Below are 56369 nucleotides of genomic sequence, written 5' to 3'. Positions count from 1 at the left end.
TCAGCTTGACCTCCACAACCTGGGGGTCCTCGCTGGCCAGCTTCACCTCCGTGGCGTAGTCCGGGTTGACCTCCCAGCCGCCGTCCACTGTGGTGCGGACCGGGCCGCCAAGGGTGGGGTCCATGATCTCGCCGCCGGACTTGACGTTGCCGTCCACCTGGAGAGTGTTCCAGTTGTCCGGCATCTGGTCCACTGCAAGGGTCAGGGTGCCGCCGTCCTTGACGGAGGCGTAGTCGGCTTTCTCCCAGGCCGTGGTGGGCAGCTTTCCGGTGTCCGCAGCGCCCTTGCTGCTGTCAACGGAGGGCTTGTTGTCCCCGCCGCCGCCACCGGCGCTGCAGCCTGTCACGGCCAGGGTGAGCGCCAATACTCCGGCGCCCACTTTTCTGTTGATGTTTTTCATTTCTTCCTCCCATTGATTGGACCTACGGCCGTTCGCCAGTGGCGTCCGGCCTGGACGTTTCAGGTGTGGCTTGGTCGGGGACCGGCAGGGTCCCCGTGTTGTCCCGGCTCCCCGGGCTCCCCCAACGGGCCCGGGGCAACAGGTTCATTGGGCGCGGCCGGCACGGTTCCGGCGGCCATGAGCTCGATCCGCTCGGCGTGGTGGCACGCCACCTGGCTGTCCCGGACGGGCCGCTGCTCCGGATCCTTCACACGGCACTGCTCCTGGCCGGCGGGATCGATCAGTTTGTAGAGGGGGCAGCGGGTGCGGAAGTTGCAGCCCCCGGCGGCATCGGTGGGACTGGGCAGGTCCCCTTCCAGGATGACGCGGCTGCGGCTGCGCTCAACTGTGGGGTCCGGCACGGGCACGGCGGAGAGCAGTGCCCGGGTGTAGGGGTGCACGGGGTTGGCGAAGATGGCCTCGGAGGGGCCGCTTTCCACTATGCGGCCCAGGTACATGACGGCCACGTTGTCCGCGATTTGCCGGACCACCGCCAAATCGTGCGCCACGAACAGGTAGGAGAGCCCCAGTTTTTCCTGCAGGTCCGCCAGCAGGTTGATCACGCCGGCCTGGATGGAAACGTCCAGGGCGGAGACGGGCTCATCCAGCACCACAATCTTCGGGTCGGTGACCAGGGCCCGGGCAATGCCGATGCGCTGGCGCTGGCCGCCGGAAAACTCGTGCGGGTAGCGGGAGGCCATGGCCGGTTCCAGGCCCACAAGTTCCAGCACCTCGGCCACCTTGCGGCGCCGTTCCGCGGCCGGAACCCCGTGGACAGTGAGCGGCTCAGCCACCAGGTCCTGGACGGGGAGGCGTGGGTCAAGGGAGGCCATGGGGTCCTGGAACACCACCTGGATGTCCCGGCGCAGGGCCCGGCGTTCCTTGGCGGACAGCGTTGCCACGTCTGTGCCGTTGATGCTCACAAGACCGGCCTGGGGCTTGGCCAGTTCCAGGATTTCCATGATGGTGGTGGACTTGCCGCAGCCGGATTCGCCCACGAGCCCCAGGGTCTGGCCGCTGCGGATCTGGAAGCTGACCCCGTCCACGGCCCGCACTGTGCCAATGGTGTGCCGGAAGACGGAGCCCTTGGTGAGCGGGAAGTGGCGCTTGAGGCCGGCGACCTCCAGCACCTTTTCCGGCTCCACCTCGGCCCTTTCCGCGGCGGGAACCGGCTCCGGCACGGGATACAAGTGCGCGCGTTCCAGGGAGCCACGGGCGATTTCGTCCACGCGCAGGCAGGCGGAGGCGTTCAGGGGGTCGCCGGCGACCATGGCCAGCGGCGGTTCGGTGGTGCGGCACGCGTCAATGGCCACGGGGCAGCGCGGGGCGAACGGGCAGCCCGGCGCCAGGTTGTCCAGCTGCGGGGGCCGCCCTTCCAGCGGCACCAGCCGTTGGTGTCCGGCGGTTGCCAGGTTGGGCATGGAGCGCAGCAGGCCTATGGTGTACGGCATGGAGGGCTGGTGGAAGACCTGGTCAACGGTGCCGGTCTCCACAATGCGTCCGGCGTACATGACAGCGATCCGGTCCGCGTTTCCGGCCACCACGCCGAGGTCGTGGGTGATGAGGACAACCGCGGCGCCGGTCAGCTCCTTCGCCTTTTGCAGCACCTCCAGGATCTGCGCCTGGATGGTGACATCCAGCGCCGTGGTGGGTTCATCGGCGATGATGAGCCGCGGGTTGTTGGCGATGGCGATGGCGATCATGGCCCGCTGGCGCATGCCGCCGGAGAATTCGTGCGGGAAGGCCTGGGCGCGCCGTTCCGGGTTGGGGATGCCCACCACCTTCAGCAATTCCACGGCCCTGACATTGGCGGCCAGCCTGGACAGCTTGGAATCGTGCAGCTGCAGGGCCTCGGCGATCTGGGCGCCGATGGTGTAGACCGGCGTCAGCGCGGAGAGCGGGTCCTGGAAGATGATGGAAATTCCGTCGCCGCGCAGCCGGGACATGTCCTTGTCACTGCGGCCCAGCAGCGACTTCCCCTCAAACAGGATGTCCCCGCCAATCCGGGCCGAGGATGGCAGCAGCCCCATGACCGCCAGCGAGGAGACGGACTTTCCCGAGCCCGACTCCCCCACGATCCCGAGGAATTCTCCCTTGTCCACGTGGTAGTTCACGCCGCGAACCGCCTGCACCTCCCGCCCGGGCTGCGGGAAGGTGACGCTGAGGTCCCGCACCTCCAGCAGCCTGTTGGGCATGGACGACGGCGTGTTCCCGGCCTGGGTGCCGGGCGCGCCCTGGGCGCGGCGGCCGTGGGCGTCGATTACTTGCGTGGGGCGCTCAGTCACGGTTTGCTCCGGAGGTGGGGTCGACGGCGTCGCGCAGGGCATCGCCGATGAGGCTGGCGCACAGGACGGTGATGACCAGGATTGCTGCGGGGAAGATGAAGAGCCACGGGCGGGTGGCGGCTGCGGTCTGGCCGGCCGCCAGGAGGGTTCCGAGTGAAACGTCGGGGGCCTGGATGCCGAAGCCGAAGAAGCTCAGCGTTGTCTCGCTCAGGATGGCACCGCCCACGCCCAGCGTGGCGTCGATGATGAGCAGCGAGGAGACGTTGGGAAGCACGTGGCGGCGGATGATGGTCCAGGTGTCCACGCCCATGAAGCGGGCTGCCTTGATAAAGTCGCGTTCGCGCAGGGAGCGGGTTTGGGCCCGGATCACGCGGGCCATGATCATCCAGCCAAACGCGGCCAGCAGGAAGATCAGCGCAACCCAGGACAGCTGCTTGAAAATGGGGCTCAGCAGGATGAAGAGGAACAGGCTGGGCAGGACCAGCAGCAGGTCGATGACCCACACAATGGCACGGTCCCACCAGCCGCCCAGGTAGCCGGCCACGGCGCCCACGATTCCGGCGATGATGGCGGCCAGGGGGCCCACCAGCAGGCCAATGATGAGCGATTTCCGCAGGCCCACAATGGTCTGGGCGTAAATGTCCTCACCAATGTCGCTCGTGCCGAACCAGTGGAGGGCGCTGGGGCTGGATCCCATGTTGTAAATGTCCAGGTCGGTGTAGTTCCAGGCGTTGGGCACCAGGCCGAAGATGGCCCACAGGACCACCAGTCCCAGTCCGACTGCACCCACCCAGAACCGCGGTGTGCGGCGCAGCCGGGACATGACCAGGCTGAAGCGGGAGACGGGCTTGCCGGAGTGCACCACCTCTGTGGTGGGGGCGGCCGGGTCGACGGCGGTTGTTTCGTCAATGAGCGACATTGCTACACCCGCACTCTCGGGTCGAGGGCCGCATACACAACGTCGGACAGCGTTCCGGCGATGAGGATCAGGACTGCGTTGAACAAGATGGCCCCGGTGAAGGCGTTGATGTCGCTTTGGGAGATGGCCTGGACCAGCATTTCGCCCATGCCGTGCCAGCTGAACACGAGCTCGGTGACGGCGGCCCCGGCCAGGATGGTGGCGAAGGAGTAGGCAAAGTAGGTGGACATGGGGATCAGGGCCACGCGGACTCCGTGGCGGACCAGTGCCGAGCCGCGGGTGCGGCCCTTGGACCGGGCCGTGCGGATATAGTCGGCCGACAGGACATCAAGCATGGCGCTGCGCTGGTAGCGGGAGTAGCCCGCGGCCCCCATGAGCGCCAGGGCAATGGTGGGCAGCAGCAGGTGCGCGGCCCGGTCCCAGAACAGGACCCACCAGCCGCCGTCGAGCCCTGCCGTGTACTCCCCCGTGAAATTGATGAGTTGGATGCCCAGGAGGTTGTTGAACATGGTGGCCGAGATCATGAGCAGGATGCCTATGACAAACGCCGGCGTGGCCAGGATGGTGAACGAGGCGAAGGAGATGGCCTGGTCGCTGAACTTGTACTGGCGCACGGCGCCCCACACGCCCAGTGCAACGCCCACGAGGGCGGCCAGGATGGTGCCCAGGATCAGCAGGCGAAGGCTGGTGCCGGCGCGGGCCGTCATCTCGCTGATGACGGAGGTGTTGTGGATGGTGTCGCCCAGGGACCCCTGGGTCACGAGCCGCACGATCCAGGCCCACAGCCGTTCAATGACGGGGGTGTTGGGGTTGACGCCCAGGCCGTCGAGGATGGCGTTGATGGTGTCGTCGCTGGGGCGGGGATTTCGGCCCAGATAGCGGGCCGCCGGGTTCAGGATGATGCTGGCCAGCACATAGGCGCTCAGGGTCGCAATGGCCGACAGGATTGCGTAGTTGATGAAGCGCTTGGCGATGAACCCGATCATGCGGCCGGCTTGGGGGCTGCCACGCCGGAGATGCCGCGGCTCGCAAACCGCTGCGATGGATCTTGCAGGAGCATTCAAACGTCCTTAACACTGGTCCGCTGCGCCTGCCGTGGATGGTGGCGGGCTGTGTGCGGGGGCTGTTGATTCCCTTGGCGGAGAGGGAATGTAATCCACCTCACACCACTTCCAGTCAATGTACTCCTGCCCGCATTCGATGCAAGCACCCCCGGCCCGGCGGCCGTGGGCAACTGGCCAAACGGACGGCATCTTGGCAATTTCCCGCCGTGAAAACACCGGAAAATCAAGGTTCTCCGTGCGGCGTCGTCCGTTTGGCCAGCGAAACCGTAACGCAAAAGTTATGCGCTTGACGGGGGTGTTCCGGGTGCCGGCCCTCCACGCCCTACGCGGCCACCTTGGCCTTGGCGGGCTTGGGTGCCCCCACGCCCACGGAGTCGGCGGACAGCTTCTGGGCCAGCCAGATGGGGACAATCGAGATGATGATCAGCACCACGGCCACCACGTTGACCACGGGAGCCTGGTTGGGGCGGAACAGGTTTTGCAGGATCCAGATGGGCAGCGTGGTGTCGCCGGCGCCAATGGTGAAGGTGGTGACAATGATTTCGTCAAAACTCAGGGCGAAGGCCAGCAGCCCGCCGGCCAGCAGCGCCGAGCGCAGCTGCGGGAAGGTGACCAGCCAGAAGGTGGTGAACACGCCGGCGCCCAGGTCGGCGGAGGCCTCCTCGAGCCGTTCGTTCGTCCGCCGCAGCCGGGCAATGACGTTGTTGAACACCGTCACCATGCAGAAGGTCGCGTGCGCAATGACCACCGTCCACATGCTCAGCGGCACGCCCAGGATGGTGGTGAACATGTTGTTCAGCGCGATGCCTGTGACGATGCCGGGCAGGGCGATGGGCAGGATGACCAGCAGGTTGATGACGTCGCGGCCAAAGAACTTGTACCTCTGGAGCGCCAGCGAGAGCAGCGTCCCGAGCACCAGGGAAATGATGGTTGAAACCACCGCCACCCACAGGGAGGTGACCAGGGCTTCACGAACGCCAACGGATTCGAAGGCCCGGCCCCACCATTCAAGGGTGAAGCCCTTGGGCGGCCAGCCGAAGGTGCGGTCCGCGTTGAAGGAGTTGACCACCACCAGCAGCAGCGGGACGTAGATGAACAGCAGGACCAGCCCGGTGATGACGCCCAGGATGCCCTTGGCACTTTTTGAAAGTCTCATGGCTCGCTCCTACAGATTGTTCAGTGCGCCCGTGCGGCGGACCACGAAGAGGTAGATCATGATGATCACGATCGGGATCAGGGACACCGCCGAGGCGAACGGCAGGTTGTTGGCCGCACCCACGTTGGCGTATACCACGGTGCCGAGCATCTGGGTCTTGCCGCCCACAATCTGGGCCGTGATGTAGTCACCCAGGGACAGGGAGAAGGTGAAGATGGTGCCGGCGATGATGGACGGGACCAGGATGGGCAGCATGACCAGGCGCATGGTCTTCAGCGGCTTGGCACCCAGGTCGGAGGAGGCCTCAAGCAGCGAATCGGGAACCTTTTCAAAGCCTGCATGGATGGGCAGGATCATGTACGGCAACCAAATGTAGGCCAGGGTCAAGATCACTGCCGTCTCGGAGTAGCCGGGGCTTGAGGCGCCGATGGGGGCACCGAGCCATTCGAGCAGGCCGCCTTCGGCCAGCACATTGCGCCAGGCGTAGGCCTTCACCAGGTAGCTGGCCCACAGCGGCATGAGCACGGCAACCACAAGGATCTTCTGCCACTTCGCCGTGGCCACCTTGGCGATGAAGAAGGCGATGGGGATGGCAACCACCATGTCGATGACAGTGACGGCCAGGGCAATCCAGATGGTGCGCAGGGTGATGACTTGGTACACGGGGTCGGTCAGGACCTGGATGATGTTCTCAAAACTCCAGGTGGTGGAGACCTTGCCCGTGAACGTGTCAACCGTCCACAGTGCTGTGATGAGCAGGGCTGCGAGCGCAGCCACATAGACCAGGATGAGCCAGCCGGCCGGTGCGGTGAGCAGGCCCGCCAGGCGGAGGCCGGGCCGCCGGCTCAGCAGGGCCGAAAACGAGTTCTTCCGTGCCCGGGGTACCGCTGCCTGGCCCGGAGCATCGCCCGGGTCCGGCCTGGTGCCGGGCTGCATCTGTAGTGCCATGTCCTCATTGCCTTTGGTTTGTAGGTGGTGCGTGCGGCGGAGTGGGAGGGTCCGCCGCACGCCCCGGGTTGTGGGTGGGCTTGGCTAGCCCTTGATTTCGGTCCAGGCCTTGGTCCACTCGGAGTAGTCGGTGCACTTGGCGTCGGTGCGTCCGTCCAGGCACTTGGCCACGGGGGTGGTCCAGTACCAGATCTGCTCCGCGTAGGAGGCGTCACCGGAGTGGTAGGTGGTGCAGTGCTCCTTGTCCACGGTCAGATCGCAAGCCTTGGGGTTGGCCGGGGATTCACCGAAGTACTCGGCCACCTGTGCGTTGGCCTCGGGGCTGGCAATGTAGTCCAGCCACATGTAGGAGCAGTTGGGGTTCTTGGTCTTGGAACCGATCATCCAGGTGTCAGACCAGCCCGTTGCGCCTTCCTCCGGCAGCAGGGTCTCCACCTTGGCGCCGTCGGCCTTGGCAATGTTGGCGCCCACCTGCCAGGTGGTGCCGATGACCGAGGTGCCGGAGGCGAAGGACTGCACTTCCTTCACCACGTCGTTCCAGTACTCGCCCACGTGGGTGCGCTGGTCCTTGAGCAGCTGCACGGCGGCGGCGAGCTGGTCGGCGTCCAGGGAGTACGGGTTGGTGATCTTCAGTTCTGGCTTGTGCTTCATCAGGTACAGGGCCGCATCGGCAATGTAGATGGGTGAATCGTAGGCGGTGACCTTGCCGGTGTGTGCGGAGGCGCCGTCGAACACGGAGCTCCAGGACGTGGGTGCGGGGCTGACCAGGTCGGTGCGGTACATGAGCAGGTTGGCGCCCCAGCCGTGCGGCATGCCGTAGTTCTTGCCGTCCACCGTGTTCCACGCCTTGTCCTTCAGGAACGGGTACACATCCGGGTAGTTCTTCAGCAGGGAGGTGTTCACGGGCTGCACGTCGCCGCCGGCCACGAGGCGCAGGGAAGCGTCGCCCGAGGCGGAGATGACGTCGTACTGGCCGGTGCGCATGAGCGTGACGGCCTCATCCGAGGTGCCGAAGGGCTTGAAGTTGACCTTGCAGCCGGTGTCGGCGGTGAACTTGGAGACCCAGTCCACCTTGGGGTCGTTGCTGCCGTCCTCCACGTAGCCGGGCCAGGCCAGGATGGAAACCTGCCCCTCCCCCGCGCCGATTGACTCCTTGGCCGTGGTGGGTTCGCCGCCGCCGGATGAGGTCCCGCAGGCTGCCAGCGCCAATGCTGCAACAGCCAGGGTGCCGATGACCTTCAGTGCGTTTTTCGTTGCCATGGTCGTATCCTTTGTGTCTCTTGAGTGATGAAATCGGAAGTTGATGCGGGCCTTAGGCCGCGTCGGGGAGCCAGACGGCGTCGTGGTCGGCCCAGCTGACCGCCACATTGCGCCCCACCAGGGCGTCCCCTTCGGGCAGGTCGTTGTCCACGAGAACCACGACGGCGGGGCCGTCCTCGAGCGCCACCCTCACCTGCGTCGCATGGCCCACGTAGACGAGTGAGGTGACGGCGCCGCGCAGGGAGGTGGCGCCGTCGTGCGTGGCACCCTGGCCTTCCCAGTGCACCGTGAGCCGCTCGGGCCGGAGCACAAACTGGCTGCCGCGGTTGTACAGCCGGGTGGCCACGTCCTGGCCGAAGAGGTTCGAGGTGCCAACAAAGTTGGCCACAAACGCCCCTGTGGGCCGCTGGTAGATCTCGTGGGCCGTCCCGATCTGGGCCAGCTTTCCATTGTTGAACACGCCGATGCGGTCGCTCATGGTGAGGGCTTCCTCCTGGTCGTGCGTGACGAAGATGAAGGTGATGCCCAGCGAGCGCTGCAGTTCCTTGAGCTCGATCTGCATCTGCTGGCGGAGCTTGAGGTCCAGGGCGCCCAGGGGTTCATCGAGCAGCAGCACCTTGGGTTCCACCACGAGTGCCCGGGCAAGTGCCACGCGCTGGCGCTGGCCGCCGGAAAGCTGGGCGGGGCGGCGGGCCATGAACTTGCCCAGCTGCACCCGTTCCAGCGCCTCCACGGCACGTTCACGGCGCTCGGCCTTGCCCATGCCGCGCACCCGCAGCCCGTAGGCCACGTTGTCCACGAGTGACATGTGCGGGAAGAGCGCATAGTCCTGGAAGACGGTGTTGACGTCGCGCTGGAACGGGGCCTTGCCGCTGACGTCGTGGCCCTCCAGCTCGATGGTGCCCGAGGTGGGCAGCTCGAAGCCGGCGATGAGGCGCAGCACGGTGGTCTTGCCGGAGCCGGAGGGGCCCAGCATGGAGAAGAACTCGCCCTGGCGGATGTCCAGGTCCACGCCGTCCACGGCCTTGGTCTCATTGAATCCCTTGGCCCCAAAGGACTTGGTGAGGTTGCGCAGCCGGATGGCGGGGACCGCCTGGCCCGCGTCACCCGCAGTGGAGCCTGCGGCTGGGGAGGTGCTAGCGCTCATGGTGCACGCCTTTCTGCTACTGGTCTTGGCCGCAGCCCGCGGTGTGATGCGGGCCACATTGGCTGATGAGGCTAAATACTATTACTTAAGATGTTTTATGTATAGCCCCCGGAAAAAATCGCCGGTACCATGAAGAAATCCCGTAACAACCCCCGCCCTTTTCGACCGCAAGAAGCTGGTTCCCGTGTCCCTGTCCCCGCTTGGCGCCTCCCGCAGCCTGGCCGCCGTCTTCACGCCCATCAAGTCCGGCGGACTGGTCGACGAGGTGTGCCGGCGCATTGAGCTGGCCGTGGAATCCGGGCTGCTGCCCAGCGGGCAGCGGCTGCCCAATGAGGTGGAACTGTCCGCCGCCCTGGGCGTCTCCGCGGTCACCGCACGCGAGGCGCTCTCGCAACTGCGCGGCCAGGGCCTGATCCGCACGGTGCGCGGACGCAGCGGCGGCAGCTTTGTCACGGAGAACTCCTTCCCCTCGGCATCCATCGCCCGGGAAAAGCTGCAGGGCCTGACCAGGCTTCAAATCTCGGACCTGGGCCTGCACCTGCAGGCCATTGCCGTGACCTGCGCAGGGGTGGCCGCCAGACGCTCCGGCCCGGGGGATGTGGAGGCCCTTGAGGCCTACATCCGCCCCGGGACCGCGGACGGCGAAACGGCCACGCCTTTTGCCTGGCGCCTGTGCGCCGCCGAATTCCTGCTGGAAATTGCCTCGGTGGCCCGCTCGGCCAGGCTGGCGCGCGAGCTGCTGCACCTGCAGGCGGACCTGGGCACCCTGACGCTGCTGCCCTTCGAGGACGCCGATTTCTGCGAGAGCACCGCGGAGTTGAGCGGGGCCATCTCCGCAGCCATTGGCAACCATGATTCCAGCACCGCCGAGGAGCGGACCCGCGAGCTCATCACCTCCACCACCAGCTGGCTGCTGGCCGAGCACTCCCGCAGCCAGCGCTAGCCACCACCAAGCAAGGGACACCATGAACGGCAACGACGCCGCACACGCGGCCACAGGGGTTGGGCAGCTCAACGCCCTGATCGGAGGGCTGGAAGACAAGCTCGCCGCCTGGGCGGAAGCCACCAGCAGCTGGCTGGGCACCACGGGCAAGGTCACCGGCACCGGGATCGACAAGTTCATCCGGCCCGCGGTGGCCGGGTTCATGAGCGAAGAAAACTCCCTCCTGGCCGGCGCCGGGTTCGTGGCCGCCGCGGGCCTGCTCGGCGAGGAACGCAGCTACATCGCCTGGTGGCAGGGGGCTGACATGGAGCGCGTTGACGCCCTGGCCAACTTCAGCCCGCAGTCAACGAGCCGCTACGTGAAGGCCGAATGGTTCAAGGTCCCCATGGCGACCGGCCAGCCCCACGTCACAGGCCCCTACATCGACCTGCTGTGCACCGACGAATACGTCCTCACCTTCACCCACCCCATTTTCAGGGATGGCGAGCCGGCCGGCGTGGTGGGCCTGGACGTCACGGCCCAAGCGATGGAAAGGGCAGCCCTGGGGATCCTGCGCCAGATAGGCCCGTATGCCGTGCTGGTCAATGCCGGCGGCCGGAGCGTTGTCAGCGCCAGTGCGGAAGTGGATGCCGGCGACGTGGCAACACTGGCCCAGGGGGCCGCCGAGTTCCCCGTGGGCCGGCAGTTCTCCATCTACTCTGCAACGGCGTAACGTGCACTGCTCGCGGCCATGGGCCGATGTAAGGTGAGTCACTAACACGAGCCATCACAGCCGATGGGAAGGAGTCACCATGCCTGCCCAGAAAAACAGGAAGAGGCTCCCGGCAGCCGGTGAAACCCCTGCCGAACACCACAGCACCATCCACCACCTGGGTGGCGCTGCACTGGCCCGGCACCTGATGGACCCGGACCGCGAGCACACGGTGGTGGTGGTTTCCCACATCCCCGGCAGCGAGCATCCCATCGATGCGCAGCTGCTCGCCGACCGGCTTGGCGCGGAGGCGTGGGTGTTCGTCCTGCCCAACGGCGCCGAGACCCACAGGCTGCAGGAGGGGCTGCCCGAGGACCTGCACGTGTACGGCACAGGCGCCCGGGTTTACCCGCACGGCCACCGCTGGGAAAGCCGGGTTCCACGCCGCCACCTCCCCCGCCATGCCAGGGCCCTGGCCGCGCTGTACGAGGCACTGGAAAATGAGGTGCTGGCCGCCGGGCATTTTGAGGCGCACACCCCACCGACTGCCCCGATGCCGGTGATTTCCGAGGCCATTGTCAAGGGCTTCCCGGCCGAGGACCGCGCCATGGTGGAGCTGGTGCCGGGAGGAGAGCGGGCCGTCATCCGCAGCGAGGACCTGCTCCCCGGCATCCCGCTGGACTGGCTGGTGGGCAAGGGCCAGCTGGTCACAGGGACCCTGGACAGCGCCAACCATGTGCTCAACATCGCGGCACTGCTGCTGCCACGCCCCTCCCCCATCACCGTCTACAAGCACGGCGACGTTGCCCTGGCCAGGGTCAAGTCGGTCTGCCCCGCACAGGCCGTGGTGGAGTTGTGGCCCGGCAACGAGGTGTCCATCGGCGTGGAGCGCATCTCCTCCAACGACCTCGACTCCGCCCAGGACCTGCTGACCGAGGGCGAGGTGGTGCGGGCCCGGGTCCTGTACGAGAACGGTGCGGTGCGCCTGTCCATGCTGGACGTGGACGACGACGAGGCGGCAGTCCCTGCCCCGCCCCTCCTTCGCGACGGGCCTCCATGGCTGGATGTGGACCGCCCCTACGCGAGCATCTTTGCCGCCGGCACCACGGTTGCCGGGGCCGGGCCGGGCACGGCCGGCGACGGCGGCGGAACCCAGCCCGACGCCGTCGAGCCTGGAGGGGCAAGCCCGGCCGGAGCCGAGGCGCTGCTCAGCCCTGCCGAACGCCGCACCGCACTGCAGGGCACGCAAATGCAGCTCGAAGCTGCCAGGCACACCATCGCCGAACTCGTGGCGGCGCAGAAGCGCCAGGGCGCCACGGACGAGGTGGCGCGGGCGCTCCAGGACCAGCTGGAGCATGAGCGCAAGGATGCGGCGCGCCTGTCCCGCTCACTGAATTCGGCCGAGCACCAGATCATGGCCCTCAAGCACGACCTGGCCCGGACCAAGGCCTCGCTGGTCCAGCTGCGCCAACAGCGCCGCTCGGCCAGCTCGCGCACGGAGACCACGGCGGAGAGCCTGTTCCTGGACCCCGGCGAACAGTTCAACTTTGAACTGCTGCAGGCCTGGGCGCGCGTGGTTCCGGCCGGGGAGAAGGCGGCACATCCGCTGGGCAACTACAGCAGCAACGAGCAGTTCCTTCTCTCACTGGTCGGGCTCACCGAACAGCAGCGCAGCAAGACCCTGCGTGCCGTGGTGGACCTCGTGGCCGAGCGCCGCGGGCCGCTGCGCAAGCGCGAACCGCACCCGCTGCGGCTGAACGAGGGCGCCCACGCCGGCCCCACCCTGCGTGGCGAGGACGTGTGCATGCGGCTCTACGTGGAGCAGGGCACGGCCGGTGCGCTGCGGCTGCACTACTGGAAGCTGCAGTCGGGCGGCATCGAGCTGCATGAGGTGGTCCCGCACGACGTGGTGAAACCGTAGACTGGTCGTTCGCGCGCAAGAAGGAGCTGGTTCCCCATGGGTCAAGACATTGAGCTGGTCAGGTTGCTGGATGAGGACGGCACCGAGATCGGCACGGCTGACAAGGCTCTGGTGCACACGGCGGAAACCCCCCTGCACCTGGCCTTCTCTTGCCACCTGCTCGATGCCCAGGGCCGCACCCTGCTGACCCGCCGCGCACTGTCCAAGCAGACCTGGCCGGGTGTGTGGACCAACTCATTCTGCGGCCACCCCGCCCCGGGTGAATCCCTCGAGGACGCCATCATCCGCCGGGCGGCCGTGGAGCTGAACATCCAGGTCACGGACATCCTGCCGGCACTTCCGGGCTTCCGGTACCGTGCCACCGATGCCTCCGGCATCGTGGAAAACGAAGTATGCCCCGTGTTCACGGCCGTCTACACAGGCGATGCCGAGATCGTACCCAACCCCGACGAGGCCTGCGACTGGGCCTGGTCCGATGTGGTGGACGTCGAGGAAGCGGTCTCCGCAGCACCCTTCGCCTTCAGCCCCTGGCTGGTCCAGCAGCTGGCAGAAGGCGTCTACACGGGCGGCCGCGCCGGGGCCTGAGCGTTCCCTACCCGGCCACCATGGCTTCGCTGAGATCCCACAGCTGCCTTGCCAGGTCCATGTCCGAGGCGTCCCGGCTGGCCTTGGCCAACTCACGCTTGGCATAGTACTCACCGGGGGTCCACACCACGCCCGGTTCAGCGGTTACCAGCCAGACCAGGGTGTCGGCGCCCTGCGCCGGTGTGAGCATGAGCCGTCCCATCGCCGTGTAGACAAATTTCATGCCCGCCGATGATTCGACGCCGAAGTTGCTTCCCACCACCCCTGGGTGGAAGGCTGCGGTGTTGACCCCGTGGTCCCCGTGGCGGCGGTGCAGTTCGCGCGTGAACAGGATGTTGGCCAGCTTCGCGTTGCCGTAGGCGGCGCTCTTGTTGTACTTCCTCTCGCCTTCGAGGTCGCCAATGTCGAACTTGGCCATGTGCCGGTGCGCCGCACTTGCCGTGTTGATGACGGTGGCGCGGCTTTCCTTGAGCCGGTCGATCAGCAAGGTGGTGAGCAGGAACGGCGCCAGGTGGTTCACCTGGAATGTCTTCTCGTGCCCGTCAACCGTGACTTCGCGGCTGTTCATGATGCCGCCGGCATTGTTGGCCAGCACATCAATGCGCGGATACCTTTCTGCCAGCGCGGCCGCCAGGGCGCGCACCTGCTCCAGCTCCGTGAAGTCCACGACGAAGTGCTCTGCCTCCAGTTCCCTGGCGATGGCCTGGGTCTTGGCGGCCGAGCGGCCCACCAGCACCAGGTTGTCCCCCGGGCCGGCCAGCATCCTTGCCGCCGCGGCTCCGATGCCGTCGCTTGCCCCGGTGATGATTATCGTGCGTGCCATGCCACATCCTTAGAACGGATTTTCAGCATACAACCGGGGCAGCCCCGAACTACTCCATGACCGCGCGGAACGTCAGCGGCGCCGGGGCGAGCTGGTGCTGCGGCAGCACGCCGGGCCCGCAGGAGGCCGTGCCGATGCCGTGCACAGCGGCGTCCAAGGTGAGATGGCTGATGCCGTCGGCCATGAGGTCCGGCGTGTGCCGGGCGGCCGTCAGAACCTCCTGCGACCACGGCCGGAGCGTGAATGAGACATCCGCAGCCAGGAAGGTGATGCCGCGCCCGTCCGAGGGACTGGCCAGGCCAAGCCGCGAAACCCCCGCCCGCGCACCGTTCTCCTGCGGGCGCACATAGGGCACCTGCAACTCTTCGATCGATGCGCTGAACCAGCCCAGCCGGGCCGCCATGCCCGTGTCCGGATAGCGCTGGCCGGGGCCAAAGCCAGTCCATTGCGCCTGCGAGAATTCGCCCGGCAGCTCGAAGTCAAAGCCCACCCGGGGCCAGTTCCGCCCCCAGCCTGGCCCGGGTTCCACCTGGGCCACAAGCTCCAGCCGCGCCCCGTCGCTGCGCCAGTGGTACGCCACGTCAACATGCTGGCGGTGCACCGGCACGCCGTACCGCACGCGGACTGTGAGGCTGTCGCCGTCGTGCGCCATGGACACCAGCCTGCCTTGCAGCAGCGGCAGCCCGGCCTCCAGCCAGGTGTTGGAGTCGCGGGGGGAACCGGGCAGCGTCCAGTCCTTGCCGTTGTCGTTGTCGGTGGGCGAGCGCCACAAGGTCAGCCGCGGGCCGTTGACCGGCACGCCCTTGAATTCGCTCAGCCCGCCGGTGTCCAGGCTGAAGGCGGCCGGGCCAAACCGGACGGTCCGCCCCTCCACCACCGGCTCCGCCGTGCCCGCCACCTCGGGCAGCGGCGCGGCAGGGGTGCCCTGCTGTGCCCAGGCCACCTCGTGCCCGGCCGGCGCCCACGGGGCGTCCTGGGCCAGCACGGCGCTGATGGTCAAGACCCGCTGCTCCCCACGTTCGGCCGTGATCTCCGCGGGAAGTACGACGCCGGACACCTCGCCGGGCGCTGTCAGGGGCACCCCCAGGGTGCCCACCGCGATGCGGCCTTCGGGGCCGTCAACCTGCCAGGTGAAGCTGAGGTGGGCTGTGTTGAGAAAGTCGTACTTGTTCTCGACGTTAGCCGTGGCCCAGTCCCCGGCGATCGTGATGGCCACGGGCTCCACCACTTTCTTGTAGTCAAGCAGTCCGGGGCGCGGCTCAAGGTCCGCCGAGACCAGGCCGTCGATCACGAAGTTGCCGTCGTGGACCGGTTCGCCAAAGTCCCCGCCATAGGCAAAGTAGGCCTCGCCGTCCATGGTGTGCTGGCGGATGCCGTGCTCAATCCACTCCCAGACAAATCCGCCCTGCAGGCGCGGGTACTTCTCGAAGAGGTCCTGGTACTCACGCAGGCCGCCGGGGCCGTTGCCCATGGCGTGGACATACTCGCACAGGATGAACGGCAGGCTCCGGCGGTGCGCGTCCGCGGCCACATCCTCCAGGGCAGGTTCGGCCTGCTGGCCAATCAGCTCCACTGCCTCCGGCCGGGCGTACATGAGTGAGTAGACATCCGCGTAGGCGCAGGAGCTCTCGCCCTCGTAGTGGACCAGGCGCTCGGGGTCGCGTGACTTGGTCCAGCGCCCCATGGCCTCAAGGTTTCCGCCCGTGCCTGCCTCGTTGCCCAGGGACCACATGATGACGCTGGGGTGGTTCTTGTCGCGTTCCACGATCCTGGCCATGCGGTCCAGCAGGGCATCCTGGTACTGCGGTTCGGCACTTGGGTTGCCGGCCCAGCCGCCCTCCTCGAAGCCGTGCGTTTCATAGTCGCACTCGTCAATGACGTAGAAGCCCAGCCGATCCGCGGCGTGGAGAAGTGCCGGGTGCGGGGCGTAGTGGGCGGTGCGGATGGCGTTGATGTTGTGGGCCTTCATGAGGTGCAGCTCCGCCAGCAGCTGCTGCTGCGGGACGGCGCGGCCCAAATCCGGGTTGTGCTCGTGCCTGTTGACGCCGCGGAAGAGAATCGGCACCCCGTTGAGCTTGACCTGGGCGTCCTCCACGGTGATGCTGCGGAAGCCCAGTTCCAGGGACAGGGTCTGTACGGGCGTGGTGATGCTCAGCGAGTACAGTGCCGGTGATTCGGCGCTCCACGGCTCCACGGTGCCCACGTCCAAGGTCTCCGCGGGGCCTTCGCCGAGTGTTGCGCTGAAGCCCAGCTTTTCGATGGCAACCGTGGCGCCGGGCACCGGAGGGTCAAGCTCCACGCGCAGCGTTCCATGCCCGCCGGCCGTGTAGCCGGCGTGCACAAAGACGTCCCGGACGGCGCCGGCAGGGTGCGCCAGCAAGGTCACGTCACGGAAGATCCCGGGCAGCCACCAGGCGTCCTGGTCCTCGAGGTAGCTGGCTGCCGAGAACTGGGACACCCGCACCGCCAGCACGTTCGCGGTGGCGCGGAGGACGCCGCTGACGTTGAATTCTTGGGGCAGCCTGGAGCCGCGCGTGGTGCCCAGCAGCTCACCGTTAAGCCAAATGGTGCCGGCATTGTCGATCCCGTCAAAGCGCAGCACTGCACCCTCCAGGAACTCCGGCCCCGCATCAAAGGTGAGCCGGTGGTCCCCCACGGGGTTGGCGTCGGGCATGTGGGGCGGGTCCAGCGGAAACGGGAACTGGACGTTGGTGTAGGCGGGCGCACCGTGGCCGTGCAGGTTCCAGCTCGACGGGACGGGCAGCGTTTCCCAAGCCGCGTCGTCGAACGCCTCCTCCTCTATCCCCACAGGGGCGGCGGCCAGGGTCGGCGCAAAGTGGAAGCGCCAGTCCCCGTTGAGGGACAGGGTGGGCAGCCCGCCGTCCACGTGGGACCGCGGGGCCATGCCGCCGCGGCCCGGGCCGGGGTTGGCCAGGTCCATGGTCTCGAGGTACGGGCTGGCGGCGAGGTTGGGGCGTGTGGCAGTCACGGTTGTGCGTCCTAGGTGGTTGGCTGGCGGCAGGGCAGGGCGGGGTGCGTCAGTGGTGTTGCAGGCTGGGCGGATCAGGCGGATTCGGGTGACCCACCGGGGGTTTCCAGCAGCCGGGCAACTTTTTGTTCCAGTGCTGCCACGGTGACGTCGGGCAGCACGATCAGCCCGTCCAGCTCGCGGCGCGCCCGCTTGTAGGCGGTCTGCCGCTCGGCGGGACTGGCGCCGCTGTCCTCGGCGATCTTGACCAGCTTGCGGGCCGTGCCCAGGCGCACCCGCTCAGGCTCACTGAAGGCCGAGTCCTTGATCCGGTGGGCCTCCTTTTCGGCAATGTCAAAGGCCACCGCGAAGGCGTTGACGGCGTTGCGGTAGTCGTCCCAGCGGCTCTTGGCGGTGATTTCGGCGCCCTGCAGCGGCCGCAGCCCGTCGGCGTCGCGCTTGGCACGCAGGAAGGCCACCGTCAGGGGTTCGCGGACGTCGCTCATCATGGGGAAGTCAATCAGCTTGGCCACATCCAGCTCGTAGCTGAGCCAGCGCCTGTTGACGGCGTCGTGCTCGTCCAAGGCCTTGGCAATGTCGGCTTCGGAATACCCGTCCTTGGAAAGGTCGACGGCGGGCCGGGGGCCGGTGCTGACGTCCAGGCCGGCAACTTCGGGGTGCTGGAGCTTGTACAGCTCAATTTTGCGCTGGTGCTCGCGTTCCCGCGAGGCCAGCAGGGCCTTGAACCCGCCGGCGGCCATGCCGCCCAGGGGAATGAGCAGCCACCAGTAGGCGGCAAAAAGTTCAGGAAACCACATGGTCCCATCGTGTCACCTGCGACACACTCCACCAAGGGTTACGAAGGGGGTGTCGGTTCCCCTGCAGGGACGCAGCTCTCTCCGGCTGCGAGCGCCCGGATGCCGGTGGAGGCGTTGTAAATGAGCTGGAAGGCGACGTCGGTGATCCGCTCGGTGTTGTACGTGGTCCCGCCCAGCACTGCGTCCAGGAGCATGTTGTTGACGCCTCCCACCATGGAGACGGCGGTCAGCCGGGCGAAGTCGAGGGCCGTGGCGAGGGCAATGTCCTGCGGGTTTTCCGCGGACTGCTGGTGCACGGTCTGGGGGTCAAGTCCGCTCAGCAGCAGCAGCTGGCGCATGGATTCGGCGGCGAATTCGGACATGGACTTGTGTCGCTTGGCCTCGAAGTCGGGCGAAACACCCACGATCTCCACCAGGATGATGCGGGCATGGCGGGGGTCATCCAGCATGAAGTTGACCACGGCGGCCATGCCGGCGCGGACGGATGCCCGCAGCTCAAGGCCGGGTTCCTGCAGGGCGTCCATGACGTGCCGCATCAGGTCGCTGGCCACCTGGTCGTAGACCGCCATGAGCAGTTGCTCCCGCGATTCAAACGATTCGTAGAAGTACCGCTCGCTGAGCCCGGCGCCTTGGCACAGGCTCTTGATCTTGGCCCCCGGGTAGCCCGTGGTGCCGAACACCTCCAGGCCGGCCTCCACCAGCCGGCCGTGCCGCTCCAGGGCTCGTTCGGAGGACTGCAGGCCCGAGTAGATGCGCCCGGCCGGCGCCCCCGTGCGGGCTGCGTCGGTGGCGTCATTGAGGGGGTGCGGGGCCTGTCCAGTCACAGGCCCAGTCTAGTTGACTGGCAGCGGATTCCCAGAGAATCCGCAGAAACAGGCTGCGCATCAAGTAGTGTCGAAATTTGGCCACCGAAAGCGCACACCACACCAGGAGTTGTTCCATGCAGACGCCCCTTCCCCTGCTCCCCCGGCCCTCAAAGGAAACCAGGGGTGCCGGTGAATTTGTGCTGGGTCCAAACACCTCCCTGGCCGGCCCGGAACAGCTTCAGGGCGTGGCCCTCTGGCTGCAGGGTGCCCTGCGCCCGGCCACCGGCCACGCCTTCCCGTGGCATGCCGGCGAGGACGGCCCCGCTGCCAAGTCCGGCACCATTTCGCTGGGCCTGGATGCGACGCTTCGTGCCGAGGCGTACCGCCTGGAAGTTTCCACCTCCGGGGTGCAGCTTTTCGGCGGGGACGAGGCCGGGGTGTTCCACGGCTGCCAGACACTGCTGCAGCTTCTGCCGGCCGGGATCTTCCGGGCCGGGCAGCTGCCCGGAATTCACTGGGCCGTTGCCGCCTGCACCGTGGAGGACAGCCCCCGCTTTGGCTGGCGCGGCGCCATGCTCGATGTGGTGCGGCACTTTTTGCCCAAGCGTGAGATCCTGCGGTTCATCGACCTGATGGCCATGCACAAGCTCAACACCCTGCACCTGCACCTGACGGACGACCAGGGCTGGCGCATGGAGATCCTGCGCTACCCCCGGCTCACCGAAATCGGCTCATGGCGCACGGAGACCCAGATTGGTGCCGGCACCGATGCGCCCCTGGACGGCCGTCCCCACGGCGGCTACTACACCCAGGCGGACCTGCGCGAGATCGTGGCCTATGCCGCCGCCCGCTTCATCACAGTGGTCCCGGAAATTGAAACGCCCGGGCACGTCCAGGCAGCGCTTGCCGCCTACCCCGAGCTGGGCGTCCACGGCACCCCCATGGAGGTGCACACGCGGTGGGGCATCAACTTCAATGTGCTGAACATGGAGGACTCAACGGTGGAGTTCTTCCGCAATGTCTTTGACGAGGTCATGGACGTGTTCCCCGGCCGCTGGATTGGTGTGGGCGGGGACGAATGCCCCAAGGACCAGTGGCGGGAGGACCCCCGGTCGCAACAACGCGCGGCCGAGCTGGGCCTTGACGGCGTGGACGGGCTGCAGGGCTGGTTCATTGCGCAGATGGACCGGCACATGACAGCCCGCGGCCGGCGCATCCTGGGCTGGGACGAGATATTGGAAAATGAGCTGGCCCCGGAGGCCACGGTCCTGTCGTGGCGCGGCATGGCCGGCGCACAGACAGCAGCACGCCGGGGACACGACGTGGTCTGCTGCCCGGATGACCTCGCCTACCTCGACTACCGGCAGTCCGAGCTCCCCACCGAGCCGATCCCTGTCTCGATCGCCCTGGGCGTGGCCGATGTCTACGGCTTCGATCCGGTTCCGGCCGAGCTCGACGCCGACGCGGCCGGCCACATCCTGGGCGGCCAGGCCAATCTGTGGACCGAGTACATCGATTCGCCCCGCACCCTGGACTACATGGCCTTTCCCCGGCTGTGCGCCATGGCCGAGGCGTTGTGGAGCCCGGCCGGGCGGGACCTGGCCCGCTTCATGCCCAGGCTCCAGGACCACCTGGGCCGGCTGGAGGCTGCCGGCGTCGAGTTCCGCCAGGATGCCGGACCGCTGCCGTGGCAGCAGCGCCCCGGCATCGCGGGCCGCCCCGAGAGCCGGGAGGAGCGCGCCGCCCACATTGCCAACATCACGGCGTCGATCCTGGACTGAGGCCGGCGTGGCAGAATGGCCTTGATCCACCATGAGCCAACGCACAGCACGCCCCAGCAGCCAGGACTCCGGTTCCGAACCGCCGCAGCCACCCGTGAAGCATGCACACCAGGTGCCGGACGTCCCCCGGCGGCTGTTCTTCACGGTGATGGGCACCGCCGCCGCGGCCACGGCCTTCCAGGCGAACATTGCCGCCGACGCCCGGCTCACGGAGCGGACCAAGTACCGCATCGAAACCCCTGACAACGAGGAAAACAGGACGGCCGCGCAGCGCTTCCCGGGCCGGACCTGGTACCTGTTGGGCGGCTTCCGGGTCAGCTACCGCGACGCCGGGCGCAAGCTGGCGGCCCTGCAGCCGGCCATGAACCAGCGGGCCCCGGCCTCCTACATTGGCTACTCGAACGAGGGCATTGATGTTGCCCAGCTGTTCATTGCCATCCAGCGCGACGCCTACGCCCGCAAGATCGACACCGTCTACTTCTATGGGGACAGCTTCGGCGGCATGGCGGCCACGGTCCTGGCCTCGCTGCTGGCCAGCACCGGCATCAGCGTGAAGCTCATCATCATGGGTTCGAGCCCCAGCAGCGTGGCCGACATCCTGGACCCCGGAAAACAGTACATCTCGCTGGCCGGCCGGATTGTCCCGTACCTTGGCCTGGCGGGGCGGCTCGGCGCCGGGCTCTGGGGCGGCCTGGCCAACCCCAATGGCCAGGGCATGTACCAGGCTGCCCGCAGCGGCCTGGACCGCTCCTTCAGCCCCGAGAGCAACTCGCTGATCCTGAGCACCACGCAGGCCACGTTCCTGCAGGCCTTCCCCAGCCAGTACGACGGCGGCATCCCCGCCACCACGGGGATCGGGCTCATCTACGATCCCGCGGACTTCATTGTCAACGCCGCAAGTGCCGCCCGTGGCTGGCAGGCCCTGCTGCCGCGCAACCCGAGCTTTGGCTACAACGTCCCGGACACCGGCCATGCCAGCCCGGAAATCCACCCCGAGGTGTACCGCACGGCCCTGGCCGTGATCCTTGACCAGCTGGATCCGCCCCCGCTCACAACAAAGCCGGTGCAGCACATCTTCTGATGTTCTGCACCGGCTTTGGCCCTGCGGTTTTAGCGGCGCTGGGTCTGGGCCAGCAGTTCCTCAAACGGCAGGGACGTCATCTTGTTCGCCTCGTGCTGCGCCCGCTTGGCCTTGTGGTCGGGAAAGCCGGCACCGGAGAATCCCACGGCGGGGCCCTCGCCAAGCTGCCTGCCCGGCAGCCCGGTGCCCTCCGCGGCCTGCGCGGTGCCTGCCGGCACGTGGCTGGCGATCACGGCGGCAAGCTCCGCGGCGCCCTGGCCAATCCGGCGCTCAAGGGTGTTCTCGCCGCTGCCGCCCCAATCCTCGGGCGAGGCGTAGATGGCGGTGGGCACGGTGTGGGCGCGCAGGTAGCTAAAGAGCGGGCGGATGGCCATTTCCAGCACCAGCGAGTGGCGCGGGGACCCGCCCGTGGCGCCGAACAGCACGGGCATGCCGTCCAGGAATTTCGGGTCCAGGACGTCAAAGAAGGACTTGAAAAGGCCGCTGTAGGAGGCGCTGAAGGTGGGCGTCACGGCGATCATGGCGTCGGCGGCCTCCACGCGGCGGATGACCCCGGCCAGGTCCTGGCCGGCGTACCCGGTGACCATGTTGTTGGCAATGCCGGTGGCGTGGTCGCGCAGGTCAATCACGTCAAGCTTGGCCGTGATGCCCATGGCGGCCAGGCGCGCCTGGACGTCGGCGGCCATCTGGTCCGCCAGCATGCGGGTGGAGGACGGGACACCGAGGCCTGCCGAGATGACTACTACCGTGCGCTGCATTGTTGCTCCTTAGTTCATGCGTATGCATCTAATGGACTCAACGGGAAGGGCCCGGGAGTTATTCCCGGGCCCTTCCTGCGGTGCATTCGGCGCGGCTATTTCGGCGCGAAGCTGCGGCTGTTACGGTTCCTGCCGGCCGCCGTCGGCTGCGTCCTTGGCAGCGGTGGCTGCGCTGTGGTGGGCAATGACCGGGTGGGCGCCGGTGTAGCCGTCGCGGGTGGCGGCAATGGCGTTGATCCGGCCGCGGCTCAGGTACCAGCCCGCCACGAGCGCCGGGATGATGACCACGATCGAGGCGATGGTCCAGGTGCCCACGGGGCTGTCGAACGCCATCAGGACCAGCACGGCCAGCAGGAACGCAAGCGTCAGATACCCCGTATAGGGCGCACCGATCATGCGGAAGCTGGGCCTGATGGCCAGGCCCTTCTTCGTCAGGCGGTAGAGAGCCAGCTGGCAGAGCACGATCATGGCCCAGGAGGCGATGATGCCCAGAGCCGCCATGTTCAGCACAATTTCAAAGGCTTCGGCGGGGACCACGGCGTTGAGGATGACGCCCAGGCCGGCGACGGCGGCCGTGAGCAGGATGCCGCCGTACGGAACGCCGTTGCGGTTCAGCTTGGCCGCGAACTTCGGTGCCGAGCCGGACATGGCCATGGAGCGCAGGATCCGGCCCGTGGAGTAGAGCCCGGCGTTGAGTGAGGACATGGCGGCCGTGAGCACCACGAGGTTCATGATCGAGTCCACGCCCTCCACCCCAATGGAGCCAAAGAACGTCACGAACGGGCTCTCCCCAGCCTTGTAGGCGGTGTACGGCAGCAGCAGCGAGAGCAGGATCAGCGAGCCCACGTAGAACACGGCGATGCGGATGATCACGGTGTTGATGGCCTTCGGCATGACCTTTTCGGGGTTCTGCGTTTCGCCGGCCGCGGTGCCGATCAGCTCGATGGAGGCGTACGCGAAGACCACGCCCTGCATGACCACGACAACCGGGAGCAGCCCGTTGGGGAAGAATCCGCCGTTGTCCGCGATCAGGCTGAAGCCCACCACCTGGCCGTCCACGGGGGTGCCGAAGATGACAAAGTAGGTGCCCACCAGCAGGAACGTCACCAGGGCAACCACCTTGATGAGCGCGAACCAGAACTCCAGCTCACCGAACACCTTCACGGAAACCAGGTTTAGCCCCAGCACAATCAGCAGCGCGCCCAGGGCCCAGACCCACTGCGGAACGGAACCCATCCAGGGCACGTACTTGGCGAAGAAGTGCATGTACAGGGCCACGGCCGTGATGTCCACGATTGCCGTCATGGCCCAGTTGAGCCAGTACAGCCAACCCGAGACAAACGCCGCCTTCTCCCCGAAAAACTCGCGGGCGTAGGAGACGAACGATCCCGAGGACGGGCGGTGGATGACCAGCTCGCCCAGGGCGCGCAGGATCAGGAAGGCAAAGAAGCCACAGATTGCGTAGCTGAACATGAGGGCCGGTCCGGCGCCGGCCAGGCGCCCGCCGGCGCCCATGAACAGGCCCGTGCCGATGGCCCCGCCAATGGCGATCATCTGGATCTGGCGGGACTTCAGTCCCTTGTGCAGCCCGGCATCCTCAGCTGTCAATGAGGTGCTGGGCGCATCCTGGACGAGGTCCGATGTGTCGGTTTGTTCCTGGTGGTGCATGGTGTGAATCCTTTGCTCGATGCCGTCCGCGCCGTTGCGGGCAGCCGTGTTGTCGCAGGGGTGTCAGTCCGCCAGGTTGGCGAGGTGTTCGGGGCGCAGCATCTCGTTGAGCTGCTCGGCCGTGAGGAGTTTGTGTTCCAGGACCAGCTCGGCGACGCCGCGGCCGGTGGCCAGCGCCTCGAGCGCGATCTTGGTGGAGGCCGCATAGCCCAGCACCGGGTTCAGTGCCGTGACGAGCCCGATGGAGTGTTCCACCTGGGCGCGCAGCTTGTCTTCGTGGGCGGTGATGCCGCGGATGCACTTATCTGCCAGGGTGGTGCAGGCTGCTTCCAGGTGGCGCATGCTCTTGGTGAGGCTGTGCACAATGATGGGCTCGAAGGCGTTGAGCTGCAGCTGCCCGCCCTCGGCCGCCATGGTGATGGTGACGTCGTTGCCAATGACCTCGTAGGCCACCTGGTTGACCACCTCGGGGATGACCGGGTTGATCTTGCCGGGCATGATCGAGGAGCCGGCCTGGACGGCGGGAAGGGTGATCTCGCCGAAGCCGGCGCGGGGTCCGGAGGAGAGCAGGCGCAGGTCGTTGCAGATCTTGGAGAGCTTGACGGCCACGCGCTTGAGCACGCCGGAGAGGTGGACAAAGGCGCCCACGTCGGAGGTGGCCTCGATCAGGTCAAGGGACGTTGTCAGCGGCAGCCCGGAAATTTCCGCGAGGTGGCGGCAGGCCAGCGCCGAGTAGCCAATGGGGGCGTTCAGGCCCGTGCCGATGGCCGTGGCGCCGAGGTTGATCTCATGCACCAGCAGCGTGGATTCGGCCAGGCGCGCCCGGTCCTCCCCCATGGTGACGGCGTAGGTGTTGAATTCCTGGCCCAGCGTCATGGGCACGGCATCCTGCAACTGGGTGCGGCCCATCTTGACCACGGTGCGGAATTCCACGGCCTTGGCGGCGAAGGCGTCGCACAGGTATTCCATGGCCCCCACGAGCGACTTCGCCGCGAAGATCGTGGCCACGTTGACGGCCGTGGGGTAGACGTCGTTGGTGGACTGGCTGAGGTTGACGTGGTCGTTGGGGTGCAGGAATTGGTACTCGCCCTTTTTGTGGCCAAGGATTTCCAGTGCCCGGTTGGCAATGACCTCGTTGGCGTTCATGTTCGACGACGTCCCGGCGCCGCCCTGGATGACGTCCACCACGAACTGGTCATGCAGTTCCCCGGCGATGATTTCCTGGCAGGCCTTGATGATGGCGCCGGCCTTTTCGGCATCGAGCAGTCCCAGCTCACGGTTGGTCTGCGCTGCGGCCTGCTTGACCATGGCCAGGCCGTTGACCAGGTGGGTGTTGCTGCCCAGCAGGGTGCCGGTGATGGGGAAGTTCTCCACGGCCCGCAGCGTGTGGACGCCCCAGTAGGCGTCGGCCGAGATGTCGCGGTCGCCAATGAGGTCGTGCTCGCTGCGGACGGCGAGGGGGTCGGAGGCGGGGTTGGCGGAAATGTTAATAGTCATGATGCTCCTTGGCTGCGCTTCATTGCGGCGGGGTCTGGTTGGGTGCTGTTTTGGCGGCTGTGTGTGGCCCTGGCCGGTGGCCTATCCGGTGGCAGGCAGTCCGCGCAGTTCGCCCACGGGGTGTCCGCCGCCCAGCACGGGCAGGTGGTTGAAGGGTTCCAGCAGCGCGGGGTCCACGCCCAGGGCCAGCAGGGCCGGGACCGCGGCGGGCATGCGGGCGCGGTCGCCGCCGTCGGAAATTTTCAGGGCAACGGCGCTGCCGTCGGCCAGGGCGATGAGCTGGATGCCCTCAAAGCCGTCCTTGGCCAGCAGGCCTGGCACTGCCTCCATGAGGGCTGTGACGTCACGGCCGGCGCCGGCCACCATGTCGGGGCGGGCGCGCATGGCGTCGGCCACGCGGCGTTCCGGGGTGCCGGGATCGGCGGTGTTGAGGCGGGCAAAGGCGCGAGCCATTCCGTGCAGGGACAGCCCGAACACCTCGGTGCCGCAGCCGTCGGTGCTCACGGCCGTAATGTCCTCCCCGGTCAGGTCTGAGACTGTGCCGCGGATGAGCGCCGCGAGCGGGTGCCCGGCGTCCAGGTAGCCGTCGGTGGGCCAGCCGTTGTGGACGCAGGTGGCCAACAGTGCCGCATGCTTGCCGGAGCAGTTTTGTGCCAGCTGGGTGGGCCCGTTGCCGGCGCGCAGCCACTCGCTGCGCTCGGCAACGCCGTAGGGAATGTCAGTGGAGTTGCCCAGATCCGCTGCGGTGAGGCCGGCGTCAGCCAGGATCTTCGCGGCCGTCTCCTGGTGCAGGGCCGAGCCGGAGTGGCTGGCCGCGGCCAGGGCCAGCTGGTCATCGGGCAGGTCCAGCCCGGCGCGCAGCATGGCCACGGCCATGAGCGGCTTCAGGGCGGACCTGGGGTACACGCGGGTGGTGGGCTCGCCGCGCGAAAGGAGGCTCCCGCCGTCGTGCGCCAGGGCGATGAGGGAGCCGTAGTGCACGCTCTCAACGAGCTCGCCGCGCGTCTGGACGACGAGGGGTGCGTGGGCGGGGAAGGTGTTGTTCATGCGTTCATTTCTCCCATGATCTCGCCGAGCGCGGTGTCGACGGCGGACAGGTGGACGGCCATGGCGCGGCCGGCCTCGGCGTTGCTGCCGCGGGTGATCGCGGCGAGGATGGCGCGGTGTTCAAGGTCGGACTGGCGGGCGCGGCCCGTGATGAGGTTGATGGTCTCGGACTGGTGGACCATGGCGCCGCGGATGTCGTTGACCACCTGGGCGAACACGCCGTTGCCGCTGGCGCGGGCAATGGCGGCGTGGAAGGCGGCGTCCAGGCCCACCCAAATTTCGGGGTCGTCCTCCTCGGCCATGAGCTCGACGATGCCGCGCATTTCCTCGAGCTGTTCGGCGGTGCGGCGTTCGGCGGCGAACTGGGCGGCGGGCACCTCAATGTGCGGGCGGGCCTCCATGAGGCTGCGGGCTGAGTACTGGCCCAGGACCAGGTCGCCGGCGGCGCGGTTGGCGATGACGAAGGTGCCCTTGCCGGTTTGGGTTTCGGTCAGGCCCAGGGCCGTGCATGAGCGCAGGGCCTCGCGGACAACCGAGCGACTGACTCCGTACTGGGCTGCGAGCGCGGTTTCGCTGCTCAGCTTGGCCCCAATTTTCAGCTCGCCCGCTTCAATGGCGCTGCGGAGGGATTTGAACACTGCCTCGGCGGCGCTGACGCGGACGATCTGTGGCTGTCCGGCTGTCCAGCTGTCTGACAAGTTCATGCCTTGAACTATGACACGCCTCACAAGCCGCTGTCAACGTCCCCTCCGACGCCGCATCACCTTTGGGGCTTTAACCCATTGCGCTCCCTCACTTTTCGGGGTGTTCAGGCGAACGCTCCCTCAGAACACGGGCGTTTTGCGCGACCGCAGGCCTTCGATTTGACCTCAAGTTAGCTTGAGCTCATAACTTTGAAATGAACCACCGGATCTTGAACAAATCAACAAAAAGGATGAAACGCTGTGCGAATCGATATTCATGCCCACTACTGGACCACGGAATACCTGGACATCCTCAAGGGATACGGAAAGCCTGACACCGACACACAACGGGGCGTCGGAGCCGGGTCCGGCAATGAACTTGCAGCTCGGCTCAAGATGATGGATGACAACGGGATCGACATGCAGATCCTCAGTGCATCCCCGCAACTCCCCTACTTCGACACCCTGGAACACGCCGTCCACGCCGCGACGCACGTCAATGACGAATACGCGGCTCTCGTGGAGCAGCACCCCAACAGGTTTCGCGCCCTGGCGGCTCTCCCAATGCCCCACGTCGAGGCATCACTTCAAGAACTTCGCCGCGGAATGGATGAATTAGGCATGCTCGGCGCAACGATGGCCAGTTCGATTCTGGGCCGCTCGGTTGCAGATCCCGACTGGGACCCGATCTTTGCTGAACTCAACGCGCGCTCGGCTGTTCTCTACGTTCATCCCGCAGGGCTTGGCGGCGAGTCATCCCTGGTCGCCGACAACAAACTCACCTGGATGATCGGTGCCCCAATGGAGGACACCATTGCGGCGATGCACCTCATACTCAGAGGCATACCCAGCAAGTACCCCAACATGAAGATCATCATCGGACACCTCGGAGGCGCACTGTCAACGCTTATGGAGCGCATCGACCACCTCTACGAATGGGAAGCCCCCGGCACACCGGAACGCCCCAGCATCGCCGCCAAGCGACTCTGGTTTGACACGGTCAGCCACATCGACCCCACCGCGCTCCGGGCGGCACGGGATACCTTTGGCGCAGACAGACTCCTCCTCGGCACCGATTTTCCCTACCAAAACCAGTACCTCACCGAAGCCATCAACTACCCCCACGCTGCACTCCCTGCGGACCAGGCGGACGCGATAGTCAACCACAATCTCGCCAGGCTGTTGGGCATCACCGCATGAGGGATTCGGCCCGATCGCTCCCCCAACAAGTGAGGGAGCGATGCCAAAAACACCCCCAGAAGTGAGGGAGCGTCAGGCGGGGCGGCGGGGGCTGGAGTGGGGTCAGTTCATGCTGAACTGGTATTCGGCGGGCACGTCCTCGCCGGGGCAGACGCGCAGCCAGAGCTCGGTGATGGAGTTGACGCCCTCGCGGATGTCGGGCACCTCCACGCCGGCCTTGAGGATGGCGGCAGCGGCCGCTGTGTCGCCCAGGTCGGCGTGCGCCCGGGCCACGAGGAACTGGATCCGGCCCAGCGACGCCAGCTCAGCCGGCGCCTGCGCCACGAGCTCCAACACCATTGACGGGCGGCCATGGTCCACGGCATTGGTAGCCGCCTCCACGAGCAATGCGCGGCTGCCACGGTCCAGGGCGCAGGCTGCGGCGGCATCGTCCAGTCCACCGGCAATATCGCCGGCGGCGATCAGCGCCAGGCCCAGGCCGCGGCGGGCCAGCGCCCGGCTGGATTCACGCAGCGGTTCGCCGCCTTCGAACTCCCCCTCGAGGGCCTTGCGGTACAGCCCGGCGACAGCGGCCAACTCCTCGGCCGTTTCCGAAACCCGCGCATGCACCATGACGGCGTGGTGGAAGGCTGCCTCGGCGCTTGTCTTGCACCCGGCCGCCAACAGCTCTTCCCAGTCGAGCCCGCGGACAAAGGACTCCGCCCCGGCGAACGGCTGGTCCCCCGCCTCCCCCTTGGCACGAAGCAGTTCAAGCCAGGGGGCCTGCTCGGCGGTGAGGGTCTCCGGGCCGAAAGGCGTTCCAGCCCCGTCCACCCAGCCTGCCTGCGCATCCCGGCGGCGTTCGGCCTCCAGGGCGCCCCAGCCGTTGCCGGCCAGCAGGAACTCCGACGGCGGCAGGTCCGCCCAGCGCCCGGCGTCCGCCAGGGCGCCGGCAACGGCCTGTTCCGAAACCAGCTCTTCAACACGCCGCGCGCCATGGGCCACTGCCACGTCCCACGGCCCTGCGGCGAGTGCGGGGTCCAGGGCGGCGTTGCCGTAGGCCTCCACCCACTGCCAGCTGGCGCCGGCCGGCATGGGGACGTGCTCAAACTGGGTCTGGGCCAGGCCAGACTGGATTTCGGCGTAGCGGCGGGGCTCCGCATCCTCGCCTTCGGAAGGGCTCAGCCATTCCTGCCAGCGGTGGCCGCCCACGGTCTCGCCCCAGACGAACAACTTCCGGCCCCGCAGCTGCGGCGAGGACACCAGCGCAAGCCCGTCCCCGGCGTCGTCCGCGGCGACTTCCCAGCGGCGCTCTTCCGGGGCAATGTCGAAGAAGAAGTCAGCTGCCTGCGTCTTGTTGTTTTCCGGCCAGGTGGCGTCGACGCCGCGGACGTCGGTGGGATCGACACGGGTCATGGAACCGTCGTAGTTGGTGGCGTAGGCCAGCTTCGCCGGGGCCAGGACACGCGTCTGGGGGCTCTGCGGGACGGCGGCATTGGTCCACCAGTACATCGGGACAGTTTCAGCGTTGGGGTTTTGGATGCGAACGGCCACCAGCACCACCTTGGAATCCGCCGGCAGCCAGGCGTCGATCTGGAAAACCACCTCGCGCAGGCGGTCGAACTCCCACATGCGCAGCACTTCCTGCCCCTCCGGCGTGCGCACCACGGCCGTGTGCAGGGGCGCGCAGGTGGTGGGCGAATGGCCGCGCGTGCCAATGTTGAACTCGATCCCGCCGGCAAACCATGCGTTGCGCAGGGCCAGGTTGGCGAACTGGACGCGGTCCTGCGTGTGCAGCAACTCCTTGCCGCTGGCCTTGTCCTCCAGGCTCCACAGGCGCCCGCCGAGCTGGGGCAGGAACGTTGCCTTCACATGCCCGTTTTCAAGCACGACGGCGGCCACCTCAGTTGCACTCGTGGCCCGCGAGTACTCCTCCTGCATGGGGTATGGGTAGATGTTCTTGACCTTGCCCCACCGGGCCCCGGCCGCAATTTCCTCCGGGATGCCCTCCCCCACTACATAGGGCGGTTCGAGCAGCGCCTGCACGGCGGGCAGGGGCGAATCCGGACCCAGCTCGGCCAACTGGATGGTTTGGGTGGTCATGGTCAGCGTGGAAGTCATTCGGGTGGTCCAATCACAGGTGGCGGGGGTCACTGCCCGGTCTTTTGTGAAAATCATATCGGATGTAGGCATTGAATGTTTTGGATCACAACCTATCGGCGCCGCCGCACGGAACTGATCGATTCTGCTGCCGGATTCGGGCCGTGAACTCTCAGTTGTCGCCCTTCTCGGCGCGGTTTTTGGGCGATTAGTGCGAGTTCACGGCGGGGCGGTTCCTGGCTGCGACCATCCTGATGACGCTGGCCCGGCCCGCCGCGGCGCAACATCCGGCCCACGCCCCCATGATCACGGGCCCCTGCCAATCAACGCCGCCTCCGGGGGCGCCGGAGGCCAGCAGCGCGGCCATGCCCGCCCCGGCCGCCCCGACGGCGCAGGCAAATGCCACCACGTGGATCCATTGCCTCCGGACCCGGCGCAGCGGCCAGGCAACAAGCAGGGCCAGCGGCAGGCCAACCACCGCCGCGGCGGGAAAACCGTAAATCAGCGAAATCGGGAGGAAATACAGGCCAAGGCCACCGCCACTCAGGCCCTCGGCAACCATTGACGCCACCGCCAGTCCCAGGCAGAACAGGAAGAAGGTCAGGAACCAGCCGATCAACAGGGCGGGCAGTCCATAGTTCATGCTGTACCCGCCGGGTTTGGGCGGGCGGCTAAATGGTCCGGGGCGGCCGTAGCGCTGGTCCGTCATGACCGTTGCCCAATCGAGGCGCCGTCGATGTCCGCGAGCGCTCCGGCCAGCCCGGGAAACGTCCACTCAAATCCGGCGTCGGCCAGCTTGCCCGCCCGCACCCAGCGACTTTTCAGGACCAGTTCGGTTTCCGTGCGGATCAGCACCGCGCCGAGGCGGAGCAGCCAGGCGGGGGTCGGCAGCCCGAACGGCACGTGGTTGGCTGTGCGCACCGCCGCCATGAGCCCGGCATTCGTCACCACCTCGGGGGCCGCAATGTTGACCGGTCCTGTGATCCCGGGGTGGTCGTGCAGGAACATGACTGCCCGGAACAGGTCCTCAATGTGCACCCAGCTGAATTTCTGCCCGCCGTCACCCATGCGCCCGCCCAGGCCCAGCCGTGCCAGGTTGTTGAAGGGCCGCATGACGCCGCCGCCGGCACCCATAGCGATCGTGATCCGCAGCGGGATCTTGCGCGTACCCGGGGCCGGTGCCGCCGCGAGCGTTTCCTCCCAGGCCCGAGCCACCTCGACGGAGAAGCCCGCGCCCAGTTCGCCGTCGTCCTCGCCCTGCGGCCGGTCCCGGGCATCGCGGTAGATGGTGCCGGTGCTTGCGTTGAACCAGTCGACCGGCGGGTGCGCACAGGCGGCCAGGGCCCGGCCGAGTTCGGCGGTGGTCTCCACCCGGGAGCGGATGATTTCCGCTTTGTTGGCCGGCGTGTAGCGGCAGGAGACTGATTTCCCGGCCAGGTTGAGCAGCAAATCCGCCCCCTCGAGCACGGCCGTGATGGCCGTCGTGTCACCCCAGACGGCATCGCCGGTCCTGCCCACGGTGCGCACCTGCCACCCGGCGTCGTCGAATAGGCGGCGGAAATGCGTGCCGATGAACCCCGACGCCCCGGCGATGACAACTGTTTTCACGGCTGCACCCTGGCCTTGAGGGCCAGCGCCTCCTCCACGAGCGGCTTCACCACGGGCAGGCGCGAGAACCCCACCAGCTTCGCAATGAGCGGGGCCGCCCCGTCAATCAGGGTCCGCGTGCGCCGCTGCCCCTCGGAGCGGTCGTACACCCAGAACAGCACCACGCCCATGTAGCCAAGCCACAGCAGTTCGGGCAGCTGGGTGCGCAGGAATTGCGGCACCTTGGCACCTTGAACAACCTCGTTGAAAAGTTCGACGGCGTTCTCCCGGACTTCGCGCGACGGCCCGCCGAACGGGTTGACGGCCGAATCCGGCGGCAGCGCGCTGCCCACGAACGCCCCGCCGAACGCGTGGTACGGGGTGAGTGCATCGATGCCGGCATGCAAGGCTGCCCGGAGCCGCTCCCCCAAGCCGGTCAATCCGGCGAGCGCCTCGGTGGCGACAGCGCGTTGTTCCGTGACCGATTCCCGGTAGAGCTCCAGGACCAGCTCGTCCTTGGAGGCGAAGTAGTAGTAGGCGCTGCCCAGGGAAACACCGGCCTCCGCGGCGATGGCGCGCATGGTGGTCTTGGCGTACCCCTTGGTGCGGAACATGCCCAGCGCCGTTTCCAGCACCAGGGCCCTGGTCTGCGCACCCTTGCCGTCCAACTTTTCTGATTCCATGCCCGGTCCCCTTTTTTGAACGTGTTCAGTTTCGAGTAAATCACGGTTTTTGAACATGTTCAACACTGGGCTCTTCGCCGAGTCTGACGCACCAGCGCCGAGTCTGACGTTGCGGAACGTCACTGTGGACGTTCTCCGTCAGACTCGGCGCCAGGGGGCGTTGAAGCTAGGAGATCTTCTTCCGGTACGCGGCCATCGCGAAGAAGTAGGCGACAACCAGGATGCCCACGCACCAGGCCAGCGCCACCCAGATGCCGGTGCCCACAGGCTGCTGCGCCAACAAGTTTCGGATGGAATCCACAATGGAGGTCACGGGCTGGTTTTCCGCAAACCAGCGCACCGGCCCCGGCATGGTCGCCGTGGGCACAAATGCGGAGCTGATGAACGGCAGGAAGATCAGCGGATAGGCGAAGGCGCTGGCGCCGTCGGCCGATTTCGCGGTCAACCCCGGGATCACGGCGATCCAGGTCAGTGCCAGCGTGAGCAGGAGCAGGATCCCCGCCACCGCCAGCCATTCGAGCACCCCGGCGCCGGAGCGGAAGCCCATGGCCAGTCCCACAAGCACCACGACGGCGACCGAGACCATGTTGGCCACAAGGGACGTCAGCACGTGCGCCCACAGCACGGAGGAGCGGGCAATCGGCATGGACTGGAAGCGCTCAAAGATGCCGCTCTGCATGTCCAAAAACAGTCGGAATGCCGTGTAGGAGATTCCGGAGGCGATCGTGATGATCAGGATGCCCGGCAGCAGGTAACCAACATAGGATTCCGAGCCGGTGTGGATCGCGCCGCCAAAAACGTAGACGAACAAGAGCAGGAAGCCCACCGGCATGAGCGTGGTGGTGATGATGGTGTCCATGCTGCGGGTGATGTGGCGCAGCGAGCGCCCCAGCAGGACGGCGGTGTCTGCAAAGAAGTACGTGTTCATGATGTTTCCCTACTCGCTTGCCGCCGCGCCAAGCCCGGCGCCGCCGTCGCCAACAATGGCGAAGAAGACGTCCTCGAGCGAGGGCTGCTTTTCGACGTACTCAACCTTGGCCGGCGGCAGCAGTGCCTTGAGCTCGGCCAGCGTGCCGTTGACGATGATGCGCCCCCCGTGGAGGATCGCGATGCGGTCGGCCAGGTGCTCGGCCTCATCCAGGTGCTGCGTGGTGAGCAGCACCGTGGTGCCCTGCCCGGCAAGTTCCTTGACCGCCTGCCACACCTCGAGGCGGGCCTGCGGGTCAAGGCCGGTGGTGGGCTCGTCCAGGAAGATGACCTGTGGGTTGCCGATCAAGCTCATGGCGATGTCCAGCCGGCGCCGCATGCCGCCGGAGTACTCCGACACCTTGCGCGGGCCCGCCTCGGTCAGCGAGAACCGGCCAAGTAGTGCATCCGCAATGGTGCCCGGGTCCTTCATGTGCCGCAGTTTGGCCACGAGGACCAGGTTCTCCCGGCCCGTGAGGATCTCATCCACTGCGGCGAACTGCCCCGTGAGGCTGATCGATTCACGGACGTTCCCCGGCGCGGTGGCGACGTCGAAGCCGTTGACGGCGGCAGCACCGGCGTCGGGCTTCAGGAGCGTGGAGAGGATTTTCACGATGGTGGTCTTGCCGGCGCCGTTGGAGCCGAGCAGGGCGAAGATGGTGCCGGGTTCGACGTCGAAATCCACGCCGCGCAGCACGTGCAGGTCCTTGTAGGACTTCTCCAGGCCCTGCACACTGATGGCAGGCGCCTGGGACTGGTTGGTTTCCATGGTGGGAATCCCTACCTTTCGCTGTCCGAAATGCCGTTGATGGTGTTGACCAGGCGCAGCCGTTCCTTGCTGATCCATTGCCCTTCGGAGTAGTTCGCCAGGAATGTCTCGACGAATTCCACGGGGTCCGCCCCGACGATGTCCCGCACGGGGGTGCCGTCGGCCGCGGCCTGCTCGAAGAGGTCGCCCAGGTCGTCCAGCATGGTGACCAGGACGTCGCCCTTGGAGATGGAGCCGAAGTACATCAGGTACCGCTCGATTGCCTCGGCGGCGATGCGGTGGTTTTCCGGCAGCGCCTGGATGCGTGCCTTGTGTTCGCGGTACTGCTTCTTTTGCTCGAGTGATCCGGTGACCATCTCAATCCACTTTGCAGCCATTTCAGTTTCCTTTCTCGCGGAGCGTTTCAAGCCTTTCGGCCACGAAGCCCCATGTGTTCCAAAATTCCTCTAGCTCTGCCTTGCCCTGCGCATTGAGTGAATACACCTTGCGCGGCGGGCCCTTTTCCGACGGCCGCTTTTCGACGTCGACCAGCCCGTTGCGCTCGATTCTCACCAGCAGCGCGTACACGGTTCCCTCGGCAATGTCTTCAAAGCCCTGGGCCCGCAGCCGGGCGGTGATTTCATATCCGTAGGCAGGCGCGGCGGCCAGGATTGCCAGGACGATGCCCTCCAGGGTGCCCTTGAGCATCTCTGTCATTTGCTTTCCCATGGCCCCTCCTTCCTCTACTTAGTAATGCTGACTACCACTACATAGTAGCGTTAAGTAGTGGAGGCGCAACAGGGCCCGGGAAGTTTTTTGGAAACTTTTTTAGGAGGCCAGCGAGGCAGCGGCGTGAGGCCCGCAGAGGCCGGCCGTGAAGGTGTCCATGGACAGCTCAAGCTCGGCGCAAATGCGGGCAATGGTGAAGAATTCCGGCGACGGGCTGCGGCCGGTTTCAATCTTGCGCAGGGTTTCCACGGAGATGCCGGCGCAGAGGGCCACATCAACCATGGTGCGGGCGCCCCGGGCCAGGCGCAGGGCAGTGCCAAGATCCTGCCCCCGCTTGATTTCTTCCGCCGTCAGCGGCACGCGCACCATGAAAGCCATGCTACTACCGGTATGGTTATACCGGTAATGCTTGTTCCAAGAAATCGCAGAAAGGCCGGGTTCGACGTGATTGAACTGCGCTCCCCCCAGGAAATCCAGCAAATGGAAGCCGCCGGAGAATTCGTCTCCAGCACGCTCGCAACACTGAGGAACCACGCCGCTGTGGGCGTGGACCTGCTGGAACTGGACGCACTGGCCCACGAGCTGATCCGCGACCGCGGCGCCGAGTCCTGCTACCTGGACTACGCGCCATCCTTTGGATCCGGGCCGTTTGGCTTTGTCCTGTGCACCTCGGTCAACGACGCCGCACTGCACGGCAAGCCGCACTCCTACCGCCTGCAGGACGGGGACCTGCTGAGCATCGACTTTGCCGCAAAGGTGGACGGCTGGGTGGCTGACTCCGCCCAGAGCTTTGTGGTGGGAACCGCCCGCGCCGAGGACCTGGAACTCATTGAGCTGACCGAGCGCGCACTGGCTGCCGGCATTGCCGCCGCCGTGCCCGGCAACAAGATTGGCCACATCTCCTACGCCATCGGGGCCGTGGCCAAGGCAGCGAAAATCAAGGTCAACCTGCAGTTCGGCGGCCACGGCGTGGGCAAGACCATGCACGGGGAACCGTTTGTCCCCAATGACGGCCGGCCCGGCCGCGGCCTGCCGCTGCAGCCGGGGCTCGTGGTGGCCATCGAGCCGTGGTTCATGCGCGGCACGGACAAGCTCAAGGTGGCCGACGACGGCTGGACGCTGCTCAGCGCCAACGGCAGCCGCGCGGCACACTCGGAACACACAGTGGCCATCACCGAGGACGGCCCCCTGGTCCTGACCCGGCCGCGGGGCTAGGCAGCCAGGGACGGCACGGAGGCCTCAGGCATGTGCGGCAGTGGCCACCAGAACCGGTGACTCCTGCCCGGACCAGGTGGCGGTCAAGGCGGCGAGATACCCAGCGTCGTCTTGGCCGGCGCGGGCCAGCTCCAGAACGCGCAGAACTGCCAGCACCACACCGTCTGCCTGGATCCTGGTGATGCCAGCCGCGGTGGCGGGGAGGCCGAAGCGCGCGTCCGGCAGGCCGGCGTCGGGCGTTCCCGTGCTGAAAATCCGGGCTGTGTGGGGCAGGGTCTCAATCCGCCCGTCCACCTCCTGGATCTCCTCAACCTGCGGCTTGGCTGCCAGCAGGGCCGCCGCAAGCTCGGCCGTGTAGACGGGGTCGGCCGTGGCGTCGTAGACCCAGCGGCGGCCCAGCACCGAGTGCTCCAGGGTGCCCACCAAAAACTCACCGGCGCCCTCCAGCGGTGCGCCGCGGTACGTCAGCGGCACCTGGTAGACGCGCCCGCCGGCGCCCACCAGGTGGGTTTCAATGCCCACCTCGCCGGCAGGATCGTCGAAGCGGAAGGAGCCCAGCCGCACGGGCTCGCCGCCGTCGAACCATTCCTGCTTGGGCAGCCAGGCCGCCATGAGTTCAATTTTCGAAGGACGCAGCTCGGCCGCATACACAATTCCCATGCGCCCAGTCTATGTTGGCGGCGGGTTGTCCGGACATGCGAAAGGCCGCCCCGTGGGAGCGGCCTTTCGTTTGTAGCCAGGGTGATTCTAGAGGTCCAGGTGGGTGGGCCCGAACATCTTCAGCAGCACGTCAACCACGACGACGTTGGGCCCGTCCGCGGCGAAGCCCTCCTTGAGCGCCTCACCCACGTCCTCGGCCTTCACGCGCTTGGCCGGAACACCAAAGGCCTCGGCCAGCTTCACGAAGTCCGGGCGGGCCAGCTCCGTGTGGGTGGCCTTGCCAAAGGTGTCGATCATGTATTCACGCAGGATGCCGTAGCCACCGTCGTCCACAATGAGCCAGGTGACCGGCGCGTTGTGCTGCTTGGCGGTGGCCAGCTCCGAGATGGAGTACATGGAGGAGCCGTCGCCGGCCACCGCGAGCACACGGGCGGGCAGGCCCTTGCTCTGCAGGCCCAGCGCTCCGCCAATTGCGGCGGGGAAGCCGTAGCCGAGGCCGCCGGCGCCCTGCGCGGAGTGGAATTCGCCGTCACGCGAGTCCCAGCAGCTCCAGCCCCAGTAGGCGGAGATGGTCATGTCCCAGAACGTCTGCATGTCGGCCGGGACGGCCTCGCGGATGTCGGCCATGAACTTGCGCTCCAACGCCAGGTCCTGCCCGTCCAGGCGGGCCTGGACCTTGGCGAGGGTCTGGGCCACGACAGCCTGCGGCGTGGCGCCGTGCCACTGCGCCTTTTCGCCGTGCGGTTCGGTCAGTGCCTCATCGAGGGCACTGAGGGCCTGGCCGGCGTCGGCCCGGATCCCCAGTGCGGGGCGGTTGGATTCAAGCACGCGGGGCTCGGCGTCGATCTGGATGATGCGTCCGCGCGGCTCCATTGTGAAGTAGTTGCTGGACACCTCCCCCAGCGAGGAGCCGATGACCACCAGCACGTCGGCGTCCTCCAGGACCTCGGTCACGTGGCGGTCCTCAACCCAGGACTGCAGGGACAGCTCATGGTTCCAGGGGAATGCGCCGTTGCCGCCGGGCGTGCACACCACGGGGGCGTTGAGCTTCTCCGCGATGGACAGCAGCTGCTTCTCGGCGCGGCCGCGGCGCGTGCCACCGCCGGCAACAATGGCCGGGCGTTCCGCGGCGGACAGCCACTTCACGGCTTCCCGGACCAGCTCGACGCGCGGCGGGTTGTCAAAGGGCTCGGCCAGCGCATCCTCGACGGCTGGCACAAAGATGGGGTCCAGCAGCACGTTCTGCGGCACCTCAACCCAGACCGGCCCCTGCGGGGAGGACACGGCCTCGGTCCAGGCGTCCTGGATGGCCGAGGGGATGCCGGAGGCGTGCTGAATGAGACGCTGGCTCTTGGTCACATTGGCCGCGGAGGCCTTCTGGTCGTCGAGCTGGTGCAGCATGCCCTTGCGGCGGGCGCCCAGTCCCTCGAGCGGGATCTGGCTGGCAACCACAATCATGGGCACACCGGTTGCATAGGCCTCCTGCAGCCCGGCCAGTGCGGTCAGCGCGCCGGGGCCGGTGGACAGGAACAGCACGCCCACCTCACCCGTGGCGCGGGAGTAGCCGTCGGCGGCAAACGCCGAGTTGTTCTCCACGCGGGAGGAGACAAAGTGCAGCGGCGAGCGGCTCAGGGCATCAAAGAGGCCCAGGGCGTGCTGGCCGGGGATGCCGAAAACGGTCTTGGCACCGAGGGCGGCGAGGGTTTCGACGACGAGGTCGCCACCGTTGCGCTGGGCCTCGACAGGGGTCTCGACAGGCTCGACCACCGGGTTCACTTGGCACCATCCTTGGTCTCGACAGGCTCGACCACCGTGGGCGCGAAGCCGGCCGGACGGCGTCGTGATTCAGCGTCCAGGGCCTGGGCGGCGTAGCCGTTCGGGGCACCGAAACGGTTGCCCTCAACAAAGTTGTCGGCCATCAGGGTGACCAGCTCGTAGCCAACGTGGCTGGCGGCAACGCCTGTGATCTCCGCGTGGTCGTAGGCCGGGGCCACCTCCACGATGTCGGCGCCCACCAGGTTCATGCCACGGAAGCCGCGGATGATCTCGATGAGTTCGCGGCTCGTGATGCCGCCGGCCTCGGGCGTGCCTGTGCCGGGGGCGTGTGCGGGGTCCAGGACGTCGATGTCCACGGAGATGTAGAGGGGGCGGTTGCCGATTCGGTCGCGGATCTTGGCCACGGTTTCCAGCACGCCCTGGTAGTAGACGTCCGCGGCTGTGACGATGCCGAAGCCGAAGCGGTGGTCGTCGTCCAGGTCCTTCTTGCCATACAGCGGGCCGCGGGTGCCCACGTGGGAGATGGCCTCGGTGTCCAGGATGCCTTCCTCGACGGCGCGGCGGAAGGGGGTGCCGTGGGTGTATTCGGCGCCGAAGTAGGTGTCCCAGGTGTCCAGGTGCGCATCGAAGTGCAGCATGGCCACGGGCTCACCGGCGCGCTCGGCGGCGGCGCGCAGCAGAGGCAGGGCGATGGTGTGGTCGCCACCGATGGTCAGCAGCTTGGCGCCGCCGGCCGTCAAATCCAGCGCGTTCTGCTGGATGGTCTCGATGGCCTCGTTGATGTTGAAGGGGTTCACGGCCATGTCGCCGGCGTCGGCCACCTGGCAGTTTTCAAACGGGGAGACATCCCAGGCCGGGTTGTACGGGCGCAGCAACCGTGAAGCCTCGCGCACGTGGTTGGCGCCGAACCGGGCACCCGGGCGGTAGGAGACCCCGCTGTCAAAGGGGACGCCGACGACGGCGACATCGGCCTTCGTGACCTGGTCCAGCCGCGGAAGGCGCGCGTAGGTTGCGGCGCCTGCGTAGCGCGGGATCTGGGAGGAATCGATCGGGCCAAGGTTTCCGTTGGCCTCGATGCGGAGCTCTTTCATGGATGTCCTCGTTTCTTGTGGCGGCTTATGGCGCAGCGTCGCGCAATAGACCTGCATCACATCGTGCGGTTGTTCACCATGGTACAACCGATGTTGCCTAATGGGAACCAAATGTTTCATAAAGGATACTTTCCTGCGCCTGCCGGAACCTCCGGGCCGATTGCTCGGCCGCGACGCTGCACTGCTGGCAAAGAGGGGCGTTAAGATTTCATCAAGACCGGGTCCTGAGGCACTTTCCCGGTGCTAGTCTCCAGTAGCCGCCAGAGTGCGGCACCTACGAAAGGCTGCCCGTGACGTCCCTCGCCAAAGCCCCTGCAGACCCCGGCCAGCCGGCCAGGCTCCGGGGCCGCGCCGCCCTGCACCACTGGCTGCTTGAGGGCATGCCGGAAGGCTCCGGAAAAAAGCAGGGCCCGCATGGCCGCCCGGCCGAGAACCACAAGAAGCACTCCTGGTGGCAGGTCATGTGCCTGACCGGCTTGGACTACTTCTCCACTCTTGGCTACCAGCCCGCCATTGCAGCGCTGGCCGCCGGGGTGCTCGCGCCGCTGGCAACAGTGGTCCTGGTCCTGGTGACCCTGCTCGGCGCCCTGCCCGTCTACAAGCGCGTTGCCCGCGAAAGCCCGCACGGCGCCGGCTCCATCGCCATGCTCGAGCGGCTCCTGCCGCGCTGGTGGGGGAAGTTCTTTGTGCTGGCCCTGCTGGGCTTTGCCGCCACGGACTTCATGATCACCATTACCCTGTCCAGCGCCGACGCCACCGCGCACGTCATCGAAAACCCCTTCGCACCCGATTTCCTGCAGGGCCACAACATTGGCATCACGCTGATCCTGGTCCTGGCCCTGGGTGCCGTGTTCCTGCGCGGCTTCAAGGAGGCCATCGGCATTGCCGTGGTGCTTGTTGCGGTGTTCCTAGCCATGAACCTTGTGGTCATTGGGATCGCACTGGTCCAGGTGGTGCGCAGCCCGCTGCTCACCACCGACTGGTGGACGGCCCTGACAACCCAGCACGGCAACCCCGTCATGGTGGTCGCCGTTGCCCTGATCGTGTTCCCGCGCCTGGCGCTGGGCCTGTCCGGATTTGAAACCGGCGTGGCCGTCATGCCGCAGATCAAGGGCCGCCCCAGCGACACTGAGGCCAACCCCGCGGGCCGCATCAAGGGCGCCCACAGGCTGCTGACCACGGCCGCGGTCATCATGAGCACCTTCTTGATCACGTCCTCGCTGGCCACCACCATCCTCATTCCGGCCGCCGAATTCCAGCCCGGCGGAGCCGCCAACGGACGCGCCCTGGCCTTCCTGGCCCACGACCTTTTGGGCGAGGGCTTCGGCACCGCCTACGACCTCAGCACCATCGCAATCCTCTGGTTTGCCGGGGCCAGCGCCATGGCCGGCCTGCTCAACCTGGTTCCGCGCTACCTCCCCCGCTTCGGCATGGCCCCCGAATGGGCCGGCGCCGTGCGCCCGCTGGTGCTGGTGTTCACCGCCGTCGCAATTCTCATCACCATCATTTTCAAGGCCGACGTCGATGCCCAGGGAGGTGCCTACGCGACGGGCGTGCTGGTGCTCATCACCTCCGCCGCCATCGCCGTGACACTCTCGGCCAAGCGCAAGGGCGAGAAGGGACGCACGATTGCCTTCGGTGCAGTCTCGGTGGCGTTCATCTACACCACAGTGGCCAACTCCATTGAGCGCCCCGACGGCCTGAAGATTGCCGCCATGTTCATCCTGGGCATTGTGGTGGTCAGCCTGCTCTCCCGGCTGCGCCGCTCCTTTGAGCTGCGGGCCACCTACATCCGCATGGACGAGGCCGCCATGAACTTTGTGGCCGCCGTGGACGAGGGCACCATCCGGGTCATCTCCCATGACCCCAAGACGCGCAGCGCGGCAGCCTACCGGCGCAAGCTGGCCCACGCGGCCGAGGTCAACGAGATCGGCGACCCCCGCGACGCCCTCTTCATGGAGGTCATTGTGGATGATTCATCCGACTTTGAGACCGCCCTGGAGGTCCGTGGCATCACCCGGCACGGCTACAAGATCCTGGAGGTCCACTCCTCCAACGTGCCCAACACGATTGCCGCTGTGCTGCTGCACATCCGGGACGCCACGGGCCTGATCCCGCACATTTACTTCCGCTGGACCGAGGGCAACCCCATCACCAACCTGCTGAAGTACCTGTTCATTGGCGAGGGCGAGATCGCTCCCGTCACCCGCGAGGTGCTGCGCGAGGCCGAGCCGGAACTCACCCGGCGGCCCTGGGTACACGTCGGCTGATGCCCGCCGGGTGCAGGCCCCAGCAGGCAATGCCTAGCTGGGGCCTGACCCCGATGCGGCCGGAACCAGGATCCACAGCACCTCTGCCGGGACGGCCGAGCGGTTTTCCCAGCTGTGCGGCTCGCGCCCGGGGAAGGACAGGGTGTCCCCCGCCTCCAGGTCAAAGGAGTCATGCGTCATGCGCAGTGTCAGCTCGCCGCTGACCACGTGCAGCACGTCCACGTCGCAGTCCACCGCATAGAGTTCGGTTTCGCCCCGGCCGTAGGGCTCAATGGTGGCCGCGAGAATTTGCAGGCGGCGCTCGGAGCGGGACGTCAGCAGCCGCTCAACGATGCCGTCGCCGCCGAGCGAAATCTTGGGACCTTCGCCCTTGCGGCTGAGGTGGATCTCGGGGGCGGCAAAAAGCTCGCCGATCGAGATCGAGAGAACCTGGCACAGGGTCACCAGGGATGCCACGCTGGGTGAGGTCAGGTCGCGCTCAACACGGCTGAGGAAACCCTTGGTCAGTCCTGTTGCGTCAGCCACCTGCTCTATGGTGAGCCGCTGGTCCTGCCGCGCCGCACGGATACGCGACCCGATGGCGACCGGGTCTGAGCTTGGTTCCAGGGGCAGTGCTTTCATGGCGGTTCCTCACAACTTTGCTGCCCACGTGGCAACCCAACATTGACTGTAACTGCAGTCACAGTTTAGCCTAATAGACAACAATTGTTGCTCTAAAGGCAATATTTCACTGGGGAACCATTAACCACTTCTCATTCTGGAGCATCACGTGGACTTGAACATTGCCATAGTCGTCATATATTTGGTGGCCATGCTGGCCTTTGGCTGGTGGGGCAAATCGCGCACCAAGAACAACAGCGACTTCCTGGTGGCCGGCCGCCGCCTGGGACCGTTCCTCTACACCGGCACCATGGCCGCCGTCGTCCTCGGTGGCGCCTCCACCGTTGGCGGCGTGGGCCTGGGCTACAAGTTCGGCATCTCCGGCATGTGGCTCGTGGTCGCGATCGGCATCGGCGTGCTGTTGCTGAGCCTGCTGTTTGCGCCGACCCTGCAAAAGCTGAAGATCTACACGGTCTCCCAGATGCTGAGCCTGCGCTACGGCGCCGAGGCCACCAAGATGTCCGGCATCGTCATGCTGGCCTACACCATCATGATCTCGGCGACCTCCACGGGCGCCTACGCCACCATCTTTGTGGTGCTGTTTGGCTGGGACCGCTGGCTGGCCATCGCCGTCGGCGGCGCCATCGTCCTGGTGTACTCCACGATCGGCGGCATGTGGTCCATCACCCTGGCCGACCAGGTCCAGTTCGTCATCAAGACCGTGGGCATCTTCCTGCTCATGCTGCCGTTCGCCTGGAACGCAGCCGGCGGCATTGACGGCATCCGCGAGCGCGTCGACGCCAGCTTCTTCCAGTGGGACGGCATCGGCGTCCAGACCATCATCACCTACTTCGTTGTCTACACCCTGGGCCTGCTGATCGGCCAGGACATCTGGCAGCGCGTCTTCACCGCCCGCACCCCCGAGATTGCCCGCTGGGGCGGCGCCACGGCCGGCATCTACTGCGTCCTGTACGGCATTGCCGGCGCCCTGATCGGCATGGCCGCACACGTTGCACTGCCCGCCATTGACGTTGCCAACCTGGGCAAGGACGTTGTCTACGCCGAGGTTGCCACCAACCTGCTGCCCATGGGCATCGGCGGCATCGTCATGGCCGCCGCCGTGGCCGCCATGATGTCAACAGCTTCCGGCTCGCTCATCGCCGCCGCAACCGTGGCCCGCAAGGACGTTGTGCCGTTCGTGGCCAGCTGGTTCGGCAAGACCATCGACAACTCCGACTCCTCCAACCCCGAGCACGACGTCAAGGGCAACCGCCTGTACGTGCTGGGGCTGGGCATCCTGGTGGTCCTGATTTCCATCGTGGTCAGCGACGTGGTGTTCGCCCTGACGATTGCCTACGACATCCTGGTGGGCGGCCTGCTCGTGGCCATCATCGGCGGGCTCATCTGGAAGCGCGGCACGGCACTCGGCGCAGCTTGGTCCATGGCCGTGGGCTGCGTTGTGACCCTCGCATCGCTGATCCTGTACGCAACCGGCACCATCCCCAGCGCCGACGGCATCTACGCCAACGAGCCCATCTACTTCGGCCTGGTGCCCTCGCTGGTGGTTTACATTGTGGTCTCGCTCATGACTGCGGAAACCCCGGCAGCCATCCGCAAGCTGTGGGATGACCGCCTCGCCGCGGCAGCCACCGATTCCAACCCGGATGAGGAAGCTGCCCTTTCGAAGTAGCCCCACTTCCATGGAACGACGGCGGTTGGCCCGTAATATTTTACGGAACCAACCGCCGTCGTACTTTAAAGGACGTATGGTGGGAGGCAGCTTCAAGAGATGCGGCGCCAAGCTCCGACTGGCCGCACGCCAACCCCATGACTCACGGGTGGTTCGGATGAGGAAGCGGCCGGCGGGGACCCCCGCGGGCAAGAGCAACTTAAAAGGTGTCTGCCATGTCCTCCACAATCGCACCCTCCGCCACCCGCCAGGCCGCCGCACGGACCTCGGGGATCCCCGTGCTTCCGGCCGTCGATGAGAACCTCGGCGCCGTCACGTTCCGCACGCCGGAGGGTTTCCATGCGTACTGGACGGCGGAACCGCGGCAGCTCGTTGAGGCACTGGGCCAGGCCGTGCGGCCCGCCCGGTGGATTCCCGAAATTGGCACGCTGGTGGTCACTGTGGCGCAGACCGGGGTGCGCACCGGGCGCGGCCTGGGCTTCCGCCTTGCCACGTACTGAGCCGTAGGCCCCGGCTACTCATCAACGGATGCGATCACGGACCCCTGGCCCACCTCGTCACCCTCGGCGACCAACCACCTCAGGGTGCCGGAAACGGGTGAGTTGATCTCGGCGTCGAACTTGTCCACGGTGACCTCGGCGATGACCTGGTAGGCGGCCACCTCGCTGCCGTCCGGTGCGCGCCACTCCAACAGGACCCCTGGCTCGGCGGGGTCGCCGGACATGATGGGGAACAGGATTTCCATGGCGCACCGTCTTCCGGGCCGGCTGGGCAGCCCCGCACCGAAAGCCTATGCGAGATCCCCCGGCCGGGGAATGCCCTGGGCGTTCCGCTTAGGAGCGGGCGGAATTCTTCTTTGCGGCCGTGGCGGTGGCACTCCACGTGGCAGCGAGTGCGGCTGCCGTGCTCGAGGCCATGACCACCATGCCCGCGCTGTCCTGAGCCAGGCCCGCGATGAACAGTGCGGCCATGCAGGCCAGGCCCATGGCGAATCCTATCCACATGTAGCGGGTGCCGTTGTTGCGGGCTGCGGCGTTGGTATTCCTGGCATTCATGGTTGGCTCCTTGTCATTGGAATGTTGTTGTGTTGAAGCGATGTCACGACTCTACGCAAGTACTTTCCACATTGGCAAGTACTTTCTGAAACTTGGCGCATTTTTCCGGTTGCCCTAAATATTTTCGCTAGGAGAACCGGCCGAAAATCCGCGTGGATCCGCGCTACAGTGGGGGCTGACTTTGAGGAGCAAGACCGTGCCCGAACGCATCCCCAGCCACGCGGAAATCAAGCGGTGGCGCCAGTACCTGGCCGACGAACGTGCCGAGGCCTCCGTCTACCGTGACCTCGCCAAGCGCAGGGACGGCGAGGAGAAGTCGATCCTGCTGGCCCTTGCGGCAGCAGAGGGCCGCCACGAAAAGCACTGGCTGACCCTGCTGGGCGAGCACGCCGGCCCGCCGGTTCGGCCGTCCCTGCGCAACCAGCTGCTGGGCCTGCTGGCCCGTCGCTTCGGCTCCGTGTTTGTCCTTGCCCTGGCACAGCGCTCGGAGTCCCGCTCCCCCTACTCCCACGATGCCGACGCCACCGACGCCATGGCGGCCGACGAGGCCATCCATGAAGAAGTGGTCCGCGGGCTGGCAACGCGAGGGCGCATCCGGCTCTCGGGTTCCTTCCGGGCCGCCGTGTTCGGCGCCAACGACGGCCTGGTCAGCAACCTCTCACTCGTGGCCGGCATGGCCGCCACGGGCGTTTCCAGCCAGGTTGTGCTGTTCAGCGGTGTTGCCGGCCTGCTCGCAGGGGCGCTGTCCATGGGCGCGGGCGAGTTTGTCTCGGTGCGGTCCCAGCGCGAACTGCTCGACGCCTCCCAGCCCACCCAGGTCACCCTGACGGCGGGGCCGTCCCTGGACGTGGAGAACAACGAGCTGGTGCTGGTCTACCTGGCCCGCGGCATGTCCCGCGAGGCGGCCGAACACCGCGCGGCCGAACGCATGGGCCAGTTCTCCTGTGACTGCGACCCCAGCTTGTCCCTGCACCCGGAAAACTTCGAGGAGCCGGACGAGCATGAATCCCTCGGCACCGCCTGGGGCGCGGCAGGATCCAGCTTCTGCTTCTTCGCCTCCGGCGCCATCATTCCCATCATCCCGTTCTTGTTTGGCATGACGGGGATCGGCTCGCTGGTGCTGGCCTGCGTGCTGGTGGGCATCGCCCTCATGGGCACGGGCGCCGTGGTGGGCCTGCTCTCCGGCGCTTCTCCGCTGTGGCGCGGCCTGCGCCAGCTCGCCATTGGCATGGGCGCCGCCGCGGCTACGTACCTGCTGGGCCTGCTGTTCGGCGGGGTCGTCGGCATCTAGGACCGTCTGGGCAGCTCAGGGCGAAAGGACGGCGCAGGCCTCATCCACCGTGTCCACCACGTGCACGAACCCTTCCATGGACCGGCCCTGCGCCAGCTTGCGCAGCAGCGGGAGCACGGGAACCTCGTGCTCCCAGTAGCACCGGCCCACAAGGACCATGGGGGCCACGGCGCCTTCGGCTGCATAGTAGTTTTCACAGGCGTCCTGGAAAATCTCCTGGACCGTGCCGGCCGCGCCGGGCAGGAACACAATTCCGCCGCGCGAACGGTCCAGCAGCACGGCCTCCCGCAGTGCGTTCGTGAAGTACTTGGCGATGTGCGTGGCAAAGATGTTGGGCGGCTCGTGCCCGTAGAACCAGGTGGGTATGCCCAGGGTGTCGGCACCGTCCGGATGGGCCGCAACTACTTCGAAAGCGGCCCTGGCCCACTCGGTGACCGAGGGCCGGAAGCCGGGGACGGCGCCCAGGGACCGCAGCGCACCGTCCAGGGCCCCGGCGTCGTACGTTGAAAGGTACGCCCCCAGGTTGGCGGCCTCCATGGCACCGGGCCCGCCGCCCGTGGCCACAAGGAAACCGGCCAGGCTCAGCGCGCGGCCCAGTTCCGCCGCCTGCGCGTACTGTTCACTCCCCCGCGCTGCGGCGTGCCCGCCCATGACGCCCACCACTGGCTTGGTCAGCGCGGCCAGGAAATCATCGAGGGCGTCGGAAATGGCGTGGTCGTGCATGGCTGTGGCGAGGGTGGCGTGCAGCCCCTGCCCACCCTGCCGGCTCCACTGGTAGATGCGCGCGTCCGGGACCCCCTCATATTCGGCACTCCCGATGCCTTCAAACAGCTCGGCGCCGCTGTACAGCCGGCCGCGATAGGCGTCGAACGGGATGTGCCGCAGCGGCGGGAAAATGAGGGCGCCGCGGCCTCGCAGCAATTCCTCCACACCGGGGTCAAAGGCGCAGCCCATGAACACGGCGCCGGAGGCCTTGAGGGCCACGAGGCTGGCCGAGCGGCCGCGCAGGTCCACCGACTGGAAGTGCCAGCCCCGCATCGACTTCGCGCCCCTCGCCACGAGCCCGTCGAAACTGTCGGTGCCTTCAATTTCAATGTCCCGGGCGTGCGGGGCGAGGGGTGCGTTCACGGGACCCAGCCTAGCGGCCGAGTCTGATGGAGCATGTCCGAAGGGGCACTAGCCGTTGAACGTGGCGGGGTGCGGGCCGGTGCGGCCGTCGCGCTCCAGGGCATCGATCCCGGCCATCTGGGCCCCGGTCAGCTCAAAGTCCAGAATGTTCAGGTTTTCGGCCATGCGCGCCGGGGTCACCGACTTCGGGATGCTGATCCGGCCCTGCTGCAGGTGCCAGCGCAGCACCACCTGGGCGGGGGTGCGCCCGTGCGAGGCGGCAGCGTCCAGCACGGCGGAGTCGTTCAGGCCGGCGCCCTGGGCCAGCGGGCTCCAGGCCTCGGTGGCGATGCCGTGTTCCGCGTTGGCAGCCTGGATGTCGTGCTGCTGAAGGGCGGGGTGGATCTCCACCTGGTTGACGGCCGGGATGGATCCGCCGAGCGCCACAATCTTCTCCAGGTGTTCGGGAAGGAAGTTGGAGACGCCGATGGCCCGCACGCGGCCGGCAGCCAGCAGCTCCTCGAGTGCCTTCCACGATTCCAGGTAGGCATCCGTTGCGGGCGCCGGCCAGTGGATCAGGTACAGGTCAAGGTAGTCCAGGCCCAGCTTGGCCAGGCTGGTCTCGTAGGCGGCCAGCGTTTCCTCGCGGCCAAGATCGGCAATCCAGGCCTTCGAGGTGATGAAGAGTTCCTCGCGGGGCAGGCCGGAGGCGGCCAGCGCGCGCCCGACGCCTTCCTCGTTGCCGTAGACAGCGGCGGTGTCGATGCTGCGGTACCCGGCAGCCAGTGCCGCAAGCACTGCCTGCTCGGTCTCATCGTTGGGCACCTGGAAGACGCCGAAGCCGATCTGCGGCATGGCCACGCCGTTGTTCAGGGTGATGGTGGGGATGGAATTCATGGTTTTCTCCTGTTGCTTGGGTGGAAATTTAGAGTGCGGGAACGGCTTGAGTCTGGGCAGAATGCTCGACGGCGTCGGCCGGCCCGGGAGCTGCGGCCGCCAGTTTGCGCCCGTCGGCTGCCGCGAAGGCCATGACGGCAAGGCCCAGCAGCGTCAGCCCGGCGCCCGCCCAGATGGGTGAGGTGTAGCCCAGCCCCGCGGTGATGGTGACGCCGCCCAGCCAGGCGCCCAGGGCGTTGCCCAGGTTGAACGCGCCAATGTTGGCGCCGGACGCGAGGGTGGGTGCCGCCGTCGCCCATTTCATGACGCGCATCTGCAGCCCGGGCACGGTGGCAAAGCCAAACCCGCCCATGAGGAACAGTGAAGCGATGGTCATGGCCTGGCTCGTGGCAGTCAGGGCGAACACCACAAGGATCAGGGCCAGCACGGCCAGGACCAGCAGCAGGGTCCTATCCACGTTCTTGTCCGCAGCCTTGCCGCCGAGGGTGTTGCCGATGAACAGGCCCACTCCGAAGAGGATGAGCAGCCAGGGCACGGTGGTGGCCGCGAAGCCCGAGACCTCGGTCAGGGTGAAGGCGATGTAGGTGAATGCGCCGAACATGCCGCCGTAGCCAAGGACCGTGACGGCAATGGACAGCCAGACCTGCCGTGACTTGAAGGCGCCCAGTTCGCTGCGGAGGCTGGCGGCGTGCTGGCGCGGAAGATTGGGCACGAGCGACAGGATTCCGATGAGTGCAACCACACCGATGGCGGTGATGGCCCAGAACGTGGCACGCCAGCCGGCCTGTTGTCCCAGCAAGGTGCCGAACGGGACGCCAAGCACGTTGGCTGCGGTCAGGCCCGTGAACATGATGGCGATGGCGCCGGCCTTCTTGTGGGGTGCCACCATGTCGGCGGCAACCACGGCCCCGATGCCAAAGAATGCTCCGTGGCACAGCGCGGCGACGATGCGTCCAAGCATCATGGCGGAGTAGTCGGGCGCCAGGGCGGACATCATGTTGCCGGCGATGAACAGGACCATGAGGCCGGCCAGGACCGGCTTGCGCGGAAGCCGGGTGACGGCGGCCGTCACGAGCAGCGCGCCGACCACCACGGCCAGGGCGTAGCCGGAAATGAGCCAGCCAGCGGCGGCCTCCGTGACCTGCAGGTCCGCGGCAACTTCGGGGAGCAACCCCATGATGACAAACTCGGTGAGTCCGATGCCGAACCCTCCGATGGCCAGTGCAATCAGGCCGAGGGGCATGATTCTCCTTGGGACTTGGGAATGAAATGTAAGCGGCGTAAGCTAATAGTTGCAGACGCTGGGTAAATCATTGCACGCGCAACTATCCAGCGCAAGCAACTAAATGCGTTTTGTGCTGCACCACACTTTTTGAAGGGAACCCACATGGGCATCAGGGACGACGCCGTCGAGATCCGCGCGCAGGGCTGGCGCACCCTCGCGGCCCTGCACGGGCTGATCGAGTCCAGCATGGAGAAGGCACTGCAGGGCGCCGCCAAGCTGTCCGTGGTGGAATACACAGTCCTGGACGCGCTGGCCCGCCAGGACGGTTGGCACATGCGCATGCAGCAGCTGGGCCGTGCCACGGCGTTGAGCCCCAGCGCCACCACCCGGCTTGTCACCCGCCTGGAGGACCGCGGCCTGCTGACCCGGATCCTGTGCATGGACGACCGCCGCGGCATCTACACCGAGCTGACCCCCGCGGGTTCCGAGCTCCTCGCCACGGCCCGGCCGGTCCACGATGAAGCCCTGGAATGCGCCCTGGCCGAGGCCGCCCTGCTGCCGGAGCTGGCACCGTTGGTTGAGGCACTCCCCCAGCTGCACGCCGTGGTACCTGCAAACTAACGCAGCTCATGCCCGCCGCCCATTGATCCCCCGCCCCACCGGTGCTTGGATTGGCCCATGGAGCGCATTTTGGATGCGGACTATCTTGTGGTCGGGGCCGGCGCCGCGGGCATGGCCTTCACCGATGCGCTCATTGACCATTCCGACGCCCGCGTGGTCCTGGTGGACCGGCGCCACGGGGCTGGCGGGCACTGGCTGGACGCCTATCCCTTTGTCCGCCTGCACCAGGCCTCCGCCTTCTATGGCGTGGCCTCGACACTGCTGGGCGGCGGCCGCCTGCAGGCCCGCGGACCCGAGACCGGCCTGCACGAACGCGCCGATGCCCCTGAAATCTGCTCCTACTACAGCCACCTCCTGAACGACCGCCTGCTGGCATCCGGACGGGTTGAGTTCCTGCCCGGCTGCGAATACACCCCGGACCGCCGTATCCGTTCAAGGATCTCCGGGCAGCAATTCACTGTGCCGCCGCAGTGCCGGGTGGTCGACGCCCGGTACCTGGCCCCCAGCATCCCCGCCGACACGCCGCCGCCCTTCGAGGTGGCTGCCGGCGCCAGGGTGATTCCGGTCAACGGGCTGGCGCACCTGGCCGGGGCCGCCAGCCAGTATGTTGTGGTGGGCTCAGGCAAGACGGCCACCGATGCGTGCCTGTGGCTGCTGGCCCGGGGCGTGGATGCCGCCGCCATCTGCTGGGTCAGGCCCCGCGAACCGTGGATGCTCAACCGGGCGGTGGTCCAGCCAAATCCGGCCGTCTTCCTGAAGATGGCGGCGGACATCATGGCCGCAGCAGCAGCCGCACAGTCCCCGGAGGACTTGTTCCTGGGCATGGAGGACGCCGGGATCATGTTCCGCATTGACCGCTCGGTGCTGCCCACCATGGCGAAGACGCCAACCCTGGCCAGCTGGGAACTGGAGCAGCTTCGCACCCTTGAAAACGTGGTCCGGCTGGGGCATGTCCGCAGGGTGGAACAAGGCCGGCTGGTCCTGGACAACGGGACCGTGGGCATTGCCCCGGACGCACTCGTGGTGCATTGCGCCGCATCCGGGTTGAAGTACCCGCCCGTCGTGCCCATCTGGGGCCCGGAGGCGATCACCCTGCAACCCATCCGGGCCGGGTTCCCATGCTTCGGCGCCGCCCTGGCCGGCTATGTGGAGGCGAGCCGCGACGACGACACCGAAAAGAACCGGCTCTGCCCGCCCACGCCGTACGCGAACACCATGGCGCAGTGGGTGGCCATGACTGTCATGGGCACCCAGGCCACCATGTCCTTTGGCTCGCAGCCCGACATCAGGGAATGGGCAGACACCGTGGCGTTGAATCCGGCCCGCCTGCCAGCGGACAGATCGGCCGAACTCGAGGACATTCTTGCCCGGCTCAAGGCGCATACGCCCGCGGGGCTGGCCCGGATGTCAGAAATGGGCTGAGAGCCGGCCCCGGGGGTAGTTGTGGTCATTCGCCCCTGGTCCACCGCCGGCAAATGACCACAACTACCCCCGGGCCCGCAAAAACCAAAAAGCGCGGCCGCTGCACCGGAAAAATCCAGTGCAACGGCCGCGCTTTGCGCGTTTGGAACGCTTACAGTGCTGCGAAAACTTCGCGCAGCAGCGTTGCGGTCTCGGACGGCGTCTTGCCAACCTTCACGCCGGCAGCCTCGAGGGCTTCCTTCTTGGCCTGTGCCGTGCCCGCGGAGCCGGAGACGATGGCGCCGGCGTGGCCCATGGTCTTGCCCTCGGGAGCGGTGAAGCCTGCCACGTAGCCAACGACGGGCTTGGTGACGTGGGCCTTGATGTAGTCGGCTGCGCGCTCTTCAGCGTCGCCACCGATTTCACCGATCATGACGATGGCCTTGGTCTCCGGGTCCGCCTCGAACGCAGCCAGGGCGTCGATGTGGGTGGTGCCGATGACGGGGTCGCCACCGATGCCGATGGCGGTGGAGAAGCCCAGGTCGCGCAGTTCGAACATCATCTGGTAGGTCAGGGTGCCGGACTTGGAAACCAAGCCGATGGGGCCCTTGCCCGTGATGTTGTTCGGCGTGATGCCAACGAGTGCTTCGCCGGGGGTGATGATGCCGGGGCAGTTCGGCCCGATGATGCGGGTGATCTGCTTGCCGTCGGCGTCAACCTTGGACTGTGCCAGTGCCCAGAACTCAGCGGAGTCCTGAACCGGCACGCCTTCGGTGATGACAACAACCAGCGGAACGCCGGCTTCGATTGCCTCAACAACGGCGTCCTTGGTGAATGCCGGGGGGACGAAGACGATCGAGACGTCTGCGCCGGTGGCGGCAACGGCCTCGGAGACTGCACCGAAAACGGGCAGTTCAACGTCGCCGTGGACAACCGTGGTGCCGGCCTTGCGTGCGTTCACGCCGCCAACAACCTGGGTGCCGGCCTTGAGCATCAGGGCGGTGTGCTTGGTGCCTTCGCCGCCGGTGATGCCCTGGACGATGACCTTGGAATCTTTGTTCAAGAAGATAGACATAAGTTTCGCGAACCTCTACTTAGCAGCGTGGGCGAGCTCGGCAGCCTTGTCGGCGCCCTCGTCCATCGTGGCGGCCAGGGTAACCAACGGGTGGTTGGCTTCGTTGAGAATGCGGCGGCCTTCTTCAACATTGTTGCCGTCCAGGCGGACAACCAGCGGCTTGTTGGCTGCTGAGCCGAGCTCGGCGAGTGCGCCGACAATGCCCTTGGCCACAGCGTCACAAGCGGTGATGCCACCGAAGACGTTGACAAAAACGCTCTTGACCTGGGGGTCGTTGAGGATGACGTCCAGGCCAGCGGCCATGACCTCTGCGGATGCTCCACCGCCAATGTCCAGGAAGTTGGCGGGCTTGACGCCGCCGTGGTTTTCGCCAGCGTAGGCAACAACATCCAGCGTGGACATGACCAGGCCGGCACCGTTTCCGATGACGCCAACTTCGCCGTCGAGCTTGACGTAGTTCAAATCCGCTGCCTTGGCCTTGGCCTCGAGCGGGTCGGCTGCAGCTGCGTCTTCGAGCTCAACGTGGTGCGGGTGGCGGAAGTCTGCGTTCTCATCGAGTGAGACCTTGCCGTCCAGGGCGACGATGTCGCCGGCGCCGGTGCGAACCAGCGGGTTGACCTCAACCAGGGTTGCGTCTTCCTTCTTGAAGACGTCCCACAGCTTGATGATGGTCGCGGCGACCTTCGGGGCCAGCTCGGCGTTGAAGCCTGCAGCGGCGACGATCTCGTCGGCCTTGGCTGCGTCGATGCCCACGGCCGGGTCCACGGCGATGCGGGCCAGGGCCTCGGGGCGCTCGACTGCCAGCTCTTCAATTTCCATGCCGCCTTCAACCGAGCACATGGCCAGGTAGTTGCGGTTTGCGCGGTCCAGCAGCACGGAGAAGTAGAACTCCTCGGCGATGTCGGCACCCTGGGCGATCATGACCGTGTTGACGGTGTGGCCCTTGATGTCCATGCCCAGGATGTCGGAGGCGTACTTGAACGCTTCGTCAGCGTTCTTGGCTACCTTGACGCCGCCGGCCTTGCCGCGGCCACCGACCTTTACCTGTGCCTTGACGACAGTGACGCCGCCAATCTTCTCGGCTGCTGCCTTTGCTTCTTCAGGGGTGTGCGCCACGATGCCGGCCAACACGGGAACGCCGTGAGCCTCAAACATGTCGCGCGCCTGGTATTCAAACAGGTCCACGGGTTTGTGTCCTTCTACGTCGAAGTAGTTATTTTGAGGGGCGTTGACCCCTTTCACACATTACCGTCTCACAGTTCAAGCACATATTTGGCCAATCCACCACAGTATTAAACGGTTATTCGGCTCACAGTGGGGATCGTTGAACGCACGACGGCGTGACCCTCCTTGCATTTTTGTCCCGCCTCGGGTGGCCCCTCACGGGGTGGGCCGGGCGGCGTCGGTTTCCGCGCCGAAGATTTCGTACTTGCCGGCGGAGATGAAGAAGCCGGTGCCGGTGGCCAGGTTGGCGCAAGCCACGCCGTCGTCAAGGGGCGCGCAGCGGTAGCCCTGCGCGTCCATGGCCGAGCCCTGGGCCAGCACGGGAATTTCGCCCATCTGCTGGCTGACGGTGCCGCGCGGGCCAAAGGCCGCCTCGACGGCCGTGACGCCAGCCCGGCAGCCCCCGTAGACGGCCTTTTCCGGGTCCAGCAATGCCGTGCCGCCCAGGTATCCCACGTGGGTTCCGGAGCATGTGCCCACCTTGTCCGCCTCCCCGACGGGCGGGTAGCCGACCATCTGGCAATTGACCACGGGGACCAGGGGTGCGGCGGCGTTGGCGCCATCGCTGAAGTTGTTCGGCTCCCAGGGCTGGTTCAGGTTGCCGGCCCTGGAGGTGGTGAAAACGCAGGCGATGTTCCGGGAGTCAGAGACAAATTGCGGCAGTTCCTCCGCACCGGGCTCCCCGGTTGCCTGCGCCACGGGCGTTGCCTTGAGCCGTTCAACGTAGCCTTGCGGGGCCGTGGGCCCCTGCATCGCTGTTGGCTCGGCATTGTTGGGCACCGTGATGCAGCCGGAGAGGGCCACGGCGGCCGCCACGGCCACCGCACACCAGGTGCCTGCGGTGGCCAGTGTGCGGGGTGCCCGGCTGCTGCGCTTGTTCAAGACCATGGAACCAGCTTGCCGCATGCCGGGCCGCCCGCTCAAATGACCGTCAGTGGTTGCTTCGCCGGCGCAGCACGAGCAGTGCCCCCAGCCCGCCCAGCACTGCGATGCCGCCGCCCGCCAGCAGCCAGGTGGTGCCGTTGGCCCCGGTCCGGGCCAGGCCTGCCTTCGTGGTGGACGTGGCCGTCGACGTGGCCGTCGGCGTGGCCGTCGCGGAAGGTTTCGCGGTGGGTGTGGGAACCACGGCGGCCGGGGCAATGGACAGGGCCACCGTGGCGGTGCCGGCGGAACCCTGGGCATCCGTGAAGGCGAGCAGGACGTTTGTGTCCCCGGCGGTTTGCGGCACCCCTGAGATCTTGCCGCCGGCATCCATGGCCAGGCCCGCCGGCAGGGCCGCGCCGGCAGCGGGGACAAAGGTGTACGGTCCTGTGCCGCCCGCCGCTTCCAGCTGGGCCGAGTAAGCCACGCCCACCTGGCCGGCCGGAATTGTTCCGGACAGTGTCAGCGCGGCCGATGCCACGTCAACCGTGTAGCTCCGGCTCACCGAGGCGCCGTCCGCTGCTGCGGCCTGGGCCCGTCGTGCGGCAAAAGGTGCTGCAGCCCCGGCGTCGGTGGTGGTGAGGGTGAAGGCGAAACTGCCCACCGCCGTCGGCGTTCCAGAAATGAGGCCGCTAGCTCCCGCAAGGGAGAGGCCCGTGGGCAGGCTGCCTGCGGTGACCTCGAAGCTGAATGGGCCGATGCCGCCGGCCGCGGAAAGCTGTGCGGTGTAGGGGGTTCCTGCGGTCGGGACGGGCAGGGCGTCCGGGCCCAGGACCACGTCGGCCGGCACCACGTTCACGGTGTAGCTGGCGCTGCCGGGGAAGTTGCCGGCGTCCGTTGCCGTGACGCTAAAGCTTGAGCTGCCGTGGGTGGCCGGGGTTCCCGACAGGAGGCCGGCAGCCGACAGGGACAGGCCTTCCGGCAGGTCACCTGAAGTGACGGCAAAGGTGTAGGGCCCCGTGCCGCCGGT

Annotated in this window: 53 protein-coding genes and 1 riboswitch (2 of these 54 running past the window's edge); of the genes, 14 read left to right on the top strand and 39 right to left on the bottom strand. The window is 66.8% G+C overall.

Going from position 1 to position 56369, the window contains the following annotated elements:
- The 8 genes from PCK14_RS08465 to PCK14_RS08430 form a co-directional block, all read right to left on the bottom strand.
- Window positions 1-400, bottom strand: the beginning of a protein-coding gene (locus tag PCK14_RS08465; RefSeq protein ID WP_269938036.1) for an ABC transporter family substrate-binding protein. 1328 nt of this gene lie to the left of the window's left edge; only the first 400 of its 1728 coding nucleotides appear in the window; it begins with the start codon at window positions 398-400; the stop codon falls past the left edge of the window.
- Between the two features lie 59 nt (window positions 401-459).
- Complete coding sequence (locus PCK14_RS08460; RefSeq protein WP_269938112.1) at window positions 460-2634, bottom strand: ABC transporter ATP-binding protein; 2175 nt, start codon at window positions 2632-2634, stop codon at window positions 460-462.
- A gap of 82 nt (window positions 2635-2716) precedes the next feature.
- Window positions 2717-3643: an ABC transporter permease gene (locus tag PCK14_RS08455; RefSeq protein WP_269938035.1), complete on the bottom strand. Its 927-nt coding sequence runs from the start codon at window positions 3641-3643 to the stop codon at window positions 2717-2719.
- A 2-nt stretch (window positions 3644-3645) separates the two neighbouring features.
- A complete protein-coding gene (locus PCK14_RS08450) occupies window positions 3646-4629 on the bottom strand; it encodes an ABC transporter permease (protein WP_269938034.1) in 984 nt (327 codons plus the stop codon).
- 400 nt (window positions 4630-5029) lie between these two features.
- Entirely contained in the window at window positions 5030-5863 is an 834-nt protein-coding gene (locus PCK14_RS08445) for an ABC transporter permease (RefSeq protein WP_269938033.1), read from the bottom strand.
- 9 nt (window positions 5864-5872) lie between these two features.
- Window positions 5873-6811, bottom strand: a complete 939-nt coding sequence (locus tag PCK14_RS08440) for an ABC transporter permease (protein WP_269938032.1) — start codon at window positions 6809-6811, stop codon at window positions 5873-5875.
- Between the two features lie 84 nt (window positions 6812-6895).
- The gene (locus PCK14_RS08435) at window positions 6896-8071 is read right to left on the bottom strand and encodes an ABC transporter substrate-binding protein (RefSeq protein ID WP_269938031.1); all 1176 of its coding nucleotides are present in this window, start codon (window positions 8069-8071) and stop codon (window positions 6896-6898) included.
- A gap of 52 nt (window positions 8072-8123) precedes the next feature.
- A complete protein-coding gene (locus tag PCK14_RS08430; RefSeq protein ID WP_269938030.1) occupies window positions 8124-9218 on the bottom strand; it encodes an ABC transporter ATP-binding protein in 1095 nt (364 codons plus the stop codon).
- A gap of 184 nt (window positions 9219-9402) precedes the next feature.
- Here PCK14_RS08430 and PCK14_RS08425 point away from each other — a divergent pair, with 184 nt between their 5' ends.
- The 4 genes from PCK14_RS08425 to idi all read left to right on the top strand — a co-directional run bounded on the left by PCK14_RS08425 (window position 9403) and on the right by idi (window position 13358).
- Complete coding sequence (locus PCK14_RS08425) at window positions 9403-10161, top strand: FadR/GntR family transcriptional regulator (protein ID WP_269938029.1); 759 nt, start codon at window positions 9403-9405, stop codon at window positions 10159-10161.
- Between the two features lie 22 nt (window positions 10162-10183).
- Complete coding sequence (locus PCK14_RS08420) at window positions 10184-10873, top strand: PDC sensor domain-containing protein (RefSeq protein ID WP_269938028.1); 690 nt, start codon at window positions 10184-10186, stop codon at window positions 10871-10873.
- A 79-nt stretch (window positions 10874-10952) separates the two neighbouring features.
- Window positions 10953-12773 (top strand): hypothetical protein, encoded by a 1821-nt coding sequence (locus tag PCK14_RS08415; RefSeq protein WP_269938027.1) that lies wholly within the window; start codon window positions 10953-10955, stop codon window positions 12771-12773.
- Window positions 12774-12809: 36 nt separating this feature from the next.
- The gene (gene idi, locus PCK14_RS08410) at window positions 12810-13358 is read left to right on the top strand and encodes an isopentenyl-diphosphate Delta-isomerase (protein ID WP_269938026.1); all 549 of its coding nucleotides are present in this window, start codon (window positions 12810-12812) and stop codon (window positions 13356-13358) included.
- A gap of 7 nt (window positions 13359-13365) precedes the next feature.
- On the opposite strand, the gene PCK14_RS08405 is transcribed toward idi, so the two are convergent.
- The 4 genes from PCK14_RS08405 to PCK14_RS08390 all read right to left on the bottom strand — a co-directional run bounded on the left by PCK14_RS08405 (window position 13366) and on the right by PCK14_RS08390 (window position 18791).
- Window positions 13366-14181 carry an SDR family NAD(P)-dependent oxidoreductase gene (locus tag PCK14_RS08405; protein ID WP_269938025.1) on the bottom strand — a complete coding sequence of 272 codons (816 nt, stop codon included), beginning with the start codon at window positions 14179-14181 and terminating at the stop codon, window positions 13366-13368.
- Between the two features lie 49 nt (window positions 14182-14230).
- On the bottom strand, window positions 14231-17170 hold the full coding sequence (locus tag PCK14_RS08400) for a glycoside hydrolase family 2 TIM barrel-domain containing protein (RefSeq protein ID WP_269938024.1): 2940 nt from the start codon (window positions 17168-17170) through the stop codon (window positions 14231-14233).
- A 74-nt stretch (window positions 17171-17244) separates the two neighbouring features.
- Complete coding sequence (locus PCK14_RS08395) at window positions 17245-17967, bottom strand: hypothetical protein (RefSeq protein ID WP_269938023.1); 723 nt, start codon at window positions 17965-17967, stop codon at window positions 17245-17247.
- A 38-nt stretch (window positions 17968-18005) separates the two neighbouring features.
- Window positions 18006-18791 carry a TetR/AcrR family transcriptional regulator gene (locus PCK14_RS08390; RefSeq protein ID WP_269938022.1) on the bottom strand — a complete coding sequence of 262 codons (786 nt, stop codon included), beginning with the start codon at window positions 18789-18791 and terminating at the stop codon, window positions 18006-18008.
- 116 nt (window positions 18792-18907) lie between these two features.
- Between PCK14_RS08390 and PCK14_RS08385 the strand changes: the two genes are divergently transcribed.
- Window positions 18908-20554 carry a beta-N-acetylhexosaminidase gene (locus tag PCK14_RS08385; RefSeq protein WP_269938021.1) on the top strand — a complete coding sequence of 549 codons (1647 nt, stop codon included), beginning with the start codon at window positions 18908-18910 and terminating at the stop codon, window positions 20552-20554.
- 31 nt (window positions 20555-20585) lie between these two features.
- Window positions 20586-21635 carry an alpha/beta hydrolase gene (locus PCK14_RS08380; protein WP_269938020.1) on the top strand — a complete coding sequence of 350 codons (1050 nt, stop codon included), beginning with the start codon at window positions 20586-20588 and terminating at the stop codon, window positions 21633-21635.
- Between the two features lie 29 nt (window positions 21636-21664).
- On the opposite strand, the gene PCK14_RS08375 is transcribed toward PCK14_RS08380, so the two are convergent.
- From PCK14_RS08375 to PCK14_RS08355, 5 genes are all read right to left on the bottom strand, one after another.
- Window positions 21665-22393, bottom strand: a complete 729-nt coding sequence (locus tag PCK14_RS08375; protein ID WP_269938019.1) for an FMN reductase — start codon at window positions 22391-22393, stop codon at window positions 21665-21667.
- Between the two features lie 120 nt (window positions 22394-22513).
- Window positions 22514-24061, bottom strand: coding sequence for an amino acid permease (locus tag PCK14_RS08370; RefSeq protein ID WP_269938018.1), 1548 nt, complete (start codon window positions 24059-24061; stop codon window positions 22514-22516).
- Between the two features lie 63 nt (window positions 24062-24124).
- Complete coding sequence (gene aspA, locus PCK14_RS08365; protein ID WP_269938017.1) at window positions 24125-25558, bottom strand: aspartate ammonia-lyase; 1434 nt, start codon at window positions 25556-25558, stop codon at window positions 24125-24127.
- An 81-nt stretch (window positions 25559-25639) separates the two neighbouring features.
- On the bottom strand, window positions 25640-26605 hold the full coding sequence (locus PCK14_RS08360) for an asparaginase (RefSeq protein ID WP_269938016.1): 966 nt from the start codon (window positions 26603-26605) through the stop codon (window positions 25640-25642).
- A complete protein-coding gene (locus PCK14_RS08355) occupies window positions 26602-27309 on the bottom strand; it encodes a FadR/GntR family transcriptional regulator (protein WP_269938015.1) in 708 nt (235 codons plus the stop codon). Before PCK14_RS08355 ends, PCK14_RS08360 begins: the two co-directional genes overlap by 4 nt.
- Before the next feature lie 240 nt (window positions 27310-27549).
- On the opposite strand from PCK14_RS08355, the gene PCK14_RS08350 reads away from it, so the two are divergent.
- The gene (locus PCK14_RS08350; RefSeq protein ID WP_269938014.1) at window positions 27550-28488 is read left to right on the top strand and encodes an amidohydrolase family protein; all 939 of its coding nucleotides are present in this window, start codon (window positions 27550-27552) and stop codon (window positions 28486-28488) included.
- A 102-nt stretch (window positions 28489-28590) separates the two neighbouring features.
- On the opposite strand, the gene PCK14_RS08345 is transcribed toward PCK14_RS08350, so the two are convergent.
- From PCK14_RS08345 to PCK14_RS08305, 9 genes are all read right to left on the bottom strand, one after another.
- Window positions 28591-30588: a DUF5107 domain-containing protein gene (locus PCK14_RS08345; protein ID WP_269938013.1), complete on the bottom strand. Its 1998-nt coding sequence runs from the start codon at window positions 30586-30588 to the stop codon at window positions 28591-28593.
- 187 nt (window positions 30589-30775) lie between these two features.
- Window positions 30776-31210, bottom strand: coding sequence for a hypothetical protein (locus tag PCK14_RS08340; RefSeq protein WP_269938012.1), 435 nt, complete (start codon window positions 31208-31210; stop codon window positions 30776-30778).
- Window positions 31211-31272: 62 nt separating this feature from the next.
- Entirely contained in the window at window positions 31273-32175 is a 903-nt protein-coding gene (locus tag PCK14_RS08335) for a TIGR01777 family oxidoreductase (protein WP_269938011.1), read from the bottom strand.
- Window positions 32172-32837 (bottom strand): TetR family transcriptional regulator, encoded by a 666-nt coding sequence (locus tag PCK14_RS08330; RefSeq protein WP_269938010.1) that lies wholly within the window; start codon window positions 32835-32837, stop codon window positions 32172-32174. The genes PCK14_RS08335 and PCK14_RS08330 overlap by 4 nt, the downstream gene beginning before the upstream one ends.
- Window positions 32838-33003: 166 nt before the next feature.
- On the bottom strand, window positions 33004-33765 hold the full coding sequence (locus tag PCK14_RS08325; protein WP_269938009.1) for an ABC transporter permease: 762 nt from the start codon (window positions 33763-33765) through the stop codon (window positions 33004-33006).
- A gap of 9 nt (window positions 33766-33774) precedes the next feature.
- Window positions 33775-34572: an ABC transporter ATP-binding protein gene (locus PCK14_RS08320; protein ID WP_269938008.1), complete on the bottom strand. Its 798-nt coding sequence runs from the start codon at window positions 34570-34572 to the stop codon at window positions 33775-33777.
- 11 nt (window positions 34573-34583) lie between these two features.
- Entirely contained in the window at window positions 34584-34949 is a 366-nt protein-coding gene (locus tag PCK14_RS08315; protein WP_269938007.1) for a DUF1048 domain-containing protein, read from the bottom strand.
- A 1-nt stretch (window position 34950) separates the two neighbouring features.
- Window positions 34951-35280 (bottom strand): PadR family transcriptional regulator, encoded by a 330-nt coding sequence (locus PCK14_RS08310; RefSeq protein ID WP_269938006.1) that lies wholly within the window; start codon window positions 35278-35280, stop codon window positions 34951-34953.
- Between the two features lie 99 nt (window positions 35281-35379).
- Complete coding sequence (locus PCK14_RS08305) at window positions 35380-35658, bottom strand: helix-turn-helix domain-containing protein (RefSeq protein ID WP_442864683.1); 279 nt, start codon at window positions 35656-35658, stop codon at window positions 35380-35382.
- Window positions 35659-35724: 66 nt separating this feature from the next.
- Between PCK14_RS08305 and map the strand changes: the two genes are divergently transcribed.
- On the top strand, window positions 35725-36495 hold the full coding sequence (gene map / locus PCK14_RS08300; protein ID WP_269938005.1) for a type I methionyl aminopeptidase: 771 nt from the start codon (window positions 35725-35727) through the stop codon (window positions 36493-36495).
- 24 nt (window positions 36496-36519) lie between these two features.
- On the opposite strand, the gene PCK14_RS08295 is transcribed toward map, so the two are convergent.
- The 3 genes from PCK14_RS08295 to speB all read right to left on the bottom strand — a co-directional run bounded on the left by PCK14_RS08295 (window position 36520) and on the right by speB (window position 40022).
- A complete protein-coding gene (locus PCK14_RS08295) occupies window positions 36520-37155 on the bottom strand; it encodes a CG0192-related protein (RefSeq protein WP_269938004.1) in 636 nt (211 codons plus the stop codon).
- Between the two features lie 87 nt (window positions 37156-37242).
- On the bottom strand, window positions 37243-38922 hold the full coding sequence (locus tag PCK14_RS08290) for a thiamine pyrophosphate-binding protein (RefSeq protein ID WP_442864688.1): 1680 nt from the start codon (window positions 38920-38922) through the stop codon (window positions 37243-37245).
- 5 nt (window positions 38923-38927) lie between these two features.
- Window positions 38928-40022 (bottom strand): agmatinase, encoded by a 1095-nt coding sequence (gene speB, locus PCK14_RS08285; protein ID WP_269938002.1) that lies wholly within the window; start codon window positions 40020-40022, stop codon window positions 38928-38930.
- Between the two features lie 290 nt (window positions 40023-40312).
- On the opposite strand from speB, the gene PCK14_RS08280 reads away from it, so the two are divergent.
- Window positions 40313-42292 carry an amino acid transporter gene (locus PCK14_RS08280; protein ID WP_269938001.1) on the top strand — a complete coding sequence of 660 codons (1980 nt, stop codon included), beginning with the start codon at window positions 40313-40315 and terminating at the stop codon, window positions 42290-42292.
- A gap of 33 nt (window positions 42293-42325) precedes the next feature.
- Here PCK14_RS08280 and PCK14_RS08275 read toward each other — a convergent pair whose 3' ends face one another.
- On the bottom strand, window positions 42326-42913 hold the full coding sequence (locus PCK14_RS08275; protein ID WP_269938000.1) for a helix-turn-helix domain-containing protein: 588 nt from the start codon (window positions 42911-42913) through the stop codon (window positions 42326-42328).
- A 190-nt stretch (window positions 42914-43103) separates the two neighbouring features.
- Between PCK14_RS08275 and PCK14_RS08270 the strand changes: the two genes are divergently transcribed.
- Both PCK14_RS08270 and PCK14_RS08265 read left to right on the top strand, forming a co-directional pair.
- Window positions 43104-44582: a sodium:solute symporter gene (locus PCK14_RS08270; protein ID WP_269938110.1), complete on the top strand. Its 1479-nt coding sequence runs from the start codon at window positions 43104-43106 to the stop codon at window positions 44580-44582.
- 90 nt (window positions 44583-44672) lie between these two features.
- A riboswitch (SAM riboswitch) is annotated at window positions 44673-44783 on the top strand.
- Between the two features lie 14 nt (window positions 44784-44797).
- A complete protein-coding gene (locus tag PCK14_RS08265) occupies window positions 44798-45082 on the top strand; it encodes a hypothetical protein (RefSeq protein ID WP_269937999.1) in 285 nt (94 codons plus the stop codon).
- 14 nt (window positions 45083-45096) lie between these two features.
- Here PCK14_RS08265 and PCK14_RS08260 read toward each other — a convergent pair whose 3' ends face one another.
- The gene (locus tag PCK14_RS08260; RefSeq protein ID WP_269937998.1) at window positions 45097-45327 is read right to left on the bottom strand and encodes a lipoyl domain-containing protein; all 231 of its coding nucleotides are present in this window, start codon (window positions 45325-45327) and stop codon (window positions 45097-45099) included.
- Window positions 45328-45415: 88 nt separating this feature from the next.
- Window positions 45416-45637, bottom strand: coding sequence for a hypothetical protein (locus PCK14_RS08255; RefSeq protein WP_269937997.1), 222 nt, complete (start codon window positions 45635-45637; stop codon window positions 45416-45418).
- 196 nt (window positions 45638-45833) lie between these two features.
- Between PCK14_RS08255 and PCK14_RS08250 the strand changes: the two genes are divergently transcribed.
- A complete protein-coding gene (locus PCK14_RS08250; protein WP_269937996.1) occupies window positions 45834-46928 on the top strand; it encodes a VIT1/CCC1 transporter family protein in 1095 nt (364 codons plus the stop codon).
- 15 nt (window positions 46929-46943) lie between these two features.
- On the opposite strand, the gene PCK14_RS08245 is transcribed toward PCK14_RS08250, so the two are convergent.
- The 3 genes from PCK14_RS08245 to PCK14_RS08235 are packed head-to-tail and all read right to left on the bottom strand — an operon-like array spanning window position 46944 to window position 50175.
- A complete protein-coding gene (locus PCK14_RS08245; RefSeq protein ID WP_442864687.1) occupies window positions 46944-48065 on the bottom strand; it encodes an LOG family protein in 1122 nt (373 codons plus the stop codon).
- A 39-nt stretch (window positions 48066-48104) separates the two neighbouring features.
- Window positions 48105-48932 carry an aldo/keto reductase gene (locus PCK14_RS08240; protein WP_269937994.1) on the bottom strand — a complete coding sequence of 276 codons (828 nt, stop codon included), beginning with the start codon at window positions 48930-48932 and terminating at the stop codon, window positions 48105-48107.
- 28 nt (window positions 48933-48960) lie between these two features.
- On the bottom strand, window positions 48961-50175 hold the full coding sequence (locus tag PCK14_RS08235) for an MFS transporter (protein WP_269937993.1): 1215 nt from the start codon (window positions 50173-50175) through the stop codon (window positions 48961-48963).
- Window positions 50176-50319: 144 nt separating this feature from the next.
- Here PCK14_RS08235 and PCK14_RS08230 point away from each other — a divergent pair, with 144 nt between their 5' ends.
- Together PCK14_RS08230 and PCK14_RS08225 are read left to right on the top strand one after the other, a co-directional pair.
- Window positions 50320-50778 carry a MarR family winged helix-turn-helix transcriptional regulator gene (locus PCK14_RS08230; RefSeq protein WP_269937992.1) on the top strand — a complete coding sequence of 153 codons (459 nt, stop codon included), beginning with the start codon at window positions 50320-50322 and terminating at the stop codon, window positions 50776-50778.
- Window positions 50779-50835: 57 nt separating this feature from the next.
- Window positions 50836-52200, top strand: coding sequence for an NAD(P)-binding protein (locus tag PCK14_RS08225; protein ID WP_269937991.1), 1365 nt, complete (start codon window positions 50836-50838; stop codon window positions 52198-52200).
- Between the two features lie 151 nt (window positions 52201-52351).
- Here PCK14_RS08225 and sucD read toward each other — a convergent pair whose 3' ends face one another.
- The 4 genes from sucD to PCK14_RS08205 form a co-directional block, all read right to left on the bottom strand.
- A complete protein-coding gene (gene sucD / locus PCK14_RS08220; protein ID WP_269937990.1) occupies window positions 52352-53254 on the bottom strand; it encodes a succinate--CoA ligase subunit alpha in 903 nt (300 codons plus the stop codon).
- Window positions 53255-53269: 15 nt separating this feature from the next.
- Complete coding sequence (gene sucC / locus PCK14_RS08215) at window positions 53270-54439, bottom strand: ADP-forming succinate--CoA ligase subunit beta (protein WP_269937989.1); 1170 nt, start codon at window positions 54437-54439, stop codon at window positions 53270-53272.
- 195 nt (window positions 54440-54634) lie between these two features.
- Window positions 54635-55366, bottom strand: a complete 732-nt coding sequence (locus tag PCK14_RS08210) for a hypothetical protein (RefSeq protein WP_269937988.1) — start codon at window positions 55364-55366, stop codon at window positions 54635-54637.
- Window positions 55367-55409: 43 nt separating this feature from the next.
- Window positions 55410-56369: the 3' end of a beta strand repeat-containing protein gene (locus PCK14_RS08205; RefSeq protein WP_269937987.1), read on the bottom strand. It continues 2967 nt past the right edge of the window; only the last 960 of its 3927 coding nucleotides appear in the window; its start codon lies beyond the right edge, outside the window — the gene reads right to left on this strand; the stop codon is at window positions 55410-55412.

The sequence above is a fragment of the Arthrobacter sp. HY1533 genome, from assembly GCF_027568515.1.
Lineage (GTDB): Bacteria > Actinomycetota > Actinomycetes > Actinomycetales > Micrococcaceae > Specibacter.
The sequence above is the reverse complement of the archived record's forward strand: the minus strand, read 5'-3'. Positions and strand labels throughout refer to the sequence as shown.

What these genes read in the sequence shown, in the direction of transcription:
- PCK14_RS08460 (WP_269938112.1), bottom strand. Translation starts at nt 2,634, where the DNA reads ATGCCCAACAGGCTGCTGGAGGTGCGGGACCTCAGCGTCACCTTCCCG.
- PCK14_RS08455 (WP_269938035.1), bottom strand. Translation starts at nt 3,643, where the DNA reads ATGTCGCTCATTGACGAAACAACCGCCGTCGACCCGGCCGCCCCCACC.
- PCK14_RS08450 (WP_269938034.1), bottom strand. Translation starts at nt 4,629, where the DNA reads ATGATCGGGTTCATCGCCAAGCGCTTCATCAACTACGCAATCCTGTCG.
- PCK14_RS08445 (WP_269938033.1), bottom strand. Translation starts at nt 5,863, where the DNA reads ATGAGACTTTCAAAAAGTGCCAAGGGCATCCTGGGCGTCATCACCGGG.
- PCK14_RS08440 (WP_269938032.1), bottom strand. Translation starts at nt 6,811, where the DNA reads ATGGCACTACAGATGCAGCCCGGCACCAGGCCGGACCCGGGCGATGCT.
- PCK14_RS08435 (WP_269938031.1), bottom strand. Translation starts at nt 8,071, where the DNA reads ATGGCAACGAAAAACGCACTGAAGGTCATCGGCACCCTGGCTGTTGCA.
- PCK14_RS08430 (WP_269938030.1), bottom strand. Translation starts at nt 9,218, where the DNA reads ATGAGCGCTAGCACCTCCCCAGCCGCAGGCTCCACTGCGGGTGACGCG.
- PCK14_RS08420 (WP_269938028.1), top strand. Translation starts at nt 10,184, where the DNA reads ATGAACGGCAACGACGCCGCACACGCGGCCACAGGGGTTGGGCAGCTC.
- PCK14_RS08415 (WP_269938027.1), top strand. Translation starts at nt 10,953, where the DNA reads ATGCCTGCCCAGAAAAACAGGAAGAGGCTCCCGGCAGCCGGTGAAACC.
- idi (WP_269938026.1), top strand. Translation starts at nt 12,810, where the DNA reads ATGGGTCAAGACATTGAGCTGGTCAGGTTGCTGGATGAGGACGGCACC.
- PCK14_RS08405 (WP_269938025.1), bottom strand. Translation starts at nt 14,181, where the DNA reads ATGGCACGCACGATAATCATCACCGGGGCAAGCGACGGCATCGGAGCC.
- PCK14_RS08395 (WP_269938023.1), bottom strand. Translation starts at nt 17,967, where the DNA reads ATGTGGTTTCCTGAACTTTTTGCCGCCTACTGGTGGCTGCTCATTCCC.
- PCK14_RS08385 (WP_269938021.1), top strand. Translation starts at nt 18,908, where the DNA reads ATGCAGACGCCCCTTCCCCTGCTCCCCCGGCCCTCAAAGGAAACCAGG.
- PCK14_RS08380 (WP_269938020.1), top strand. Translation starts at nt 20,586, where the DNA reads ATGAGCCAACGCACAGCACGCCCCAGCAGCCAGGACTCCGGTTCCGAA.
- PCK14_RS08375 (WP_269938019.1), bottom strand. Translation starts at nt 22,393, where the DNA reads ATGCAGCGCACGGTAGTAGTCATCTCGGCAGGCCTCGGTGTCCCGTCC.
- PCK14_RS08370 (WP_269938018.1), bottom strand. Translation starts at nt 24,061, where the DNA reads ATGCACCACCAGGAACAAACCGACACATCGGACCTCGTCCAGGATGCG.
- aspA (WP_269938017.1), bottom strand. Translation starts at nt 25,558, where the DNA reads ATGACTATTAACATTTCCGCCAACCCCGCCTCCGACCCCCTCGCCGTC.
- PCK14_RS08360 (WP_269938016.1), bottom strand. Translation starts at nt 26,605, where the DNA reads ATGAACAACACCTTCCCCGCCCACGCACCCCTCGTCGTCCAGACGCGC.
- PCK14_RS08355 (WP_269938015.1), bottom strand. Translation starts at nt 27,309, where the DNA reads ATGAACTTGTCAGACAGCTGGACAGCCGGACAGCCACAGATCGTCCGC.
- PCK14_RS08345 (WP_269938013.1), bottom strand. Translation starts at nt 30,588, where the DNA reads ATGACTTCCACGCTGACCATGACCACCCAAACCATCCAGTTGGCCGAG.
- PCK14_RS08340 (WP_269938012.1), bottom strand. Translation starts at nt 31,210, where the DNA reads ATGAACTATGGACTGCCCGCCCTGTTGATCGGCTGGTTCCTGACCTTC.
- PCK14_RS08330 (WP_269938010.1), bottom strand. Translation starts at nt 32,837, where the DNA reads ATGGAATCAGAAAAGTTGGACGGCAAGGGTGCGCAGACCAGGGCCCTG.
- PCK14_RS08325 (WP_269938009.1), bottom strand. Translation starts at nt 33,765, where the DNA reads ATGAACACGTACTTCTTTGCAGACACCGCCGTCCTGCTGGGGCGCTCG.
- PCK14_RS08320 (WP_269938008.1), bottom strand. Translation starts at nt 34,572, where the DNA reads ATGGAAACCAACCAGTCCCAGGCGCCTGCCATCAGTGTGCAGGGCCTG.
- PCK14_RS08315 (WP_269938007.1), bottom strand. Translation starts at nt 34,949, where the DNA reads ATGGCTGCAAAGTGGATTGAGATGGTCACCGGATCACTCGAGCAAAAG.
- PCK14_RS08310 (WP_269938006.1), bottom strand. Translation starts at nt 35,280, where the DNA reads ATGGGAAAGCAAATGACAGAGATGCTCAAGGGCACCCTGGAGGGCATC.
- PCK14_RS08305 (WP_442864683.1), bottom strand. Translation starts at nt 35,658, where the DNA reads ATGGCTTTCATGGTGCGCGTGCCGCTGACGGCGGAAGAAATCAAGCGG.
- PCK14_RS08295 (WP_269938004.1), bottom strand. Translation starts at nt 37,155, where the DNA reads ATGGGAATTGTGTATGCGGCCGAGCTGCGTCCTTCGAAAATTGAACTC.
- speB (WP_269938002.1), bottom strand. Translation starts at nt 40,022, where the DNA reads ATGAAAGAGCTCCGCATCGAGGCCAACGGAAACCTTGGCCCGATCGAT.
- PCK14_RS08275 (WP_269938000.1), bottom strand. Translation starts at nt 42,913, where the DNA reads ATGAAAGCACTGCCCCTGGAACCAAGCTCAGACCCGGTCGCCATCGGG.
- PCK14_RS08270 (WP_269938110.1), top strand. Translation starts at nt 43,104, where the DNA reads ATGCTGGCCTTTGGCTGGTGGGGCAAATCGCGCACCAAGAACAACAGC.
- PCK14_RS08265 (WP_269937999.1), top strand. Translation starts at nt 44,798, where the DNA reads ATGTCCTCCACAATCGCACCCTCCGCCACCCGCCAGGCCGCCGCACGG.
- PCK14_RS08260 (WP_269937998.1), bottom strand. Translation starts at nt 45,327, where the DNA reads ATGGAAATCCTGTTCCCCATCATGTCCGGCGACCCCGCCGAGCCAGGG.
- PCK14_RS08255 (WP_269937997.1), bottom strand. Translation starts at nt 45,637, where the DNA reads ATGAATGCCAGGAATACCAACGCCGCAGCCCGCAACAACGGCACCCGC.
- PCK14_RS08240 (WP_269937994.1), bottom strand. Translation starts at nt 48,932, where the DNA reads ATGAATTCCATCCCCACCATCACCCTGAACAACGGCGTGGCCATGCCG.
- PCK14_RS08235 (WP_269937993.1), bottom strand. Translation starts at nt 50,175, where the DNA reads ATGCCCCTCGGCCTGATTGCACTGGCCATCGGAGGGTTCGGCATCGGA.
- PCK14_RS08230 (WP_269937992.1), top strand. Translation starts at nt 50,320, where the DNA reads ATGGGCATCAGGGACGACGCCGTCGAGATCCGCGCGCAGGGCTGGCGC.
- PCK14_RS08225 (WP_269937991.1), top strand. Translation starts at nt 50,836, where the DNA reads ATGGAGCGCATTTTGGATGCGGACTATCTTGTGGTCGGGGCCGGCGCC.
- sucD (WP_269937990.1), bottom strand. Translation starts at nt 53,254, where the DNA reads ATGTCTATCTTCTTGAACAAAGATTCCAAGGTCATCGTCCAGGGCATC.
- PCK14_RS08210 (WP_269937988.1), bottom strand. Translation starts at nt 55,366, where the DNA reads ATGGTCTTGAACAAGCGCAGCAGCCGGGCACCCCGCACACTGGCCACC.